General features: G+C 28.9%; 49 protein-coding genes (2 of these 49 cut by a window edge). 34 read left to right on the top strand and 15 right to left on the bottom strand.

Annotated features, from left to right (window positions below; genetic code table 11):
- From rpoB to QIA27_RS02370, 12 genes are all read left to right on the top strand, one after another.
- Window positions 1-3296, top strand: the 3' portion of a protein-coding gene (gene rpoB / locus QIA27_RS02425) for a DNA-directed RNA polymerase subunit beta (protein WP_301386356.1). 172 nt of this gene lie to the left of the window's left edge; the window shows 3296 of its 3468 coding nt (coding positions 173-3468); its start codon lies beyond the left edge, outside the window; the stop codon is at window positions 3294-3296.
- 15 nt (window positions 3297-3311) lie between these two features.
- Complete coding sequence (gene rpoC / locus QIA27_RS02420) at window positions 3312-7445, top strand: DNA-directed RNA polymerase subunit beta' (protein ID WP_301403547.1); 4134 nt, start codon at window positions 3312-3314, stop codon at window positions 7443-7445.
- A gap of 67 nt (window positions 7446-7512) precedes the next feature.
- Entirely contained in the window at window positions 7513-7887 is a 375-nt protein-coding gene (gene rpsL / locus QIA27_RS02415) for a 30S ribosomal protein S12 (protein ID WP_002656492.1), read from the top strand.
- A 24-nt stretch (window positions 7888-7911) separates the two neighbouring features.
- Window positions 7912-8385, top strand: a complete 474-nt coding sequence (rpsG, locus tag QIA27_RS02410; RefSeq protein ID WP_301386354.1) for a 30S ribosomal protein S7 — start codon at window positions 7912-7914, stop codon at window positions 8383-8385.
- A gap of 100 nt (window positions 8386-8485) precedes the next feature.
- Window positions 8486-9511, top strand: a complete 1026-nt coding sequence (bmpD, locus tag QIA27_RS02405; RefSeq protein WP_301386353.1) for a nucleoside ABC transporter substrate-binding protein BmpD — start codon at window positions 8486-8488, stop codon at window positions 9509-9511.
- A 319-nt stretch (window positions 9512-9830) separates the two neighbouring features.
- Window positions 9831-10892 carry a nucleoside ABC transporter substrate-binding protein BmpC gene (gene bmpC, locus QIA27_RS02400; RefSeq protein ID WP_301353685.1) on the top strand — a complete coding sequence of 354 codons (1062 nt, stop codon included), beginning with the start codon at window positions 9831-9833 and terminating at the stop codon, window positions 10890-10892.
- A gap of 39 nt (window positions 10893-10931) precedes the next feature.
- Window positions 10932-11951 (top strand): nucleoside ABC transporter substrate-binding protein BmpA, encoded by a 1020-nt coding sequence (bmpA, locus tag QIA27_RS02395; RefSeq protein ID WP_301353684.1) that lies wholly within the window; start codon window positions 10932-10934, stop codon window positions 11949-11951.
- 86 nt (window positions 11952-12037) lie between these two features.
- Window positions 12038-13063: a nucleoside ABC transporter substrate-binding protein BmpB gene (gene bmpB, locus QIA27_RS02390; RefSeq protein WP_301353683.1), complete on the top strand. Its 1026-nt coding sequence runs from the start codon at window positions 12038-12040 to the stop codon at window positions 13061-13063.
- A gap of 103 nt (window positions 13064-13166) precedes the next feature.
- Window positions 13167-14591 carry an MGH1-like glycoside hydrolase domain-containing protein gene (locus QIA27_RS02385; RefSeq protein WP_301386352.1) on the top strand — a complete coding sequence of 475 codons (1425 nt, stop codon included), beginning with the start codon at window positions 13167-13169 and terminating at the stop codon, window positions 14589-14591.
- Between the two features lie 53 nt (window positions 14592-14644).
- Complete coding sequence (gene mgtE / locus QIA27_RS02380) at window positions 14645-16009, top strand: magnesium transporter (protein WP_301386351.1); 1365 nt, start codon at window positions 14645-14647, stop codon at window positions 16007-16009.
- Between the two features lie 50 nt (window positions 16010-16059).
- Window positions 16060-16479, top strand: a complete 420-nt coding sequence (locus tag QIA27_RS02375; RefSeq protein ID WP_301353680.1) for an HIT family protein — start codon at window positions 16060-16062, stop codon at window positions 16477-16479.
- Between the two features lie 28 nt (window positions 16480-16507).
- A complete protein-coding gene (locus QIA27_RS02370; protein ID WP_301403546.1) occupies window positions 16508-17170 on the top strand; it encodes a hypothetical protein in 663 nt (220 codons plus the stop codon).
- 10 nt (window positions 17171-17180) lie between these two features.
- On the opposite strand, the gene QIA27_RS02365 is transcribed toward QIA27_RS02370, so the two are convergent.
- Genes QIA27_RS02365 through pdeB form a run of 4 tightly spaced genes read right to left on the bottom strand, consistent with a single transcriptional unit; the run spans window position 17181 to window position 20702 of the window.
- Window positions 17181-17654: an S-ribosylhomocysteine lyase gene (locus tag QIA27_RS02365; RefSeq protein WP_301403545.1), complete on the bottom strand. Its 474-nt coding sequence runs from the start codon at window positions 17652-17654 to the stop codon at window positions 17181-17183.
- Window positions 17651-18829 carry a methionine adenosyltransferase gene (gene metK, locus QIA27_RS02360; RefSeq protein WP_301403544.1) on the bottom strand — a complete coding sequence of 393 codons (1179 nt, stop codon included), beginning with the start codon at window positions 18827-18829 and terminating at the stop codon, window positions 17651-17653. The genes QIA27_RS02365 and metK overlap by 4 nt, the downstream gene beginning before the upstream one ends.
- On the bottom strand, window positions 18826-19539 hold the full coding sequence (locus tag QIA27_RS02355) for a 5'-methylthioadenosine/adenosylhomocysteine nucleosidase (protein WP_301353676.1): 714 nt from the start codon (window positions 19537-19539) through the stop codon (window positions 18826-18828). The genes metK and QIA27_RS02355 overlap by 4 nt, the downstream gene beginning before the upstream one ends.
- 23 nt (window positions 19540-19562) lie before the next feature.
- On the bottom strand, window positions 19563-20702 hold the full coding sequence (gene pdeB, locus QIA27_RS02350; protein WP_301403543.1) for a cyclic di-GMP phosphodiesterase PdeB: 1140 nt from the start codon (window positions 20700-20702) through the stop codon (window positions 19563-19565).
- Between the two features lie 126 nt (window positions 20703-20828).
- Between pdeB and QIA27_RS02345 the strand changes: the two genes are divergently transcribed.
- From QIA27_RS02345 to QIA27_RS02320, 6 genes are read left to right on the top strand one after another with little or no spacing between them, the layout of a single operon-like run.
- The gene (locus QIA27_RS02345) at window positions 20829-21596 is read left to right on the top strand and encodes a hypothetical protein (RefSeq protein ID WP_301353673.1); all 768 of its coding nucleotides are present in this window, start codon (window positions 20829-20831) and stop codon (window positions 21594-21596) included.
- A gap of 12 nt (window positions 21597-21608) precedes the next feature.
- Window positions 21609-23081 (top strand): glutamate--tRNA ligase, encoded by a 1473-nt coding sequence (gene gltX / locus QIA27_RS02340; protein ID WP_301403542.1) that lies wholly within the window; start codon window positions 21609-21611, stop codon window positions 23079-23081.
- A gap of 17 nt (window positions 23082-23098) precedes the next feature.
- On the top strand, window positions 23099-24436 hold the full coding sequence (locus tag QIA27_RS02335) for a glycine--tRNA ligase (RefSeq protein ID WP_301403541.1): 1338 nt from the start codon (window positions 23099-23101) through the stop codon (window positions 24434-24436).
- On the top strand, window positions 24433-25650 hold the full coding sequence (gene tyrS, locus QIA27_RS02330; RefSeq protein WP_301353668.1) for a tyrosine--tRNA ligase: 1218 nt from the start codon (window positions 24433-24435) through the stop codon (window positions 25648-25650). The genes QIA27_RS02335 and tyrS overlap by 4 nt, the downstream gene beginning before the upstream one ends.
- A gap of 10 nt (window positions 25651-25660) precedes the next feature.
- The gene (locus tag QIA27_RS02325) at window positions 25661-27955 is read left to right on the top strand and encodes an AAA family ATPase (protein WP_301353667.1); all 2295 of its coding nucleotides are present in this window, start codon (window positions 25661-25663) and stop codon (window positions 27953-27955) included.
- A gap of 17 nt (window positions 27956-27972) precedes the next feature.
- On the top strand, window positions 27973-29031 hold the full coding sequence (locus QIA27_RS02320) for an NAD(P)H-dependent glycerol-3-phosphate dehydrogenase (RefSeq protein ID WP_301403540.1): 1059 nt from the start codon (window positions 27973-27975) through the stop codon (window positions 29029-29031).
- A gap of 21 nt (window positions 29032-29052) precedes the next feature.
- Here QIA27_RS02320 and QIA27_RS02315 read toward each other — a convergent pair whose 3' ends face one another.
- Together QIA27_RS02315 and QIA27_RS02310 are read right to left on the bottom strand one after the other, a co-directional pair.
- A complete protein-coding gene (locus tag QIA27_RS02315; protein ID WP_301353662.1) occupies window positions 29053-29331 on the bottom strand; it encodes a PTS sugar transporter subunit IIB in 279 nt (92 codons plus the stop codon).
- Window positions 29332-29338: 7 nt separating this feature from the next.
- Window positions 29339-30715, bottom strand: a complete 1377-nt coding sequence (locus tag QIA27_RS02310) for an aminopeptidase (protein WP_301403539.1) — start codon at window positions 30713-30715, stop codon at window positions 29339-29341.
- A 129-nt stretch (window positions 30716-30844) separates the two neighbouring features.
- Between QIA27_RS02310 and p22 the strand changes: the two genes are divergently transcribed.
- Complete coding sequence (p22, locus tag QIA27_RS02305) at window positions 30845-31432, top strand: lipoprotein P22 (RefSeq protein WP_301386340.1); 588 nt, start codon at window positions 30845-30847, stop codon at window positions 31430-31432.
- 41 nt (window positions 31433-31473) lie between these two features.
- Here p22 and mgsA read toward each other — a convergent pair whose 3' ends face one another.
- The 5 genes from mgsA to QIA27_RS02280 all read right to left on the bottom strand — a co-directional run bounded on the left by mgsA (window position 31474) and on the right by QIA27_RS02280 (window position 36544).
- Window positions 31474-31857: a methylglyoxal synthase gene (mgsA, locus tag QIA27_RS02300; RefSeq protein ID WP_301353659.1), complete on the bottom strand. Its 384-nt coding sequence runs from the start codon at window positions 31855-31857 to the stop codon at window positions 31474-31476.
- A 95-nt stretch (window positions 31858-31952) separates the two neighbouring features.
- Window positions 31953-33965: an EAL domain-containing protein gene (locus QIA27_RS02295; protein ID WP_301403538.1), complete on the bottom strand. Its 2013-nt coding sequence runs from the start codon at window positions 33963-33965 to the stop codon at window positions 31953-31955.
- A 21-nt stretch (window positions 33966-33986) separates the two neighbouring features.
- Entirely contained in the window at window positions 33987-34973 is a 987-nt protein-coding gene (gene lgt / locus QIA27_RS02290) for a prolipoprotein diacylglyceryl transferase (RefSeq protein ID WP_301353655.1), read from the bottom strand.
- Window positions 34973-36115 (bottom strand): MinD/ParA family protein, encoded by a 1143-nt coding sequence (locus QIA27_RS02285; RefSeq protein ID WP_301353654.1) that lies wholly within the window; start codon window positions 36113-36115, stop codon window positions 34973-34975. Before QIA27_RS02285 ends, lgt begins: the two co-directional genes overlap by 1 nt.
- A 3-nt stretch (window positions 36116-36118) precedes the next feature.
- Window positions 36119-36544 (bottom strand): hypothetical protein, encoded by a 426-nt coding sequence (locus QIA27_RS02280; protein ID WP_363325311.1) that lies wholly within the window; start codon window positions 36542-36544, stop codon window positions 36119-36121.
- Window positions 36545-36609: 65 nt separating this feature from the next.
- Here QIA27_RS02280 and QIA27_RS02275 point away from each other — a divergent pair, with 65 nt between their 5' ends.
- From QIA27_RS02275 to QIA27_RS02250, 6 genes are read left to right on the top strand one after another with little or no spacing between them, the layout of a single operon-like run.
- Window positions 36610-38040 carry a S41 family peptidase gene (locus QIA27_RS02275; RefSeq protein ID WP_301353653.1) on the top strand — a complete coding sequence of 477 codons (1431 nt, stop codon included), beginning with the start codon at window positions 36610-36612 and terminating at the stop codon, window positions 38038-38040.
- Window positions 38041-38043: 3 nt separating this feature from the next.
- Window positions 38044-38775 (top strand): 16S rRNA (uracil(1498)-N(3))-methyltransferase, encoded by a 732-nt coding sequence (locus tag QIA27_RS02270; protein WP_301403537.1) that lies wholly within the window; start codon window positions 38044-38046, stop codon window positions 38773-38775.
- Window positions 38768-39361 carry a hypothetical protein gene (locus QIA27_RS02265; protein WP_301353650.1) on the top strand — a complete coding sequence of 198 codons (594 nt, stop codon included), beginning with the start codon at window positions 38768-38770 and terminating at the stop codon, window positions 39359-39361. Before QIA27_RS02270 ends, QIA27_RS02265 begins: the two co-directional genes overlap by 8 nt.
- A 39-nt stretch (window positions 39362-39400) precedes the next feature.
- The gene (locus tag QIA27_RS02260) at window positions 39401-39889 is read left to right on the top strand and encodes a CarD family transcriptional regulator (protein WP_004791528.1); all 489 of its coding nucleotides are present in this window, start codon (window positions 39401-39403) and stop codon (window positions 39887-39889) included.
- Window positions 39890-39923: 34 nt separating this feature from the next.
- Entirely contained in the window at window positions 39924-40877 is a 954-nt protein-coding gene (locus tag QIA27_RS02255; RefSeq protein WP_301353649.1) for a hypothetical protein, read from the top strand.
- Window positions 40878-40889: 12 nt separating this feature from the next.
- Complete coding sequence (locus tag QIA27_RS02250; RefSeq protein WP_301403536.1) at window positions 40890-42689, top strand: hypothetical protein; 1800 nt, start codon at window positions 40890-40892, stop codon at window positions 42687-42689.
- A gap of 3 nt (window positions 42690-42692) precedes the next feature.
- Here QIA27_RS02250 and QIA27_RS02245 read toward each other — a convergent pair whose 3' ends face one another.
- Window positions 42693-43832, bottom strand: a complete 1140-nt coding sequence (locus QIA27_RS02245) for a hypothetical protein (protein WP_301386336.1) — start codon at window positions 43830-43832, stop codon at window positions 42693-42695.
- A gap of 110 nt (window positions 43833-43942) precedes the next feature.
- Here QIA27_RS02245 and QIA27_RS02240 point away from each other — a divergent pair, with 110 nt between their 5' ends.
- Window positions 43943-45508 carry a hypothetical protein gene (locus QIA27_RS02240; RefSeq protein ID WP_301353646.1) on the top strand — a complete coding sequence of 522 codons (1566 nt, stop codon included), beginning with the start codon at window positions 43943-43945 and terminating at the stop codon, window positions 45506-45508.
- Between the two features lie 14 nt (window positions 45509-45522).
- The gene (gene rpmB / locus QIA27_RS02235; RefSeq protein ID WP_006068611.1) at window positions 45523-45801 is read left to right on the top strand and encodes a 50S ribosomal protein L28; all 279 of its coding nucleotides are present in this window, start codon (window positions 45523-45525) and stop codon (window positions 45799-45801) included.
- An 18-nt stretch (window positions 45802-45819) separates the two neighbouring features.
- Here rpmB and amrB read toward each other — a convergent pair whose 3' ends face one another.
- The 3 genes from amrB to QIA27_RS02220 all read right to left on the bottom strand — a co-directional run bounded on the left by amrB (window position 45820) and on the right by QIA27_RS02220 (window position 49527).
- Window positions 45820-46548, bottom strand: coding sequence for an AmmeMemoRadiSam system protein B (gene amrB, locus QIA27_RS02230; protein ID WP_301354324.1), 729 nt, complete (start codon window positions 46546-46548; stop codon window positions 45820-45822).
- Between the two features lie 29 nt (window positions 46549-46577).
- Window positions 46578-48011, bottom strand: coding sequence for a pyruvate kinase (gene pyk, locus QIA27_RS02225; RefSeq protein WP_301353644.1), 1434 nt, complete (start codon window positions 48009-48011; stop codon window positions 46578-46580).
- Window positions 48012-48108: 97 nt separating this feature from the next.
- Window positions 48109-49527: an NFACT family protein gene (locus QIA27_RS02220; RefSeq protein ID WP_301403535.1), complete on the bottom strand. Its 1419-nt coding sequence runs from the start codon at window positions 49525-49527 to the stop codon at window positions 48109-48111.
- 198 nt (window positions 49528-49725) lie between these two features.
- Between QIA27_RS02220 and QIA27_RS02215 the strand changes: the two genes are divergently transcribed.
- The 7 genes in view from QIA27_RS02215 to QIA27_RS02185 are tightly spaced (at most 11 nt apart) and all read left to right on the top strand, a layout consistent with a single transcriptional unit that may run on beyond the window.
- Window positions 49726-50376 carry a LolA family protein gene (locus QIA27_RS02215; protein WP_301353642.1) on the top strand — a complete coding sequence of 217 codons (651 nt, stop codon included), beginning with the start codon at window positions 49726-49728 and terminating at the stop codon, window positions 50374-50376.
- An 11-nt stretch (window positions 50377-50387) separates the two neighbouring features.
- The gene (locus tag QIA27_RS02210) at window positions 50388-51587 is read left to right on the top strand and encodes a BB_0345 family helix-turn-helix protein (protein ID WP_301403534.1); all 1200 of its coding nucleotides are present in this window, start codon (window positions 50388-50390) and stop codon (window positions 51585-51587) included.
- Between the two features lie 2 nt (window positions 51588-51589).
- Window positions 51590-53686, top strand: a complete 2097-nt coding sequence (locus QIA27_RS02205) for an ATP-dependent helicase (protein ID WP_301403533.1) — start codon at window positions 51590-51592, stop codon at window positions 53684-53686.
- A gap of 9 nt (window positions 53687-53695) precedes the next feature.
- Window positions 53696-53971 (top strand): Asp-tRNA(Asn)/Glu-tRNA(Gln) amidotransferase subunit GatC, encoded by a 276-nt coding sequence (gene gatC, locus QIA27_RS02200; RefSeq protein WP_301353638.1) that lies wholly within the window; start codon window positions 53696-53698, stop codon window positions 53969-53971.
- A 10-nt stretch (window positions 53972-53981) separates the two neighbouring features.
- Entirely contained in the window at window positions 53982-55430 is a 1449-nt protein-coding gene (gene gatA, locus QIA27_RS02195; protein WP_301386332.1) for an Asp-tRNA(Asn)/Glu-tRNA(Gln) amidotransferase subunit GatA, read from the top strand.
- Entirely contained in the window at window positions 55420-56877 is a 1458-nt protein-coding gene (gene gatB / locus QIA27_RS02190; RefSeq protein ID WP_301403532.1) for an Asp-tRNA(Asn)/Glu-tRNA(Gln) amidotransferase subunit GatB, read from the top strand. The genes gatA and gatB overlap by 11 nt, the downstream gene beginning before the upstream one ends.
- Window positions 56870-57671, top strand: the 5' portion of a protein-coding gene (locus tag QIA27_RS02185; protein WP_301403531.1) for a hypothetical protein. Its footprint extends 8 nt past the window's final position; only the first 802 of its 810 coding nucleotides appear in the window; it begins with the start codon at window positions 56870-56872; the stop codon falls past the right edge of the window. Before gatB ends, QIA27_RS02185 begins: the two co-directional genes overlap by 8 nt.

Genomic DNA, 57671 nt, shown 5'->3' with positions numbered 1-57671 from the left:
CCATCAAAAGTGGAAATGGTGATGTTGCTCTTGAGTATGAAAGATACTATATAGAAAACGATACCCTTAATTTTACAGAAAAAGAATGTAAAAGAAAGGGGCAAAGTTATGAAGCTGTTTTAAAAGTAAGACTAAATTTGCAATTTTTGGCTACTGGGGAAATAAGGCAAAAAGATGTGTATATGGGAACTATTCCTTTAATGACAGAAAGGGGCACTTTTATTATTAATGGGGCTGAGAGGGTTGTTGTTTCTCAGATTCATAGGTCTCCAGGAGTTGTTTTTTATAAAGAAAAAGATTTATATTCTGCTAGAATAATTCCTTATCGTGGTTCTTGGTTAGAATTTGAGATTGATTCTAAAAAAGATTATCTTTATGTAAAGATAGATAGAAAAAAAAGAATACTCATAACTCTTTTTTTAAGAGCTTTGGGGTTTGATACTAGAGAAAAAATAATAGAAACTTTTTATAACATTAAAAAAATTAAAGTTGAAGAGGACACAAAAAGAGATCTCCCAGGTCAATATTTAGCCAAGAGTATTAACATAAGAGAGAATATGTATTATCGAGCAGGAGATAAGATTACCCTACAAGATGTTGAAGATTTTTTACAAAATGGAGTAAATGAAATAGAGCTTGTCGATTTTGATGGTTATGATGATGTTTCTGGAAAGTATTTTGTGAGTTCGAATGTTATTTTAAATTGTCTTGAGAAAGAAGATGCTTTTTTTGCCTTAAAGGATGGTTCTAAAGAACTTCCAAAAGAATCAGTTATGCTTGCTGTTTATGGGGCGCTTTTTCCTGGCGAGCCAATATCGATTGATAATGCTGAAAACGATTTAAAAACTATATTCTTTTCTGAAAGAAGATATGATCTTGGGCGTGTGGGGCGATATAAGCTTTCTAAAAAATTTGGATTTGATGATTTGAGTACATCAGTTTTAACTATGAATGATATTGTTAACACCATATCTCATCTTTTGAGAATATATGAAGGTCATGACATTCTTGATGATATTGACCATTTAGGAAATAGAAGAGTGCGTTCTGTTGGGGAGCTTCTTACCAATATATATAAAGGTGCAATGTCAAGAGTTGAAAAAATTGCTAAAGATAGAATGTCTAACAAGGAAGTTTTTAATTTAAAGCCCCAGGAATTAATAAGTGTTAAACCTATTGTATCTGCTGTTAAAGAATTTTTTGCAACCAGCCAGCTTTCGCAGTTCATGGATCAGGTCAATCCTTTGGCCGAACTTACTCACAAAAGGCGTCTTAATGCTCTTGGGCCGGGGGGGCTTTCAAGAGATAGAGCAGGATTTGAAGTAAGAGACGTCCATTATACTCATTATGGCAGAATGTGTCCTATTGAAACTCCCGAAGGGCCAAATATTGGACTTATTGTTTCTTTGGCGACTTATTCTAGAGTTAATGATTATGGGTTTTTAGAAACCCCTTATAGGAAGGTTATTAATGGAGAGGTAACTGACGAATTAGAATATTTATCTGCTATTGACGAAGAAAAAAAGTGTATTGCCCAGGCTAATGCTGCTTTTGATTCTAATGGGAAGTATCTTGAAGATTTAGTTTCTGTTAGAATTTCTGGTGATTATACTACAACAAACCCTAAAAATATAGATTATATGGATGTCTCTCCTAGGCAGCTAATTTCAGTATCTTCCGCATTAATTCCTTTTCTTGAGCACAATGATGCAAATAGAGCTCTTATGGGTTCTAATATGCAAAGACAAGCAGTACCGCTGCTTTTTCCCAAACCTCCGATTGTTGGTACGGGCATGGAAAGTGTTGTTGCAAAAGATTCAGGAGTAGTAATTAAGGCTAAAAGAAGTGGGGAAGTTATTCTTGCAACAAGTAATAAAATAGTTGTTAAACCTTTTGAATCAGAGAATGCTAAAGATTTAGATGAATATCATATTGTTAAGTATGAAAGGACAAATCAAGATACTTGTTTTAATCAATCTGTTTTAGTTAAAGAAGGTCAAAAGGTTGAAAGGGGCGAAATAATAGCTGATGGTCCTGCTACTAGATATGGAGAACTTGCTCTTGGCAATAATTTATTGTTGGGAGTTATTCCTTGGAATGGATTTAATTATGAGGATGCTATATTAATTTCTGACAGAATTGTAAAAGAAGATCTTTATACATCTATTCATATTAAAGAATTTAGCATAGAGGTAAGAGAAACTAAGCTTGGTCCTGAGAAGGTTACAGGAGATATACCAAATGTTAGCGAAAAGATACTAAACAAATTAGATGAAAATGGAATTATACGGATAGGAACTTATGTAAAACCTGGCGATATTCTGGTTGGTAAAGTTACTCCAAAGTCAGAAGGAGACATTACTCCTGAATTTAGACTTTTAACTTCTATTTTTGGAGAAAAAGCAAAAGATGTTAAAAATAATTCATTAAAAGTTCCTCATGGTACTGAAGGTACAGTTATTGATGTTCAAAGAATTACTAAAGAGGATGTTGGCAATCTTTCTCCAGGAGTTGAGGAAATACTTAAAGTTTATGTTGCTAAAAAAAGGAAGCTTAAAGAGGGCGATAAAATGGCTGGTCGACATGGCAATAAGGGTGTTGTTGCAAAAATCCTTCCTGTTGAAGATATGCCTTATCTTGCAGACGGAACCCCTCTTGATATATGCTTAAATCCTTTGGGGGTTCCGTCTAGAATGAATATTGGGCAGTTAATGGAATCGCAATTAGGGCTTGCTGGTAAATATCTTGGCGAATCTTATAATGTTCCTGTTTTTGAATCTGCAACAAACGAACAAATTCAAGAAAAATTAAAAAAAGCTGGATTTAATCCAACTTCTAAAGAAATTTTATATGATGGTTATACAGGGGAGCCGTTCGAAAATGAAGTAATGGTTGGAGTGATTTACATGCTTAAACTGCATCACCTTGTTGATGATAAAATGCATGCAAGATCAACAGGGCCATATTCTCTTGTTTCTCAGCAACCTCTTGGAGGAAAAGCTCAATTTGGTGGTCAAAGACTTGGAGAAATGGAGGTTTGGGCTCTTGAGGCTTATGGTGCGGCTCACACTCTTCAAGAACTTTTAACAGTTAAATCTGATGATATGTCAGGCAGAGTAAAAATATATGAAAATATAGTAAAAGGCATTCCTACTAATGTATCAGGGATTCCCGAGTCTTTTAATGTGCTAATGCAAGAGCTTAGAGGGCTTGGACTTGATTTGTCAATTTACGATGATAATGGGAATCAGGTTCCTTTGACAGAAAAAGAAGAAGAATTGATTAATAAAAGCTAGGTTTTTGGAGTTTTTATGAAAGAGATAAAAGATTTTGAAAAAATAAAAATTAAAATAGCATCTCCTGACCAAATTAGAAATTGGTCTTACGGAGAGGTTAAAAAGTCTGAGACTATTAATTATAGAACTTTGAGACCCGAGAAGGATGGACTTTTTTGTGAAAGGATTTTTGGTACTACAAAGGAATGGGAATGTTATTGTGGTAAATTCAAATCAGTTAGATATAAAGGCATTATTTGTGATCGTTGTAATGTAGAGGTTACTCATTTTAAGGTGCGGCGTGAAAGAATGGGGCATATTGAGCTAGCAGCTCCAGTTGCTCATATTTGGTATTACAAATATATACCATCTAGGATTGGTCTTTTGCTTGACATTACAGCATCTAGTTTGAATTCTATTCTTTATTATGAAAAATATGTGGTAATTGAACCAGGTGATACTGATCTTAAAAAAATGCAACTTTTAAATGAAGATGAGTACATAGAGGCTAGAGAGCGATATGGGATGTCTTTTAATGCTTCGATGGGAGCTGAGGCTATTAAAACTCTTCTTGAAAATCTTGATCTTGATGAGCTTTCATCTAAGCTTAGAGTTCAAATGATAGATAAAGATGATAAAACTGATAAAAAACTCTTAAGACGTCTTGAAATTATTGAAAATTTTAAAATTTCTGGCAATAAGCCAGAATGGATGATTATGGAGGTTCTTCCTGTTATTCCCCCAGAGATTAGGCCAATGGTTCAGCTTGATGGAGGACGCTTTGCAACATCTGATCTTAATGATCTTTACAGAAGAGTTATAAATAGGAATAATCGTTTAAGGAAGTTGCTTCTTCTTAATGCACCAGAGATTATTGTGAGAAACGAAAAAAGAATGCTTCAAGAATCGGTAGACTCTTTATTTGATAATTCTCATAAAAGAAAAGTTGTCAAAGGCTCATCTAGCAGACCTCTTAAGTCGCTTTCCGATGCGTTAAAAGGTAAGCAGGGGAGATTTAGACAAAATCTTCTTGGTAAAAGAGTAGATTATTCTGGTCGTTCTGTGATTGTTGTTGGACCTGAGCTAAAGCTACATCAATGCGGATTGCCTGCAAAAATGGCTCTTGAGCTGTTTAAGCCTTTTGTTATAAGAAGGTTAATTGAGAGTGAAGCTGTTTTTAATATTAAAAGAGCAAAAAATTTGATTGAACAAGAAGTTGACGAGGTGTGGCAAATTTTAGATCTTGTTATCAAAGAGCACCCTATTCTTTTAAATAGAGCACCTACTCTTCATAGACTTGGAATTCAAGCTTTTGAGCCTGTGTTAGTTGAGGGTAAGGCAATAAAATTGCATCCTCTTGTTTGTCATGCATATAATGCTGATTTTGATGGCGACCAAATGGCAGTGCATGTGCCTCTTACTCCATCAGCACAAGCTGAAAGTTGGGCTTTAATGCTTTCAACAAATAATCTTTTAAATCCCGCTAATGGGCATCCTATTGTTTTCCCGTCTCAAGATATTGTTTTGGGTTTATATTATTTAACAATGGAAAAAAAGAATATTGCTGGGGAAGGCAAAAAGTTTTTAAACTTTAACAATGTTATTCTTGCTATAAATAATAGGAGCTTAGATTACAATGCTTCTATTTATGTAAAAATTGATGGTGAATACAAAAAAACTACAGCTGGTAGGGTTATATTTAATGAGGCTTTGCCCAATGGAATTGAATTTGTAAATAAAACTCTTAGTGATTTGGAACTACAAATTTTAATATCCAAAGTTTATGTAGTTCATGGTTCTTCTACTGTAATTGAAATGCTTGACATTATTAAGGAGCTTGGCTTTAGGTATGCTACTAAGTTTGGATGCACAATTAGCATGAGTGATATTATTGTTCCTGATGAAAAGAGAACTTATGTGGACAGGGCTAATAAAGAGATTGCTAAAATTCAAAATGATTATGCCAAAGGTGTTATTACTGGTGAAGAGCGTTATAATAATGTAGTTTCTGTTTGGTTAAAGACAAATGAAGAACTTACTAATAAGATGATGGAAATTTTGAAGAAAGACAGAGATGGATTTAATGTTATATATATGATGGCAGATTCTGGTGCTAGGGGTAGTAGAAATCAAATAAGGCAACTTGCTGGCATGAGAGGATTGATGGCAAAAACTTCTGGGGATATTATTGAGCTTCCAATTATTTCTAACTTTAAAGAAGGTCTTTCTGTGATAGAGTTTTTTATATCTACAAATGGAGCGAGAAAGGGTCTAGCAGATACTGCTCTTAAGACGGCTGATGCTGGATATTTAACTCGAAGATTAGTAGACATTGCTCAAGATGTTGTTGTTAGAATAGAAGATTGTGGGACTATAAACGGAATAAAAGTTGAAACTGTAAAGAATGGTGAAGAAATATTAGAATCTTTGAAGGAAAAAGCTGTTGGAAGTTATTCTATTGAAAGAATAAAAAATCCAATTACTGGTGAGATTGTTTTAGATGCAAATGAAGAAATCTCAGAAGCTAAAATAGAATTATTAGAAAAAATTGGTATTGAAAAACTTGTGATTAGATCTGTTTTAACATGTGAAGCTGAACATGGCGTTTGTCAAAAATGTTATGGTAGAGACTTTTCAAAGAATAAACCTGTTAACATTGGCGAGGCTGTAGGAATAATTGCTGCTCAGTCCATAGGGCAACCAGGTACTCAGTTAACCATGAGAACTTTTCATATTGGTGGAGTTGCTCAGGCTGGTAGTGAAGATGATAAGATATCTTTAAAGAATGCTTTTATACTTAATGGCATAGAAGGTTTTAATGTTCAGGTTGACAATGGAATTCTTTTCACAAGAAAAGGAACTTTAAAAATAATCAATGTTTTTTATGAGGAAACAATTAAAAATATAAAAGAGATTAAAGTTTTAGATTCTCAAAGAGTAATCAAAGGAATTCCTTTATTTGTTAATAAAAAGGGTGTAGAGATTCTCTCTTCTTATATTGGTTATGTTAAATTAAGAGACGATAAATTTTTCATAGTATCAGAAGAGCAAGAAGTTGCTTTGAAAGCTGGCACAAAGCTTGAAATAGAGGTTGGTGATTATGTTGAATCAGGCAAAATTATTGGTACATTTGATCCATTTGCAGAGCCTATTATTGCAGAGGTTAAAGGTAAAATTAAATTTAAGGATATTATTTTAGGAACCACTCTTAAAGAAGAGATAAATACTGAAACAGGCAATGTTGAGAAAAGAATTACAGACAATGTTTTTGAATCTCTTGATCCTAGAATTTTTATTATTGATAGTAGTGGTATGGAGGTTGCATCTTATGTATTACCAGGTGATGCTTATCTTCAAGTTGAAGATGGTCAAAATGTTAATATAGGAGATGTTATTGCAAAACTTTCTAAAGGCTCTGAAAAAACTCAAGATATTACGGGTGGATTGCCCCGTGTTAATGATCTTTTTGAAACAAGAATTCCTAAAAATTTAACTGAAATGGCTAAAGTAAGTGGAATTGTACAATTTAAATCAATTCAAAAAGGTAAAAGACTTATTAATATTTTAGATGAGTATGGAGTTGAACATAAGCATTATATTCCGGCCGGCAAGCATCTTTTGGTTAGAGATGGAGATGTTGTTAAAGCAGGAGATATGCTTTGTGATGGCAGAATCAATCCTCATGATGTGCTTGAAATTTTAGGTGGGATTAGCTTACAAGAGTTCCTGTTAGCAGAAATTCAGGATGTTTATCGAAAACAGGGTGTTAGTATTAATGACAAACATATTGGTGTGATAATTAAACAAATGATGAAAAAAGTTAAGATTGTAGCGGTTGGTGATACTAATTTTGTTTATGGACAAAAGGTGGATAAGCACACTTTTTATGAGCAAAATAGAAAAGTAATCGAACAAGGTGGTGAGCCCGCAATAGCAAGTCCCATTCTTATAGGAGTGACCAAGACGTCTCTTAATATAGATTCTTTTATTTCTGCAGCTTCTTTTCAGGAAACGACGAAAGTATTAACAGATGCTTCTATTGCCGGGAAAATAGATGATCTTAGAGGATTGAAAGAGAACGTTGTAATTGGGCATTTAATTCCTACTGGAACTGGTATGGGGCTTTATAAAAAGATTAAAGTTAGTGAAAATATCGATTTTAAAGTTTAACTTGAAAATAAGTGATATATTTGCTACCATTTTATTAATAATTTCAAGAAAAGGAGAGCGTTGATAAATGCCTACAATTAATCAGTTAATTAGAAAGCCTAGAAAAAGTCAAACGGAGAAGACCGCATCTCCTGCGCTTCAAAATTGCCCTCAAAGAAGAGGAATTTGTACACGTGTAATGACCGTAACTCCTAAAAAACCTAATTCAGCTTTAAGAAAAGTAGCACGTGTTAGACTTTCAAATGGATTTGAAGTAACAGCATATATTCCAGGAATTGGTCATAATTTACAAGAACATTCCGTGGTTCTAATTAGAGGTGGCCGAGTTAAAGATTTGCCTGGAGTAAGGTACCATATTGTTCGAGGAGCCAAGGATACTCTTGGTGTTAATAATAGGAAAAAGGGTAGATCTAAGTATGGAACAAAAAAACCTAAAGCTTAACTGGAAGGTGGATTAATATTAAATATGTCAAGAAAAAATAAAAAAATCAAAAAGAAAATTTTTATTGATACCAGATATAATTCTAGGATTGTTGCAAAGTTTGCAAACAGAATGATGTATGATGGAAAAAAATCAATAAGCGAGAGTATACTTTATAGTTCGATTGATTTGCTTGCTGATAAGCTTGAAGAGAGTGATAAAATGGCTGTTTTTTATAAAGCTTTAGATAATATTAAACCGTTGGTAGAAGTAAGAAGTAGACGAGTAGGTGGCGCTACATATCAAGTTCCTGTTGAAGTTAGAGAAGAAAGAAGAGAGGCTTTGGCTATGAAATGGATTATTTTTGCTGCTAGAAAGTCTAGCGGTAAGTCTATGAAGGAAAAGTTGTCAAACGAGCTTTTAAATGCATACAATTCTACTGGAGCTGCTTTTAAGAAAAAAGAAGATACCCACAGAATGGCTGAAGCAAATAAAGCTTTTACTCATTATAGATGGTAAAAAGACACCTTAAAAAAAGGTGTCTTTTTTTGGCTTATATGTTGTGTATTATCGGGCTATTTTTTGTATTAATTTTATTAAAAGTAAGGAGGGTATTTTTGTGTTAAAAAAAATTTTTTATTTTTTATTTTTTTTATTTATTATTGCTTGTTCTGGCTCTGATGTTGGCAAATCAGAATCAAAAACAGTTTCGCTTATAGTTGATGGCGTTTTTGATGATAAAGGATTTAATGAAAGTTCTTCTAAGGCGATAAGAAAATTAAAGGCAGATTTTAATATAAATATAATTGAAAAAGCATCTTCAGTTAATTCTTATTTGGGAGATATCGCAAATCTAGAAGATGGTAATTCAAATTTGATTTGGGGAATTGGATTCAAGTTGTCAGACACTCTTTTGCAAAGAGCTATCGAGAATGTTTCCGTTAGTTATGCAATCATAGAAGGGATTTATAATGAAATTCAAATACCCAAAAATCTTCTTAATATTAGTTTTAGATCCGAAGAGGTGGCTTTTTTAGCAGGATATTTTGCATCAAAGGCTTCTAAAACGGGTAAGATCGGATTTATTGGAGGAATGAAGGGGGAAGTTTTAGAATCTTTTATGTATGGATACGAAGCTGGTGCTAAGTATGCAAATTCTAATATTAAAGTAGTCTCTCAATATGTTGGCACATTTGGGGACTTTGGACTTGGTCGCTCAACAGCATCTAATATGTATCGAGATGGGGTTGATATTATATTTGCAGCCGCAGGACTTTCTGGTATAGGAGTAATTGAGGCTGCAAAAGAATTAGGGCCTGATCATTATATTATTGGAGTCGATCAGGATCAATCGTATCTTGCTCCTAATAATGTTCTTGTTTCTGCTGTAAAGAAAGTTGATTCATTGATGTATAGTTTAACAGAAAAGTATTTAGAAACTGGAGTTTGGGATGGGGGCAAGACCATTTTGTTTGGACTTAAAGAAGATGGACTTGGGTTGGTTTTAAATGAAAACTTAAAATCAAATTACTCTGAGATTTATGACAAATCATTAGAAATTGGGCAAAGCATAATAAATGGTACAATAAGAGCTCCTTATGATAAGGTATCTTATGATAACTTTATTTTGCAAATAGAAAATTAACTTGATTTGTATGGGGCACTTTGTGAAAAGTGTTTTTAATTTTTTAAAAAGATTTTAGATAGTCTTTTGATTTTTGTAATTTAATTTAGATTTATCTTGCAAAAGGGTTTAAATTTGGATATTATGGTGATGTAGGAAAAATAATTTTTCCTACCACCGTGTTTTTATTAATGTTAAAAGTATTATTTGTTTTTTAAAAGTTTATTAATATTTTTATTTTATAAATAAAGAATACTACTTGTTAGTGAAATAAAGTTAATATTTTGATTTTAAAAAATTCTAAATTTTTTAAATAAATTTTGTAAGGAGAGGATTAATTTTGCTTAAAAAGTTTGTTTTTATTGTTTTATCTTTATTAGTATTGGCTTGTTTTCAATCTAATAAAAAGTCTATTAAATCCGATAAAGTTGTTGTAGGTGTTTTGGCTAATGGTAGCTTTTATGATAAAGGCTATAATCAAAGTGTTCATGATGGTGTTGTAAAACTTAGAGATGATTTTGGAGTAAAGCTTATAACTAAATCTTTAAGGCCTTACCCTATTGAGGGCAAAAGACTTCTTACTGTTGATGAGGCAATGACAGAGGATGCTTATGAGGTTCAAAAAAATCCTTTAAATCTTTTTTGGTTGATTGGATACAAATTTTCCAGTTTGTCGGTTAAGCTTTCGTATGAACGTCCAGATATTTGTTATGGGATTATAGATGCTTTTGATTATGGCGATATTAAAGTTCCTAAGAATTCTTTGGCTATTAAGTTTAGAAATGAAGAGGGTGCATTCTTAGCTGGGTATATTGCTGCTAAGATGAGTAAGAAGGGAAAGATTGGATTTTTAACAGGCCCTACAAGCGAATATTTAAATGATTTTAAGTTTGGCTTTAAGGCTGGAATTTTTTATGCTAACCCCAAATTGAGATTAGTTTCTAAAAAGGCGCCTTCTCTTTTTGATAAAGATAAAGGCAAAGAAATGGCTCGGTTCATGTACAAAGAGGATAAAGTAGGTGTTATTTTTCCAATAGCTGGTATAACGGGGCTTGGAGTTTTTGACGCTGCTAAGGAACTTGGACCCAAATATTATGTTATTGGTTTAAATCAAGATCAATCGTATATTGCGCCTCAAAATGTTATTACTTCAGTACTCAAGGATATTAGTAAGGTTATTTATTCTGTTTCATCAGATTATATTAAAAATGGAGTTTTTAAAGGTGGAGTTGTTATTGATCGAGGGTTGAAAGAGGGAGTAATAGAAATTGTTAAGGATCCTGATGTTTTAAATAATAGACTAGTTGATGAAATTGTTGACCTAGAAAATAAAATAATAAGTGGAGAAATTATTGTTCCTGATAGCGAATATGCATTTGATTTATTTAAATCAAAGTTATAAACTACTTAGATATAGCTTTATTTGAAAGGAATGTATTTTATGAATAAATTGTTGTTATTGATTTTGTTTGAAGGTCTTGTTTTTTTATCTTGTAGTGGTAGGGGTAGTCTTGAGAGTGGAACCCCTAAGGTGTCTTTAATAATTGATGGAACTTTTGATGATAAATCTTTTAATGAGAGTGCTTTAAATGGTATAAAAAAAGTTAAAGAGGAATTTAAGATTGAGTTTGTTTTGAAAGAGTCTTCAACAAATTCTTATTTATCTGATCTTGAGGGGCTTAAAGATGCAGGTTCAAATTTAATTTGGCTTATTGGATATAGATTTAGCGATGTGGCTAAGATTGCTTCTTTGCAAAATCCCGAGGTGAAATATGCAATTATTGATCCTGTTTATTCTAACGAGCCTATTTCTGCAAATTTAGTAGGCATGACTTTTAGAGCTCAAGAAGGCGCGTTTTTGACAGGTTATATTGCTGCAAAAGTTTCTAAAACAGGTAAAATTGGATTTTTAGGGGGAATAGAGGGAGAGATAGTAGATGCTTTTAGGTATGGATATGAAGCTGGTGCTAAGTATGCCAATAAAGATATAAAGATATCTACTCAGTATATTGGTAGTTTTGCTGACGTTGAAGCTGGTAGAAGCGTTGCAACCAAAATGTATTCTGATGAGATAGACATTATTCATCATGCTGCAGGTCTTGGAGGAATTGGTGCTATTGAGGTTGCAAAAGAACTTGGTTCTGGGCATTACATTATTGGAGTTGATGAAGATCAATCATATCTTGCTCCCGATAATGTTATCACATCTACAACTAAAGATGTTGGTAGATCTTTAAATATTTTTACATCTAACTATTTAAAAACTAATACTTTCGAAGGTGGTAAATTAATAAATTATGGCCTTAAAGAAGGAGTTGTAGGGTTTGTAAGAAACCCCAAAATAATTTCCTTTGAACTTGAAAAAGAAATCGATAGCCTTTCTAGTAAAATAATCAATAAAGAAGTTATTGTTCCATATAATAAAGAAAGCTATGAAAAATTTCTTAAAGAATTTATTTGAATAAAGAATCAAGTTATATTTTTTATTTTTAAGTGTAAAAAGCGCATTGATTTTGTGTGAATGATGGGAATGGAGAAGTGTTCTATATGAAGATTGTAATTTTTATATTAGGCATCTTGTTGGCTTCTTGCTTGGGTGGAAATGGAATAGAATCTGGTTTAAGTAAAATTAAGATATCTATGTTGGTAGATGGTATTCTTGATGACAAATCTTTTAATTCTAGTGCTAATAAGGCTTTATTGCGCTTGGAAAAAGATTTTCCAGAAAGTATTGAAAAGGTTTTTTCTAGGGATGCTTCTGGTGTTTATTCTAGTTATGTTTCAGAGCTTGATAATTTGAAAACGAATGGTTCGAATTTGATTTGGCTTGTGGGGTATATGCTTACGGACGTTTCTTTATCGGTTTCATTAGAGAATCCAAAAATTAGCTATGGAATAATAGATCCTATTTATGGTGATGATGTTCGGATTCCTAAAAATTTGATTGGTGTTGTTTTTAGAATAGAGCAAGGTGCTTTTTTAGCTGGCTGTGTTGCGGCTAAAAAAAGTGTTTCTGGTAAAATAGGGTTTATAGGAGGAGTGAAAGGCGATATAGTAGATGCATTTCGTTATGGCTATGAAGCCGGCGCAAAGTATGCTAATAGGGGTATAGAGATTGTAAGTGAATACTCCAATTCTTTTTCTGATGTTGATATTGGTAAAGTCATAGCTAATAAAATGTATTCTAAAGGAATAGATATAATTCATTTTGCAGCTGGTTTGGCAGGGGTTGGTGTTATTGAGGCAGCAAAAGAACTTGGTGATGGTTACTATGTTATTGGATCTGATCAAGATCAGTCTTATCTTGCTCCTAAAAATTTTATTACCTCTGTTATAAAAAATGTTGGCGACGCATTATATTTGATTACTAGTGAATATCTTAAAAATAATAATGCTTGGGAAGGTGGAAAAATTGTCCAAATGGGATTAAGAGATGGTGTTGTTGGTTTATCTAATGCGAATGAATTTGAATACATAAAAGTTCTTGAAAGTAAAATAATCAATAAAGAGATTGTTGTTCCTTGTAATCAGGAAGAATATGAAATTTTTATAAAACAAATATTAAAGTTATAGGCTTTTTAAATAAAAAGATTTTAATTTTCTAGTTTTTAATTATGTTATATTTATTGTGTTATAATAAGTAGAAGTAAGTTTCTATTGTTTAGGGGATTTAGCATTGAATAAAAAAATGTTTCCCAAGATTTACTATTATGATCAGGATTTTATTGATATTTATAACAAAAGTTTATCTTGGATTCAAGACAAGGTTGTTTTACAAAAAATTGCTGATAAGGGCAAAAAAGATAAAAATTATTATTCGGAGAATTGCAATTATATAGATCAAATGCAAGCTTGTATGTCAAGCTTTTTTCTTGTCTATAGCAATGGGGAATATTCATCTACATCTGCGATTGATAAATTTTATCAGCTGCAGGAAGAATCTGGTGCAATCAGAGCTAGATATGACAATAACAATGCTATTATTGATCTGGATGAGAATGAAGAGAATATTGGATTTCCTATTTTTGCATGGGCTGAATATAATTTGTATCATAAAACAGGAAATAAAAAGAGAATTTCTGAAGTTTTGCCAATTCTTGATAAGTATTATAAGTGGATAGAGAGCAAATTTTTAAAGGAAAATGGTCTTTATTCAATTGACGTAAATAAAATTTTTTATAAAAACTCTCCAAGGGTAAATGCACACTATCCTGTAGATTTTAATTCATTGCAACTTCATAGTGCATATTGTATTTCTAAATTAGCAGACATTTTAAATGATAAAAATTTATCACTTGAATACAAAAAACGATTTTTTTCTCTTAAGGTCAAAATTAATTCTTTAATGTGGAGTGAAAAAGATGGATTTTATTATGATCTTGATGTTAATGAAAATATTCTAGAAATTAAGACAATAGTCGGGTTTTTTCCAATGCTTTCCGAGATTCCCAGTGAGGACAGAATAGAGAGAATGATTTTTTATTTAAAAAGTACTAAGCACTTTGGGACTCCAAATCCTTTTCCAACTCTTTCTGTTAGTGAGCCGGGTTTTAGTGAGGATGGCAATGGATACTATGGCTCAGTTTATACTTATATGAATTTTTTTGTGATCAAAGGTCTTGAATATTGTGGTCGTGCAAATATTGCAAGAGAATTTACTATAAGGCATTTATATTATATATTAGACACTTTAATGCCGTTTAATAAAATTCAAGGACACATTTGGGAAGCTTATAAGCCTATGCAAGAAGGGCCTGCATATTTTGATTCTAATAAAAAAACTTATACTGAGAAAAATCTTATTTGCTATCTTGCTCTTTTTAGCATTAGTTTGATGATAGAAAATATTATTGGGCTTACAATTAGTTTGCCCGATAAAACTGTATATTGGAATATACCCACTCTTGAGATTATGGGGATAGAAAGCTTATCTCTTAAGAAGAATCAAACCACAATAATTTGTAATAAAGGGAAAAGAGGTTGGGAAATAAAAATGGAATCCGAAAAGCTTTATTATTTTACAATAAATATATTAAATAAAAAAGAAAAAACCCTTCCTATCCCTTCGGGAAGATGTTCTATGTTGTTGGATAAGCTTTGATGAATTGGATTCATTAAATGTCTTGTAAAATTTAAATTTTTGGAGGCCTTTTAATGATAGATATTGATGAATTGAGAATTTTTCTTAAAGAGAAGAGTTACTCTAAAATTAAAGAAAAATTTTTAAAGCACGATTCTTTTGACATTGCTGAGGCTCTTAAAAGACTTAATGGATCTGAGCTGATTTTACTCTATAGATTTTTGCCCAAAAAAATAGCAGTTGAAACTTTTTCTAATTTTGACCAATCTACAAAAAATAAATTAGCAAATTCTTTTACAAATAAAGAAATAAGTGAAATGATCGATGAGCTGAATCTTGATGACGTTATTGATCTTTTAGAAGAGGTTCCTGCAAATGTTGTTCAGAGATTTTTAGCAAGTTCTACAGAAGAGAATAGAGAAATTATTAATAAATTTTTGTCTTACAGTGATGATTCTGCAGGATCAATTGTAACAATTGAGCATGTTGAACTTAAAGAAGATTTCACTGTTGGTGAGGCTCTTGACTATATTAGAAGGGTAGCTAAAACCAAAGAAGATATTTATACTTATTATATTACAGATGATGAAAAGCATTTAAAAGGAGTGATAAAAATTGAAGATTTAATATTAGCCAAAGATGATGTCATTCTGTCATCAATAATGAGAAATAGTGGTTTTTATATTGTGGGAGTCAATGATGAGAAAGAGGATGTTGCACTTCTTTTTCAAAAATATGATATTACCAGTGTTCCTGTTGTTGATAACGAAGGGAGAATGATAGGTGTTATTATTATCGATGATATTTTAGAAGTTATTCAATCTGTAAATACCGAAGATTTTCAAATGATTGCGGCTGTTAAACCTTTAGACACCTCTTATCTTGATACTTCTATTTTGGTTATGACAAAAAATAGGATAATTTGGCTTTTAGTTCTTATGGTATCTTCTACTTTTACAGCTACAATTATTTCAAATTATCAAAATTTAATGTTGTCTTTAGTGGTTTTGGCTAGTTTTATTCCCCTTTTAATGGATACTTCGGGTAATGCTGGTTCTCAGGCATCTGCGTTAATAATTCGTGAGCTTGCTCTTGGTACTATTAAGGTAAAAGATTTTTTTAAGGTCTTTTTAAAGGAAATATGTGTTAGTATTCTAGTGGGGGTAATTCTTGCTAGTGTTAATTTTTTAAGAATTGTATTTTTTGTAGCTCCACAGCATGCTGATAAGCTGAAAATAGCGTTTGTAGTTTCATCTTGCTTAATGGTAAGCTTGACAGTAGCAAAGATATTGGGAGGTCTTTTGCCCATTGTTGCTAAAATTTTCAAGTTAGATCCAGCACTTATGGCAGGTCCTTTAATCACTACTATTGCAGATGCTATTACTTTGATAGCTTATTTCAATATAGCAAAATGGGTTTTAGTTAGTTATGCTGTTTAAATTTCATTTAAATATGTTAATTGTTATTTTTTTATAATAGGACATTTTTAATGTATAATTGCATTTTTTGTAAAATAGTAAACAAAGAGCTTTCTAGTTATAAAGTTTATGAGGACGATTTGGTTTTAGCGTTTTTGGATATTAATCCTTTAACCGTTGGACATACTCTTGTTATTCCTAAAGAACATAGTGAAGATTTATTGAATATGGATGATAAATTTAACGAGAGAATTTTAAGAGTGTGTAAAAAAATTTCGAATGCTTTAAAGAAAATAAATTCAAGCATTTGTAGTGGAATAAATATTTATTCTTCTTTGGGAGCTGGTGCGGGGCAAGAGGTTTTTCATACCCATTTCCATGTGATTCCAAGATTTAAAAATGATGGTTTTGGTTTTAAGAGAGGTAATAAACTTGATCTTGAGGTTGAAAAATTTAAAGAATTGTCTATGAAAATAAGTATGAATATTTAAATTTATTTTGCCCCCAAAAGGATTCTTTATGAGAAGAAATTTTTTTTTCTTTTTTGTCTTTATGCTTAATGCATTAAGAATTTATTCAGGAATTCCTGGGTATCTTAATATATACAATGGAATTGGGGTTGGTGTTGATAATTTTACTCAAGATTTATTCTTCTATGAAAGACTTAGGTATCAGTTTTTCAGCGGACTTGGTGTTAATGTTTCTCAAAATTTCGCATTCGGTGGAGAATTTAATTTAGATATTAAATTTTTGCCAAGCTATACTCCTTACACCAAAGAGATTATGTTTATTTTGGATAATCAAGCATATTTGAAGCGCTCTCTAAATTATTTCATAATAAAAGATGTTTCAATATCAATGAGAATGTATGGCAATTATTTCTTTTTACCTTATACCCCAATGTTTAGTTTAATGTTTTTTACAGGTTTAAAATTTTCATATATTGATGCTAAAATTCGTTTTAGAGGTTCAAATGATTGGGCATTACTGAATAATGTTGTTTTAGGATTAGACATTGGAGCTAGAATTAATATAGATTTTATTTTTTTGGAATATACAATTTCTCCAATTTTTTATAATAAACTTTTACTTTTAAATCAAATGCATAAAATAACCCTAGGCTTTATTTTTCAACTTGACGTAGCAACAAAAAATGACAGCGAGATACTTTCTATTTTGTAAATTTTATTAGTTAGGGGTATATTAAATTTTCTTCTTTGATATTGTTTAATATTTGCAAGTATTTAGAGGCCTCATATTTAGCCATATCAAGGTTATGTTCTTTGTAATTTCCGCATTCTTTATGACTTGCGCCTGGAATGGGCTCTGAAAAATTTACAATTTCGGAAAAAATCCATGATATTAAGTCAATAAGATCTTTACTTTCATGGTTTCCAAAAATTATTAAGTAAAAACCAGTTCTGCATCCCATGGGACCAAAATATAGTATTTTTTCGGCCCAAACTTCATTATTTCTAAGTAAAGTAGCTCCTATGTGCTCTATTGTATGTATTGCTGCGTTTTCAATTATTGGTTCGATGTTGGGAGCTTTGATTCTAATGTCTATTGTAGTAAATATTACATTTTCAAAGGTGTCTTTTCTTGAGACATATATTCCAGGGTTTAATTTTGTATGGTCTATTGTAAAGCTTGTTATTTTTTTCATTTTTTTAGTACCGCTTGTATTTTTTTTACAAAATCTAATTTTTCCCATTCAAATTCATTTTTTCCAAAATGTCCATAAGTACAAGTTTTAAGATATATGGGTTGTTTTAGTTTTAATTTTTCAATTATACCATTGGGAGTTAAATCGAAGTTATTGACAATGAAATCTAATATTTTGTTTGCATATTTGGGATCATTTATTCCTGAAGTTATTTGAATAGATATTGGGTTTTCAATTCCAATTGCATATGCAAGTTGTAGTTCAAATTCTTTAGAAATTCCGGCTGCTACCATATTTTTTGCGATATATCTTGCCATGTAGGCAGCTGATCTGTCTACTTTTGTGGCGTCTTTCCCGCTGTATGCTCCTCCTCCGTGTCTTGCAAATCCTCCATAGCTATCGGCAATAATTTTTCTTCCTGTAAGACCCGTGTCTCCGGTAGGTCCTCCAATTACAAAATTTCCAGAAGGATTAATGCAATAATTAGTATTTTCATCAATCATTGACTTGTCTTGAATGGTGGGTTTAATAATTTCTTCAATTATTGTTTGTCGTATTAGTTTTTGGGAGATATTTGGATGGTGTTGGTGAGAGACTATAATATTTTTTATTTTCACGGGGTTTCTGTTTTTATCGTATTCCATAGTGACTTGAGATTTTGAGTCGGGTCTTAACCATTCTATTGCTCCTGATTTTCTAAGATTGCTGGCTTTTTTTAGAATTGAATTGGCGAGTTCATAAGGAGCAGGTAAAAAATTTTTTGTTTCATCGCAAGCATATCCAAATATTATTCCCTGATCACCTGCTCCAAGGGTATTAGATCCTTTTTTTTCAATTGCGTTTACAATGTCACGTGATTGATTGCCAATGGCGTCTATTACCGTTATTGTTTTGTAATCAAGCCCATAATCAATATTTGTATAGCCTATATCTTTAATGATGTTTTTAGCAATTTCTTTTATATCTATGGTTTTTTTTACAGGACTATTTATTTCTCCTGCTATTACTACTAAATTTTGTGCAATTATGACTTCGCAAGCTACTTTTGCATTCTTATCCAATTTTAGTATTTCATCAAGGATGGCGTCAGAGATTTGGTCTGCAATTTTGTCTGGATGTCCCTCAGATACAGCTTCAGAAGTTAAAGTTTGGTTAGCTGCTATTATTTTATTCATATTAGCCTAATAAGTTCCTTTGTCATTTTGCTCGAATTTATTGATGATTGTTTTAAAAATTTATTAAAGTCTACATGGTTGTCTTTGTTGTTTGGTAAATCGGAAATTGAACGAATTATTATGAATGGTATTTTAAACATATGTGCCACTTGAGCTATTGCAGCTCCTTCCATATCTACAGCTAAAGCATCTGTGAAATTTTTTTTAATTGTCTCAAGATTTTTTTCATTGTCAACAAATTGATCTCCTGTTAGTATTAAACCAATATGGATATCAATGTTTAAAAGCTTGTTGTCAATAATATGGACTATTTTTTTTAATAGTTCTTCATCCGCTTTAAACTTTTGTGGTAAATTAGGGACTTGTCCTATTTTGTGCCCAAATTTGGTTAAGTCAAAGTCATAGTATGCTGTTTCTGAGGATACTATGATATCTGAGATTTTAAGATTAGAGTTTTCTTTTATTCCACCAGAACTTCCAGAGTTTATTATATGCGTGATCTTGTATCTAGATATAATTTGATTGCTCCAAGTTGCTGCGTTAACCTTTCCAATTCCTGTAGTTAAAGATATTACATCTTTTCCCAAAATTTTTCCTTTATAATTTTTGTTATTTTCCAAGTAGCCGTTTAATATAATTTCTTCTTTGTCATCAATCATTTTATTTATTTCTTCTGATTCTTCTTGCATAGCTGATATGATTAAAATCATACTTTTTCTCCTTTAATGTGTTCTTATATAATATCTGTTAAAGAATGTTTATTTTTAATTAATTCTATTTCATTTTGATTGAGTATTTTTTTTATTCCTGTGTTTGTGTTTGGTATAGACTGAACGTTAGATTGCTCATTTTTGTCTACAACTTTTCCATTTTTTATTATGTAGTTTATGTATGGGAGATTTGGGTTAGAATCATCTATATCTACTATTTTGGCTATAGAATTGTCATTAAGCTCTACAATAAAGTCTAAAGGGCAAGAAGATATTGCATTGATTATTAACTTTAAAACTCTCTTGTCAAATTTTTTGTCAGCATCTTTAATTAATTCAATAATAGATGCCCCAGAATTAAAAGATTTTTTGTATGCCTTATCTAAAATGATAGCAGAATAGGCGCTAGCAGCTCCTATTATATTTGATTCTATGCTAATGTTTTCACTTGTCAGTCCTTTAGGATAACCTGTTCCGTCTAGATTTTCCTTGTGTGTTAAAAGCGTTAAACATATTGATCGTGACAAATTGCTCGTTGAAGCTACTTTATAGCTGATTATGGGATATTTTTTTATTATGTCTAGTTCTTCGTCAGTTAATTTTTCTTTTTTTTCGCTGATTTTTGATGGGATAAATAGAAATCCTATTTTATGTAAAAGAGCAGTACTACAAAGTTCTACTGTTTTGTAGTTATTTAGTCCCATTTCATTACCAAGGGCTACTGTTAAGATAGCTGTATTTACTGAATGAATAATATGATAGTTTGCAGAAAGCTTAGGAATTCTAAAATATTTGATAAAAATTTTTTTCTGTTTCTTATAAAATTCTATTACTTTTTTTACAGTAGGTATAATATCTTGATAATATATTTTTTTATTTCTTTTGAAATTTTCATAAATTTCTTCCAAGTTGCTTATTATTACATGATAACTAGAAATAGCCTCTTCGTCGAATTTTTTGTGTATTTCTTCATATTCTTTTTTAACAGAATCATCACTGAAAAAATTTGTTCTCTCTTTAATGTATGATTTTAGGTTCCATTTTTCAATAAGCTCAATGTTTTTGTCTCTAATAAATGCATTCTCAGGCCAAACTAAAAATTCCTTGTCTATTAAATATGATGAATTTTTTATATTTTTGATAATGCTTTCTAGATTTTGCATTTATTTCCTTGGAATTAAGCTCTAATAACCATGTATATCATATTATTTATTAATTGTCTATCTATTAGTATAATATACTTATTATATCTCAATTTTTGAATTAAGCTTTTTTTTAAAGAGATTTTTATGGTAGAAAAAATACGCTTAGGCTTTAATATTATATTTCTTGGATTATTTGTTTATTTTCTGACAATTTTAAGATTTCAAATGGAATTAAACTTTATTTTGTTTAATTACCAATTTATTGTAATTTATTTTTTACTAGTGATTGTTTTTAATGTTATTTATTCCCAATATTTTTCTTCAAGATTGTATTTTATTTTAAATGGGATGGAAGATACATTTACTTTTTTAAAGCTTAAAATGGTTCGTAAGAAGCTTAAAAGTGTTTTTGAAATATCTATTCTTCTTAGGTTTATTTTAATAAAACAAGACAAAAAAAGTCTTGATGAGCTTTATTTTTATTTAAAAGACAATAGATTAAGACATAAGACAATAATAGAGCTTTATTCCGTTCTTATTAGTTTTAGAGAGAAGGAGAAGGCTTCTAGCTTGATTTTAAATTATAAGTTCAGTAGAAACAAGTGGGTAAAATATTGCGAAGCTCTTAGTATGTTGTCATTTGAAGAGCATTTAAAGCTAAAAGAGTTAGTAAATTTTTTAGATAAGTTTTTTTTAAAAAATGATATTTTTACTATTTATTTTTATTATTTATTGCGAAAATCAAAAATATCTTTTGATTTGCTTGAAAGCAAGAAAATTGAGATTAGAAATCGATATTATAAATTTAAAAATAGGATAGATTCTAAGCATACAAGACTACTTGGTTCGAATTTGTTTTTTGTTGTTTTTTATTATATTTATGATTTTTCTAAAAAAGATGTTTTTTATTGAAGGAGTTGTTTTTTGAGTATAAGAGTTCGTTATGCGCCTTCTCCAACGGGTTTGCAACATATTGGTGGGATTAGAACAGCTTTGTTTAATTATTTTTTTGCAAAGTCTTGTGGGGGTAAATTTTTACTTAGGATTGAAGATACAGATCAGAGCAGATATTTTCCAGAAGCAGAGAATGATCTTTATTCAAGTCTTAAATGGCTTGGTATTTCTTTTGACGAAGGTCCTATTGTAGGGGGCGATTATGCACCTTATGTTCAGTCGCAAAGAGGCGCAATATATAAGCAATATGCTAAATATTTGATTGAATCCGGGCATGCTTATTATTGTTATTGTAGTTCTGAAAGGTTAGAAAGGATTAAAAAAATTCAAAATATTAATAAGATGCCACCTGGATATGATAGGCATTGTAGAAATTTAAGTGATGATGAAGTTGAGAATGCACTAATTAAAAAAATCAAGCCTGTTGTCAGATTTAAAATTCCTTTAGAAGGAGATACTAGCTTTGATGATATTTTGCTTGGAAAGATTACATGGTCGAATAAAGACATTAGTCCTGATCCTATCATTCTTAAGTCAGATGGACTGCCAACCTACCATCTTGCGAATGTTGTTGATGATTATTTAATGAAAATTACCCATGTATTAAGGGCTCAAGAATGGGTTTCTTCAGGTCCATTGCACGCGCTTCTTTATAAGGCTTTTAAATGGAAGCCGCCTATTTATTGTCATCTCCCAATGGTTATGGGAAATGATGGTCAAAAATTAAGCAAAAGACATGGATCAACAGCTTTAAGGCAGTTTATTGAAGATGGGTATCTTCCAGAGGCTATTATTAATTATGTTACTTTACTTGGTTGGTCTTATGATGATAAGAGAGAATTTTTTTCAAAAAATGACCTTGAGCGATTTTTTTCAATTGAGAAGATCAATAAATCTCCTGCAATTTTTGATTATCATAAGTTAGATTTTTTCAATAGCTACTATATTAGAGAAAAAAAAGATGAAGATTTATTTAATCTTTTACTCCCTTTTTTCCAAAAAAAAGGGTATGTTTCCAAGGTTAGTACTTTTGAGGAGAATCAAAAATTAAAATTATTAGTTCCTCTTATAAAGAGTAGAATTAAAAAGCTAAGCGATGCTTTAAATATGACCAAATTTTTTTATGAGGACATTAAATCTTGGAATTTAGATGAGTTTTTAAGTAGAAAAAAAACAGCTAAAGAGGTTTGTTCTATTTTAGAGTTAATAAAGCCTATTTTAGAAGGATTTGAAAAAAGATCATCAGAGGAAAATGATAAAATTTTTTATGATTTTGCTGAGAGCAATGGTTTTAAATTGGGAGAAATTCTTCTTCCTATTAGAATTGCAGCGCTTGGCAGCAAAGTCTCTCCGCCGCTTTTTGATTCTTTAAAATTACTAGGTAAGTCTAAAGTTTTTGAAAGAATAAAATTGGCACAGGAATTTTTAAGAATAAATGAATAGTTATTAAGGATATTTTTATGGTTAGAATGGAAGAAATTATTTCTCTTGCAAAAAGAAAAGGGTTTGTATTTCAGTCTTCAGAGGTTTATGGAGGTCTTTCGGGAGCTTGGGATTATGGTCCTTTGGGAGTTGAGCTTAAAAAAAATATAAAAAAAGAGTGGTGGAAGAGCATGGTGTACTTGCATGAAAATATTGTAGGCTTAGATAGTGCTATTTTTATGCGACCTGAAGTTTGGAAAGCATCTGGGCATATTGATGGTTTTTCGGATTCTATGATTGATTGCAAAGATTGTAAAAGTAGATTTAGAGCTGATTTTGTTGATTTGTCAAAAAATTGTCCAAATTGCAAAGTTGGGAATAATTTTACTTCTCCAAGAAGTTTTAATTTAATGTTTAAGACTCATATTGGAGTAGTAGAAGACAGTTCTAGTGAGATTTATTTAAGGCCTGAGACAGCACAAGGAATTTTTATTAATTTTAGGAATGTTTTGGATTCTTCAAGGCTTAAGATTCCTTTTGGAATTGCTCAAGTAGGTAAAGCGTTTAGAAATGAAATAGTTACTAAAAATTTTATATTTAGAACTTGTGAGTTTGAGCAAATGGAAATGCAGTTTTTTGTTCATCCCAAGCAAATAGATGAATGGTTTTGCTATTGGCAGCAAAATAGAATGAATTTTTTTGTAGAAACTCTTAAAATTAGGCCCGATAGATTAAGATTTAAAGCTCATGATTCAACACAACTTGCTCATTATGCAAAATCCGCATTTGATATTGAGTATGAATTTCCATTTGGATTTCAAGAAGTAGAAGGTATTCACAACAGGGGTAATTATGATTTAACTCAGCATTCTAAATTTTCTAACAAACCCAAAATATTTGAGTATCATGATTTGTTGACAAAAGAGAGATATGTGCCTTATGTTATTGAAACTTCTGCTGGGCTTACAAGGTCTGTTTTAATGACTCTTTGTGATGCTTATACTGAGGAGGAACTCTCAGATGGAGATAAGCGTATTGTTTTGCGATTACACCCTAAGTTGGCTCCTTACAAAATTGCTATATTTCCTCTTGTTAAAAAAGTCGAGCTTATTGAAGTTGCCAGAAGGATTTATATGGAGCTTTGTGATGATTTTCATATATTTTACGATGACAGCGGAACAATAGGTAAAAGATATAGACGTCAAGATGAAATAGGAACTCCTTATTGTGTAACAGTAGACTACAACACTATTGAAGATGAAACAGTTACTGTTAGAGAAAGAAATAATATGACCCAGAAAAGAATTGTTATTAATGACTTATATTCATACATTAAAACAGAGATTTTAAATTACAAAGAGGATTTTAATAAATGAATCTTGCTTTAAATCTTTTACATAAGCGTGGATTTTTAAAGCAATGTACATCTTTGAAAGTTTTAAGTGATTTAATGGATAGAGAAAAAATAGTTTTTTATGCAGGAGTTGATGCAACATCTAGTTCTCTTCATATTGGTCATTTGATTCCTTTTTTAGCGATGATGCATCTTAGACAACATGGTCACATGCCAATTGTTTTGATTGGAGATTCTACAACAAAAATAGGCGATCCTTCTGGAAAAAGTGAGATGAGAAAGATTTTATCTTCAGAAGAGATTAGCAAGAATGCTTTGTCAATAAAAAATCAGCTTAAAAGAATAACAAAGTTTAGTTCAAGATGTTTTGTTCATAATTCAAATTGGTTAGACAATCTCAATTATATTGAATTTTTAAGAGATATTGGTATTCATTTCTCTGTTAATCGTATGTTAAGCTTTGAAACTTATAAAAGAAGGCTAGATGTTGGACTTTCATTTATTGAGTTTAATTATCAGCTTTTGCAGTCTTATGATTATTATATGCTTAATAAGCTTAAAAATTGTCGACTTCAAATTGGTGGTGATGATCAATGGGGAAATATTATCTCAGGTGTTGACTTAATTAGAAGAAAATTTGGAACGGAAGCTTTTGGGCTTACCTTTCCATTAATTACAAGAAGTGATGGAAAAAAGATGGGTAAATCAGAAAAAGGTGCTGTTTATCTTGATTCTAGTCTTTACAGTATTTATGATTTTTATCAGTATTTTAGAAACACTTCAGATTCTGATGTGAAAACTTTTTTATACCTTTTTACTTTTTTAGAAGAAGATGAGATTGAATTAATTTCAAATTTTAAGGGAAATTCCTTAAATAAAGCCAAAGAGATTTTAGCTTTTGAAATAACTAAAATTGTTCATGGAGAGGCGGAAGCCTTGAAAGTTCAAGAGGCATCCTTTGCTGCATTTAGAGGTAGGGGAGATAGAAGTAATATTCCATTTTTTAAATTTAGCTTTTCTAGTTTAGAAGAAGAAGTATTATTGATTAATTTAATGCTAGATTCAAAAATTGTGCCCAGCAAGTCAGAAGGTAGAAGATTGATTAATTCTGGAGGAGTGTATATCAATGGTAAAAGGGTAGAAGATCAGAACCATTGCCTTACTAGAGAGGATTTTAATAACAATGAAATTGAATTAAGAGTAGGTAAAAAAAATTTTTTACGAATTGTTTTATAGTTGATTTTGAATGTATGACAGAAGAGCTTTAAATTGTTTGTTTTTTAACACGTTTTTGTTTTTCATGGAGTCTAAGCATCTTGTTTTTACAGAAGAACACATTTTTTATGGATTGATTAAAAGCGATAAAGTTAAAGAACTGCTTAATTTGTGCACAATTGACTTTGATAAACTTAATAAACAGTTAGAAGAATTTTTTAGCAAGCTCCCCTTAAGAGACAATTATATCCCAGATTATGTTTCTAATATGGATTATTTGTATGACGATATAATTAGTGTTCTTTTTTTTTATAAAAAACCTTATAAAATACAAGAAAAAGATTTATTGTGGGTGCTTGTCAAAAAAAGAAAAAATAGCATTTTAGATACGTTAGTTAATTCAGGTTTTAATTTGACTATTTTTGACAAACTTATTGAAGTTCATGATTATTTGGCTTTAAATACTAAATCCGATTCAGGCTATGGTAGTGAATTAATTGAAGAATATATTCATAATAATGCGCCAAAAAGTAAAGGAGGCTTTCATATTTTTGAGGACAATCGTGATAAGTTGGATCAAAATAATATTTTCTTAGAAAATAAAGACTCTATTGGTAATTTTTTAACAAACGTTATTGATACTTTGGATTTAAAGTGCAACCCTTTAATTGGTAGAAAGCAAGAATTGTCTCGGTTAATCCAGGTAATACTTAGAAAGCATAAAAGTAACCCTATTTTATTTGGAGAACCTGGTGTTGGGAAAACAGTATTAATTCAAGGTCTTGCATATAAAATAAAAATAGAGAATGTTCCAACGGATTTAATAGGGTATGAAATCTATTCTCTTGATATTGGTAGGCTTATTTCAGGCACTAAATATAGGGGAGATCTTGAGAGTAGAATTAACAGGGTTTTAGATTTTTTAAACTCAAGAAAAAAAGTTATTCTTTTTATTGATGAGATCCATATGATAGTGGGGGCAGGGGCTACCTCATTTGGTAGCATGGATATTTCTAATTTGTTGAAGCCTATTCTTACTTTGGGAAAAATCAAATTTATTGGAGCTACCACAGAATATGAATATAGAAAATTTTTTTTAAAAGATAAGGCTTTAATGAGAAGGTTTCAAAGCATAGAACTCAAAGAGCCCAATTTTGACGACACCTATAATATTTTGCAGGAGATTAAAAAAGATTATGAAAAATATCATAATGTAGAATATACAGATGAGGCAATACAAGCTTGCATTGTTATGTCTCAAAAATATATTAAAGATAGATTTCTTCCAGACAAAGCTTTTGATATTTTAGATGAACTAGGTTCTAAGTTTAAGCTTGAAAACATAAAAAGGATTATAACAAAAGATGATGTTTGTGATCTGATTAAGTCCGTTGTTGGTTCTAATATTTTTAATTTTGAAGAGTATGATAGTGAATTGTTGATTAATTTAGAAAATAGAATAAAAAAAGAGCTTATTGTAGATGATAACTTGGTATTTGATTTGATATTAAATATTAAATTATTAAAATTTAATTTGCTTGCTAATAGAAGTACTATTGGCATATTTGCCTTTATTGGCGCTTTTGGGGTTGGAAAATGCAAATTGACGAATATTTTATCAGAAGAGTTTAAAATTCCAAAATTTAGTCTTAATATGGGCGAATATGGAGATTTTAATGCTCTTGATAGATTGATTGGCCCCGTTTTAAGTAATGAGGGGTATTATGAATCTACTGGATTTTTCAAATTTTTAAACAAATCTTCTAATTCTATTATTTTTCTATCAGATTTTGATAAATGTAATAAAAGGGTTTTAGATTTTTTTTTGGAAGGGTTTAAAACAGGTATACTTTTTGATGGTCTTGGGAAAAAGGTAAGTTTATCAGAAAGTTTAATAGTAATAAGTGTAAATGCTGAGAGCAATGAGCTTAATAGCATCGGCTTTAAAAATAAAATGGCAGAGGGAAATGATTTTAATTTTATGCTGAAGAAGAGATTTCCCAATGAACTTTTGGAGTTAATAGATCATGTGTTTGTATTTAAATCTATTGAAGAATTAGATTTTGAAAAAATTATTCTTAATGAGCTTAATCGTTTTGTGAGGATATTGAGAGATAGAAAATTTGATGTTTTTTTTGAAAAAAGTGTTGTTGATTATATTCGGGAAAAGATTTATGGGAAAGGTTATGGATTAAAAAGTGTTAAAAAGTTTATATTCAAAGAAGTGGGCAAGCTTTTAATAGATGAAATTCTTTTTAAGAAAATTGAAAATTTTGGTAAAATAAAGATCTATTTAGATGAAACAATAAAATATGAGTTTTTATAAGGTTATAGGGAGTATTTATGAAAATATCAGTAATAGGAGCAGGCGCTTGGGGGACAGCTATTGCAAAATCTTTGGCAGATAAATTTGATTTTAATATTTTTTTATGGTCTTTTGAAGAAGATGTTAAGAATTGTATTAATAATGATAATGTTAATACCAAATATTTAAAGGGAATTAAATTGCCAAAAAATTTAGTTGCAAGTTCAGATTTGCTGGAGGTTGTATCGAAGTCTGATTATATTTTCATTGCAACGCCGTCTCTTTTTACTGTTGATATTTTTAAAAAATTGGATCAATTTTTCCATTCTTTGGAGATAAAGCCAAAATTAGCAATACTTACAAAAGGATTTATTACTTTTAATGGAAAAACTCAGACAGTTGTTGAAGCTGTTGAGAGAGTTGTGAAAGGATATAAAGATGAAATTACCTATATTGTTGGCCCAAGTCATGCTGAGGAAGTTGGACTTGGTGTGATAACAGGACTTGTTGCTGCTAGCAATAACAGAGAAAATGCAGACTTGTTTATTAATTTGTTTAGTAAAACCCCGATTTCTTTGTTTTATAGCAATGATGTTTTTGGGGTGCAAATAGCAGCAGCTTTAAAAAATGTGTTTGCAATTGCATTTGGAATTTTAGATGCATATAAATTGAATTATCCTGATTTGATAGGTAATAATACAGAATCATTTTTATTTTCAATGTCCTTAAATAATATGAAGGATATTGCAATTGAGCTTGGGGGAGGAAATATTGAAACATTTTTATTTTTGTCTGGTTCAGGTGATTTAGATGTTACTTGTAGAAGCATGTTTGGAAGGAATAGACGATTTGGTAATGAAATTGTTAGCAAAAACATTTTAGAAAGCTTTTTTAGTATAGATGACTTGATAAGCAATATTGAAAAAATTGGATATTTGCCAGAGGGAGTTTTGGCTGCTAAATCGATTTTTTCCCTTTTTAAAGAATTAAATCGCGATCTCAATCCCAATAGCTTGTTAAGTGTTATATATAAAATTTTAAATAAAGAGTTGGGGTCTGAAGCTATTATTAAATACATGAGAGATGTTGGACAATAAAATAAAGCCTCTGCAGAGGCTTTATTGTTTTTGATCATTCATCATATATAAAATTTTATTATAAACATCTTCGATTATTTCAAAATTCATTACAACTTCTGTAAGTTCATTAGATTTAATAGTTCCTATTATGTTGTCATTTTTTGTTAAATCATCTCTTTTGACTAAAGAATTACTGTCTACTAAAATTTTTATTCTTGTTATGTCTTTGCTTATGTTTTTAATATTTTTGATTCCTCCAAAGCATTCTACAATATGTTCTGCTACTTTGATTTTATTTGTTGTTTCTAAATCTACCATAGCAATTTTATTCCTTGTAGAAAGCTTTGTATGCTAAGTAAGCATTATATAAATCAAATTTAGAAGTTATTTCCATTGGAGAATGCATGCTTATAACAGCAGGCCCCATGTCTATTGTTCTTATTCCATAGCCAGCTAAGAATTTAGCAACAGTTCCCCCCCCACCTTCTTCTACTTTTCCAAGTGTTGCTACTTGCCAGGCTATATTGTTTTTATTTAATAATTGCCTAATATAAGAAACAAGCTCGGCATCAGCATCACTGGCCATACTTTTTCCACCATGTCCTGTGTATTTCATTATGGGTATACCATAGCCAAGTTTGGGAGCATTTTGTTCATCATGAACTGAGCTAAATAGTGGGTTTATTGCTGCACAAACATCAGCAGAGATGCTTTTCGAATTCCAAAAAGCTTTTTGGACATGAAGATTATTGTATTCTGATTTTTTAATTTTAAAGATCATATCAGAAACAAAATATTCAATATACCTTGAGGCTAGTCCAGTTGAACCTGTTGAACCGATTTCTTCTTTATCTACAAGGAAGCAAATAGCTGTTTTGTTTGGGGTCTCTTCAAGATCAAATATGGATTCTAGTGAAGTGTAAGCGCATATTTTGTCATCTTGTCCGTAAGCACCAATTAAAGCTTTGTCAAATCCAACGTCTCTTGCTGTTCCTGCGGGCACTATTTCAATTTCTGATGATACGAAATCTTCTTCTTCTATTTTGTATTTTTCTTTTATTAGCTGCAGAGTTGCTAGTTTAACTTTATCTTTTTCTTTTGTTTCGATTGGTAGGCTTCCAATTAAAATTTTTAGATTTTCTCCCTCAATAATTTCATCTGATTTTTTATTCCTTTGTATTTTTCTATCAAGATGGGGTAAAATGTCGGGAATTACAAATATGGGATCATTTTCATTGTCACCAATATTGATTTCAACCTTTTCTCCATTTTTTAAGAATATCACACCTCTTATTGAAAGGGGTGTAGATAACCATTGATACTTTTTTATTCCCCCGTAATAGTTGGTTTTAAGAAATGCAAGTTCGTTTTCTTCAGAGATTGGCGAAGGCTTTGCATCAAGTCTTGGTGAATCTGTATGAGAAACAATTAAATTCATTCCATTTTCAATAGGATTTTTGCCAATAATAACAAAAGCGGCAGATTTTTCTCTACAGGTGTAAAAAATTTTATCGCCTGGCATTAAATTATTTTTCTCTTCAGCTTTAAGAAACCCCCTTTTTTTTGCTTTATCTAGGGCATAGTATGTAACTTCTCTTTCTGTTTTAAATTTACTTATAAATTTTTTGTAACCTTCGGAAAAATTGAAAATTTGGTTTTTTTCTTCTTCACTTAAAGATACCCATGGATTTTGTTTTTTCATTAATAAGACCTCCTATTTTATTTTAACATTTTAATTATTTTTAAAGTGTGTACAAAATAAATTATTTATTGTAAACTTACCTTTAATTTTAATATTAATATTATGAGTAAATCATAAGGGAGAATTTTTATGTATAAAAATGGTTTTTTGAAAAACTATTTAATGGGGTTTTTATTTTTTTTAATAATTGCGTGTACCTCAAAAGATAGCTCAAATGAATATGTTGAGGAGCAAGAAGTTAATAACTCTTCTGAGCTCGATGATGCTTCTAAAATAGATGAACATACCATCGGACATATTTTTCATGCTATGGGAGTAGTTCATTCAAAAAATGATCGAAAAAGTTTGGGAAAAAATATAAAGGCTTTTTATTTTTCTGAAAAAGATGGGTACTTTGAAACAATACCTTCAAAAGATGATGCAAAGTTAATAGTTTATTTTTATGATAATATTTATGCAGGAGAAGCTCCAATTAGTATCTCTGGAAAAGAAGCGTTTATTTTTGTCGGGATTACCTCTGATTTTAAAAAGATTATAAATAGTAATTTGCATGGTGCAAAAAGCGATCTTATTGGCACTTTTAGAGATCTTAACATTAAAAATTCAAAATTGGAAATTACAGTTGATGAGAATAATGCAGATGCTAAGACTTTTCTTGAATCCGTTAATTATATTATCGACGGTATTGAAAAAATTTCACCTATTATAATGAATTAACTTATATGCTTGATTTTTAGGCTTTAATTTTAAATTAAAGCCTATTTTGAAATCAAGCCTTCAAGTCCTTTTATTAAAATTTCTGCTGTTTTTACGTTGGTTGCAAGCGGTACATTATGTACATCGCAAAGCCTAATAAGAGCTGACACATCTGGTTCGTGAGGCTGGCTTGTTAGGGGATCTCTAAAGAAGAATATAGCCAAGATGTTTCCTTCAGCTACCTCAGCTCCAATTTGCTGATCTCCCCCCATAGGGCCCGATTTATATTTGATAATCTTAAGGTCAGTGGATTGTTGGATTTTAGACCCTGTTGTTCCTGTCGCAATAAGCTTAAATTTGGATAAAAAGAGATAGTTTAGTTTGACAAAATTTACCAAATCATCCTTTTTTTTATCATGTGCAATTAATGCTATTTTTTTTTCCATTAATTTTATTCCTTTTCTAATGTAAAATAATTTTTGTTGAAATTTAATAAAATTTAGTCATTAGTATATTTCCAAATTGTTGATATTTTTAGAATTTATATTGGTTCTGGTTTGTGCCATAAAAATCCTTGTCCATAGTCTATTTCTAGTTCAATTATTTTTTTTAATATTTCTTCATTATATACGAATTCGGCAATAATTTTGATGTTTTTTGTATCTGCTATTTTTTTAATGGATTTTATTATTACAAAATCTATTTCACTAGAGTTTATTGCTTTTATGAAAGTTCCGTCTATTTTAAGCAAATCTATTGGCAGTGTTTTAATATATGATAGTGATGTATGTCCGCTTCCAAAATCATCAAGCGCTAGTTTGATTCCAAAACTTTTTAATTCTTGAAAATATTTATTTATTATCTCAAAATTTTCAAGAATTCCAGTTTCTGTTATTTCTAAGCATATATTTTGAAGTGGAATTTGACTTTTCAACAAAGTATCTCTTAAAAAGATTCGAAAATTTTGGGATTTTAGTGAATAAGGAGATATGTTAATTGAGAAAATGTGAACTCCATTTTTTGATACAAAACTTTTATATTCTCTTAAAGCCTTTTTAACCACTAATTTATCAACTTCAACAGTTAAATTATATTTATCTATTAAGCTAAAAATTTGATCGTTTGGGATTGGTTTGCCCATGTGATCAAAAAGTCTTGTTAAAATTTCTATTTTAGGTTTTAAGTTCTTTTTAAGAGGATTGATTTTTTGATAATAAAGAGTAAAAAAATCATTTTTTATTGCTTTGAGTATATATTGAAAGATTTTGTTTTGATTTTTTAAAATCACCGCTTCTGGTAGCTCTTCTTTGTATATAATAGGATCAGATTCTTTGTATTCCGATGATATTTTTGTAGCCATCATTAATTTAGGGATTTTGAATTCTAAGTTTTCTCTTAAATTTACTTCTATTATTCCAATATTGAATTCGAATATAATAATATCTTCTTTTTTTAATGCCAACATAATTGTTTTTTTGATTTTTTTAGCAATTGAGATTATTCGTTTTTCACCACCACTTGTGCATATAATTACTATTAAATTGTTGTGCTTTAACTTAAAAATATATTCAGAGTATAATGACATTATTTTTGAATACATTATTTTAAGTATTTTTATATTAAGTTTTTCTCTATCCTCTTTGTATTCATATTCTGTTGTTAGGGATAGGTCTAAATTAAGCAAATATATTCTTTTTTTTTTGTAAATATCCATATGGTTTACTAGCAATTTTTCAATTTCTTTGACATTTTGAATTTCGTCTTGCGAATCGATAATTCCCAGGCATTTAGAGTTTTCTATTTCATTAAGGCTTGGTATTTCTTTGATTGTTATTAATTTATCAATATTGTTTTGAGCGATTGTGCTAATAAATACATCTACATGTAGTTTTTTATTATTTTTTAAAGTTAAAAGACAATCGGTTATTAATATATTTTTAAATTCAGGAATAGAATTTGTATGGTAACTTAAATCTATTTTTTTTAGCTTTTCCCAATCTCTGATATCTATGTCGGTTACTTTGATTGTATTTCCAGAGGTTTTCATTGGAAGATTAAGATTTTTACTACCTTTTTCATTTATATAAATAATTTCATTTTCGGTGTTTGTGATGATTACTATTTCTTTGATGAGTTCTGATAAATTTAAGAAAAAATCCAGAGTTGTGTTTTTATTGTCGCAAAATAGTTTTTTTTGGTGTATTAAGCTTTGCTTATATTCTAATTCGCTTATATCTTTTATTATTTCTATGTGATTAAGTTTTAAATATTCTTTATCAAATTTTTCATTGCTAATTATAATAGAGTGGATTTTGTTTGTATTTTTTAATTCATTTGCAACGTTTATTGAAAAATCTATTGGTTTTTCATAATTATAAATAATAGCGAATTTAATATTATTTTGTTTTACATATTCACTGTATAAAGCTTTTTCGGATTTTACAATTTGGATTAAGTTAAAAATAGATCTAAGCTTTATAAGGTCTCTAATGTCAATTTCGTCTTTAGAGATTACAACGGAATTTATATTTTGATAATTATCAATCCCTTTCATTTTTGTTGGCTTGCTTTTGTTTTAATTTTTGTATGCCAAGTTAGTATTATATTTTATTTTGTTATCTGCGATTTTTTTAGTGACTATTATCCAGATTAAACCTGAGAGCATTAGTGCTAGTGAGAGAATTTGTCCCATTGATATGTTTAAAAAAGAAAATTCGGACAGACTTTTAATTGGTTTATAGTTTATTATAAATCCAAGTTCTCTGTCTGGTTCTCTTAAATATTCAATAAAGAATCTGAAAAAAGCGTAAAGCATTATATATGTACCAAAAATAAATCCATCATATTTTTTGATTTTTCTAAATAAAAACCATAGTAACATAAAAGTTACAGGTCCTTCGAAAAATCCTTCAATAAGTTGAGAAGGTATTCTTGGGAGGTTGATTAACAGATCATGAGGCAAAATTTCAAGACCTATGGATGATGCAAATTCTTTTACACCCGGAGTATTTGTGTCAAATGGTTCTGCATTAGGGAATATTATCCCCCCTTTTATTACTCTTCCATAAAGCTCTGCATTTGCGAAATTAGCAAGTCTTCCAAGTATGTACCCAGAAGAAAAAGCTATTGCTCCATAGTCTGTTAATTTTAGAAAATATTTTTGAACATTTGTATTTTTAAGCTTTGTATTTATTATAATTAAAGGAGCAATTATTGCGCCTAAAAAACCGCCATGAATGGCCATGCCCCTAAAGCCTGTAAAATTCCAATTTTGATCGAATGGTAAAAGGATTAACCAAGGGTGAGAATAATAAATGCCCGATTTGTCGTAAACTAAGGTAGATGCCAATCTGCCTCCTAAAATTGCTCCAAGCACAAGTGAGAACATAAATGTTTCATAATCTTCTTTTTTGATATCAATTTTGTCTGATTGTATTTGGTACCAAATAAACTTATAAGAGATTAGTATGATAAAAATATAAGATAGGCTATACCATGTAATTGGTATGCCTTGAATCACTTCAGGATGTAACCAATTTGGGTAATTTATATAATTTGGCATTAGACCTCCTTAGCCTTTTCAAGCTTTTCAAAAAGCTTTTTTTTAAATAGCATATTTTGCTTTCTTAAGGTTTCTATTTCTCTTTTCTGAGATTTTATTATATCAATAATTTCGCTACTGTCTATTGTTTTGTTTTGTATTAAAGATTCAAGGTATTCAATTTTTTCACCATATTCTTCTTGAGCTTCTCTTAGTACGAAATCATAACTTTCATTTAAATCTTCTTCGTTTAAAAGCTCAGCATCATTTGTTAAATTTTCAATTTCAATCAATTTTTTTGCAATTTTTTTTATACTTTTAGAGGTTGAGCTTGTAGGTTTGTATATAGTGATAGGGATTTTATTGTTTAAAGCTTGATCAACTATCTCATCTTTATAGATTGCTCCAATACTTTGTAAATTTATGCTTAAATAGTTTTTTGCCGATTTTATTATTTTTTCGGTTTTTTCAATGTCATTGGGAGTTTTGAGCATATTAAATATCATAAAAGGACAAATTGTTTTAAACAATTTGTTAAATTTAGAGTAATTTTCAGGATCTTCGCTTTCGAGTTTTAACAGCAAATTAGGTATATATACCTTTTGAAGATCGATTGAATTTTGTTTTATTGTTGTGAGAATTTCATTTCCTTTTGTTCCTCGTTTGAAAACGCTTGATAAGAGTCTAAATATTATATTTTTAAGAAATAAATATGCATTCATTGTGGCTGTTACTGTTGGTGTTGTTACTATTACCCCTCTTTTTGACATTAAAAAAAAATCTATGATATTAAAAGTTGTTCCTGCTCCAAGATCAATTACCAAGTAATCATATTTTAAAGTTTTTAAATTTCTTATTATAGTTTTTTTTTGAGAAGCAGCTATATTAGCAAGTTCTGGGATGTCAGAGTCTCCCGCAATAAAGTTTAAATTTTTAATTCCAGATTCGATAATAATGTCTGAGAAATTAATCTTTGTTTTTAAAAATGTGCCTATACTTTTTTTAGGAACAATGTTTAACATTGAATGCAAATTAGATGCTCCAAGGTCAAGATCAACGAGCAAGACATTTTTTCCTTCATTTGCCAGGCAAATTGCTATATTTACCGAGAAAAGGGATTTGCCAACTCCTCCTTTACCACTGGCTACAGGAATAATAATCAATCTTTACTCCACTGTTTTTCTTTTTGCTTTAATTAGTGCTAAAATTATTATATTGAATGCTAGATAAACTACTGTAATTCCTAAAAGCATAGTCAGAGAGGTTTGATAGACGTACACTTTAAAAGTAAATCCTAAGATAAATAATAATAATGATAATATTATTTGGAATAATTTAGTTATTACTATGATGCTGTGTAGAATTTTAAATTTTTCGTAGATAAAATAATAGACTGTTAAATTGGCCATGAAAAATTCAGGTGAGTATAAAATAAATGTTAGCATAAACTTTATGGAGTAATTGTTAATAAAAATTAATCTATTAATGGCGTGGTATAGTAAAACTAAAACTAAAAGACTTTCGAGCATTTGTAATATGATAAGGCTTACTCTTTGAAGGCTTTCTTTTTTTTTAGGATGTGAGTTTAACATAGTTTTAAAATATTATATTATGGAAATAAAATCAAGTTTTAATTTTTGCATTAGGAATGAATATAATGAAAAACAAATTTTTAATATGCGTGTATTTTTTATTGACTTTAGGTATAAGCTCTCTAGTAATTGTTGAATCTATTTTTGCTTTTGATGAATCTAATAGTAATAAGTTATCAAGATCTAATTATGAGCAGATGATGATTCAAGCTTTTGAATTTGTAAAAGAAAATTATGTGGATCCTGTAAACGATGAAGTAATTTTTGAAGGTGCTTTAAAAGGAATATTTCAAGCCTTGGGCGATCCTTATTCTCAATATTTGACAAAAAAGGATTTAGAAGAAATTTCAAAAACAACAGTAGGAGATTATGTTGGTATTGGAATTTCTATAATAAAAAAAATGCATTCTCAAGATAAGCAAGACAAGACAAAAGATCTTGATACTAATAGCGCTTGCGTTTCTATTGTTACGCCTTTTGAAGGAGGCCCGGCTTATAAGGCTGGAATTAAATCCGGAGATTGTATTACTGCTGTTGATAGCAAAAGTGTTTCTTCTATGGAAGTAGATCAAGTCGTTGATCTTTTGAAGGGTAAAGAAGGTACAAAAGTTAAAGTGTCTATTCTTAGGGGCAAAAATTTAACATTGGATTTTGAACTTACAAGGGAAAAGATAGAAATACAAACAATCAAGTATGATGTTATTAATTCAGATATTGGCTATATAAGAATAGTGAGTTTCAATCCGCATACTTCTGGAGCCTTTAGCAAAGCTTTAGGAAATCTTAAAAGCAAAAATATTAAATCTTTAATTTTAGATTTAAGACTTAATACGGGGGGATATTTTCAGGCAGCTATAAAAATGGCGGATGATATTTTATCTAAAGGAACTATTGTTTCTACAAAATCAAGAAATTCCAGCAAGCCTGTTGATTATAAGGCAAGCTCAAAACAAGTTTTGCCTTCAGATATAAAAATTGTTGCCTTAATAGATAGATCATCAGCGTCAGCATCAGAGGTTTTTGTAGGGGCCTTGAAAGATAATAAGAGGGCCTATATTATAGGTGAAAAGTCTTATGGGAAAGGGCTTATTCAGCATGTAGTTCCTTTTTATACTGGTGGATTTAAAATTACAAGTTCAAAGTATTATACTCCATCTGGAAAGAGTATTCATAAAGTTGGAATTGAGCCTGATTTAGAAATAAAATCTCCAGATTTTTCTGAGGAGGAAGCATTAATATATAAAGAAATTTTTGATAAAAAGTTGGTAGAAAGTTTTTTAAAGGACAAAAAATCTATTACTGAGCAAGAAATTGATTTTTTTGTTGAGAATCTTGTTAAAGAAAATCCAAAATATAAAGTTGATAAAGAATTTTTAGGCAAGTATGTGTTTTTTAATTACTATCAAGATAATAATAAGGAGCTTCCAATTTATAATCTACATTATGACAAGGTTTTAAAAGCAGCTTGTGAATATTTATCTAAATTAGGAACTTAAATTGTGAAGCAAATTGTTTTGGATGCGAATTGTTTAGCAGGCGATTTTATTATTGTTAAAGATATGAGAATATATCATCATCTTGTTAATGTAAGACGACTTAAAAAAGGCGATAAGCTGAACATTCTTTTAAAAGATAAGGAATTAAGGGTGTCAGAAATAGTAAAGATTGGTAGCAACTTTATTAAGTTTGCTACCAATAAAATAGATAAAATTGAAAAAAATAATTTTGAGATAAGTATTTTTATTTCTAGTTTAAAAGGCAAAAAAATAGATTTAGCCTTAAGACAGGTTGTTGAAATTGGAGTTTCAGAAATTAATATTATTAATGCGGATCATTCTGTGTCCAAAATAGATGTAAGCAATACATTTGCTAAAACTTTAAGATTTTCAAAAATAATAGATGAGGCCTTAAAGCAAAGCGGTAATAAAATTGTTCCTAAAATTAATTTTTATAATAATTTTTTTTGTTTACCTTATTCTTTTTGTACCACTAAATATTATGTTGCTCATCAAAGCGGAATGCTTTTAAGCAAGAATGAAAGTTTTGACAATTTTAATAAAATTGGAATTATAATCGGCCCTGAAGGATGCTTTTCAGAGCCAGAAATTGCCTTTTTCAAGGAAAAAGATTTTAATTTTGTAAGGTTTAACACCCCAGTTTTACGAGCGGATACGGCTATTATTTATTCGCTTGCTTATTTTAAGGCATTGTTAGAGGATTGTAATGGCTAATTTAAAAGACATATATTCAAAACCAGATAGATTTTATTTTTTAGGTGTGCCCATAGATGTTTTTGATAGTCGCAGTAAGCTTATAAGCAGATTTGCTTATCTTACAGGGCATCCCTATCATTCAATAGTAATTTTTATTGGGCTTAAAGCTTTTCTAAAGGTTTTGATTTTTAAGAAGTTTAGAAATCACATTAAAAATTCTTCTCTTGTTTTTTTAAATTCTAAGATTGTAAGGTTTTTTTGTAAGATTTTTAAAAGAGTTAATATTGACTGTTATGATTCAAATACAGTTCTTCTCATTTTAATGGGAATACTAGAAAATGCCCATAAAACATGTTATATTATTGATAAAGATAAAGTGATTTCAAAGAAAAAATTTTTAAGATTGAAAGAATCTCATAAAGAAATTAGTTTTATTGGGTATTATGATTTAAAAGCTGTAAAGAGAAATAAAGAAATGTTTTTTGCAAATATTAATAAACTTACTCCTAGTGTAATAATAAGCTTTTGTAATGATAGATATCTTGAAAATTTATTTTATGAAAATAAATTTAGTATTAGAACCAATTTAAGCGTTTTTTTATGAGCTTTTAAATTTAAACCATTTATATTTTATGAGGTAAGTATGGCATTTTTGCTAAATCAATCGGTAGTTTATCCAATGCATGGAGTAGGTACAATTAAAGATATTAGAACTAAAGAGTTTAATGGTGAGATTATTGATTATTATGAAATACATTTTCCATTTAGTGATATGATTTTTATGGTTCCTGTTGCTAAGGTTGACGATTTTGGAATTAGAGCTTTGGTTAGCAGGGAAAAGGTAGAAGAAGTTTTTGATATTATTAAAGAGTTTGAAGGTCAAATAGATTCAAAAAAAATAAAAGATGGCGGTCATGAATTTTATAAAAAAAGCGATATTTTAGATACAGCAAAGTTATATAAATTTTTATATAAAAAATCTACTCAAAAAGAACTTCCTTTTTACGAAAAAAGGATTTTGAATGATTTTGAATTAATATTGGAGCACGAGATTAGCTTAGCTTTGCAAATTAGTTTTGAAGAAGCTAAGGAGAAGATTAAAAATATTTTGGTCGATAGTAAAAAGGCTTAAAGTTTTTTCAATTATTGAGAGGGGAGGATTTGCTGTGTTTGATCTTTTAAGATTGATCTTTTTAATAATTTATAGGTTTATTTTAATATTTTGCCTGCTTTCTTTAATGTTTATCTGCACATTTTATTTAAAATATAAGTTTTTGTATTTTAATTTTTCCATTTTTAGTTATAGTCTTTATTACAATGCCTATATTTATTCTTTCCCTTTGTCACTTGTTGTTACTTTTATGGGGATTTCTTATCCTTTTTATGGAATGGTTTTAAAGTCATCTAGAGAGACTTTCTATTTTTATTGTACTATCTTTATTCTTATTTTATTGTTTTCTTATTTAGGGTTTTTGGTTAGTCATAGTTTTCATTCTTACTATATTAATGATAATAAAAATAATAATAATTTTATCCTTAAAAATGAGGTTGTGCATTTTTTAAATGATAAAATAATATTTTCTAGCAATAGACCCAAACTTTATGGTTTTAATGGAGTTTTAATCGTTTCAGAGAATGATAACAAGGATAAAAGCTTTTCTTACCAATCAAATCTTTCCGATTCTAGTAAGGCTAATTTTATTGAAAATAACTTTTTAGAGCAAAAAATTTATAATAACTTTGTCGATTTTATTTTCAGAGATTTAAGAATTTTGAACAATTTTCTACTCTCACTCAATTATTTAAATTTAATTTTTAATATATTAGGAATTTCTTTATTGTTATTTTCGTTTTCATATGTTTTTAATCTTATTTTTTCAAATAGTTTTGCAATATTTCTTTATCCCATTTTTATTATACTTTTTTTAAAAATTTATAATGTTTATTCGATTGAGTTTCCTAAAATTTATAATGTAATAATAGGAAAGAGTATGATATCTGATTTTGTTCCTTTTGTTTTTTGTGTTTTAACTTTTTTTTCTACCTATTTATTTGGATTTGTTTCAGAATATATTAAAATCAGCAAAGATTTAGATGATAATTTATATAAGGGTAGTTAATTCTTAAAGCTTATGAAAAGAGAAATATATGCATTTTTGAGCAACTTTATTATTTTTCTGTGTTTTTTTCTAGGTTTAATCTTTAGTTATTCTTATTTTTTTGGAGAGAATTTTTTAGAAAAGCATAAATTAATAGCAGCTTTTTTTGATTCTATTTTACTTTTTTATAAATATTTTTATGGATTTTTTATTTTCATTGTTTGTATTTACTTTGCTTTTTTTGTTCAGCAAGAAATAAAGATTTATTTAAAATCATATAGTGGTTATTTATTTGCTAGGCTTTATGCATTTTTACTATTATTTTTCATTATAGGGCTTTTTTTTACTTTTATGTTTAATTTAATCTTGCCTTATATAATTTCCCAGAGAAATGAGTATAAGTTTAGTTACGATAGATATAATCTTCTTGAAAGTGAAGCAAATGAAATATCTCTTAAAATTAAGAATATAGATATAAGTTTGTCTTCAAGTAGATTTTTTTTATCTTCTGATTTGTCAAATTCAATGAAGCAAAAGAGAAAGCATCTTGAAAATTTGATTAGAATATATGATAAAATGCGAATTATTTATGTAAATAATGAAGAACTTTTAACAAATTATTATTTAGTGAAATCTGAATATAGTAAAATTCCAAGCTATGACGTTGATTTGGAAAAGGTTAAAAAAACTTTTTCGCTATATCCTTTGAGAAGCCTTAAAAAGCAAGATTTTTTAAATATTGTCAATGAATTTATTTCTCAAAATGATTATTATACGGCCAATTACTTTGCTTATATTGCTTATGTTGCAACAAAAGACGATAATTTTGTTGAGCTTTTAAATCTGACTTTAAAGTTTATTAATGAGAACAGAAATTTTGAAAAAGAAAAAATGCAGTTGATTTCTGAAGAAAAGCAAAAAAATTTTTTGTATCTTAATACTGAAAAATTTAAATTAGCTTATTATGGTTTTTCAAATCTTTACAAACTGTTACCCAGTGATACTGAAATTTTGAATTATAAAAATAAATCGCTTGAAAAGCTTAGAAAAAGATATCTTTTTTTTGATGAGATTGAAAAATATTTTGAATATTACGGAATAAACGATGTATTTTTATTGCAACCAGATCCTAATAGAGGTTTTTATGATTATATTTATATGCAAAAAGTTGTCACCCTTAATAATTATTCTAAAATAATAAAAAATTTTGAACTTATTAGATTTAATAAGACAGGAAATGTTATATTGCACATTAAAATTCCATTTGCTACTTTGAGAGGTAATTTTGTGTATCAAAATGTTTTAGACAAGGATAATGAGCAGAGTGAAATTACTCTTACCAAAGTCTTTGTGTCTGCAGATAATTTTGATACAAACGTTTTAGAGGTTGTCAAGATTAATGAAAATGTAGAAAATTTAGCTTTATTTTCAAATTTTACTGAGGTTGGATTTTTTTTAAAAATCCAAAATTTGGCAAGTGCTTTTCATAAGATTGCTATATTAAATTTGAAATTAATTAATATTTTTTCTTTAAGCTTGGTATTGTTGATTTCTCCTATTTTGCTAGTTTTAATGGGAGCATTTTTTATCTCTTTGTTTTCTAAAATAGAATTTAATTTCAATTCTAAGGTTATGATTTTTCTAGTTTCATTAATGATAGCCATTTTTTCAGGTATTGCTTGTCTTTTTGTAAATTATTTTTTAATTGTTTTTACCTCTCTTCTTATATATGTTTTTAATAGTGTGTACATATCTTTAGTTATTCTTGCTGCGTTATTGTTTTTTCTTATTTTTAAAACAATTATTGTAAATTACAGAGAAAGGCATATTTAATATTTAATATTTAGTATTTAATTTTTTTAGATTCTTAATTCTAGAGAAAAACCACTCATTTATTAGTAAATTTTCTTTTTCAATTGTTTTTTTGCTTAATACATAAGAATGGCTATTGATTTGAGTTTCGTCAATAATAAAAGGAGATACTCCATCAATTGAGTGTTTGATTTTTAAATTTAATTCTTTGTAGGGAGTAAACCCATTGGCAAATCCAAAACATATATTTGATTGGAATTGATTATTAAGTCTAATTAGTGTTTTTTGGTTTTTTTTATTTAAAATCCAGCTGATAAATTTTTTAGTTAAAATAGATGTTTCTAAAATGCCAATAAAATTTGGGCTTGAAATAACAATTTCATTGTTATTGTTGATTAAGTATGAAAATTTTATTTGTGCTTTCTCTTGTTCGCTTAAATTGTTGTATAAGCTTAAATCTCCTAATCCTGTTATTAAAGGAGATTTTCTATTAAGCAGTATTTTGTTTAGTTTTAGGTAGCCGTATTTATTAAAGAAATCTTTTTGCAAATCCATTTGTTTTGCATTTAAAAATGATGAAAAATATTCTAGCATTTTTAAAATTTTATTTTCATTGTAATTGAATTTATTCTTTTCAAAAGAAAATCTTACATCATTTATTTCAGAAATCACATAAAATAAATTTTCAGAAATATAAGGTGATATAAAAAATTTTCCATCTTTAATGTAATTTTCGTATTCTTCTTTTAAATATTTGGTGTTTATGTATTTTTTAATTCGGTGTGTGTTTTTGTAGATTAAAATGGGAATGTCAAAGCTTAATGGAAGAATTTTGTAGTTAAATTGTTTGAAAATATGTTTTAAGATAGGGTAATCTGGATTATAATTGGTTTTTATGGATTTTAAATGGTTGGTAATATTTGTATTGACAATGTTTTTAGAAATAATTATTTGTGCATTTTCTTTTTCTACCGTTTGCAGATCAATGCTATTTCTAAACTTAATTATAAAATTTAGTTTATTTTCGATGTTAAATTGATTTATATAAAATGGTATTGTTTTGTTGTCGGTTAGTACAACTATATTCTTATTTGTTGAACAACTGAAATTAATCAATAAAATTGCTATTAGTATTAAATTTTTTATTCTCATAAAATTATTCAAGTTTTTTCTTTTATTTTACAATAAATTATGTATAATTTTTATAGTTAATATTGATTTCCATGTTTAATTAGAAAATAGAGCAAGGAAATTGAAGAGTTTTTAGGGGGATGATGAATTTGGGTTTATTTGATTTTATACTTTCTATGTTTAGTATTAATAAAGAACTTACTTCTGAACAAATAAAGCAAAAAAGGTTAAAAGAAGTTAAAGTTAGTTTAAATAGAGTAAGTAATTTTTTTAATGCTTCAAAAATTCAAGCTTTACCCCAATTTTCTAGATTTCTTTATAACTTTTATAAAATTTTTTCTCCCTTAAGGCCATTTGCCCAAAGATATAAAAATTCTAATAAGGTTATTCATTTTGTTGTTGAAAAATATTTAAATGAAAGTCAAAAAAAATCTTTAGATTATATTTATTCTTTTTCTGCAAGCGATAATATAAATTTTTCTTCAGATCTTCCTAAAAATTTACATAATAATTTATCCTATTTGTTTAAAAACATAACTCAAGAGCAAATTAAGTTGATAGATGAAACTTATCAAGCTTTGCATAATTTTTTTGATTTGGTTTTGTATCAATATTATTTAGTTCTTAAAAATTTCGACAGCTTGCTTCCAGAAGATGATTTTGTGTATAGGCCTAGATTTAGCTCTATAGGTTGTGGAGTTATTATAGATGATCTTAAAGATTTGTTGGAATGTATATCTTGTGTTAAAAATATTTCTATTTGGAAAAACCTTTATGACATTATTTTAGAAATTTATGGGAATAAAGAAGATTTTCCTATTAAATCGAATGCTTGGATTAAGATTATTTCTTCCATTTTGGATATAAATAAGAGTAAAGAAATTTTGTATTTAATAAGATATGTTAGTGGAGATCCAGATTATTTTCCTCTTTCTGTTGGGCAAAAGCCCAATCCAATAGCAAAAATATTTTTTAATGATCTTACCAAGCATGTTGCCACTGAAATTGAAAAGATTAAAGTTTTGCAAAAAAATAACAAATCTAAAATATTAGCCGAACAGCTTTTTCCAGGAATCTCTTTTTTAAATTTGGATAATTATAATGAAAAAATGAATGAAAAGATTGTATCTAAAATTATGAATACTTCAGGTTATATTTATTGCGAGCTTTTAGTTTATTTGAGAACATATACTATTTATTTTGTTAAAAAAGATCTTAATGATATTATCAATTTACTTATTATTAAAGGACAATGGAAGCTTATAGAGCTTTCAAGAGAAATGTCTAATGACATGCATGCCTTGATTAATATTTATGCAAGTCTTATGGATTTTGATTCTAATTTAGGGGAGCAAGGTGGCTATGGTAATAGAATAAATGCATTGCTACATAGAGCTTCTGTAGGGGATAAATCTTCAGAGAAATTATTGTTAAATATAATAGCGGATGTTAATAAAAAGGCATTTACCATATCAAGTGAATATTATTCTAAAATTTATTCTATTGAGCAGCGATTACAAGATTGTCTTTCAGACTATTCAAAGGTTTCTTTGGAAAGAGAGCTGATTTATAATTGGAAAGAGCTTGATATGGATCTTGCCAAAAGCTATGGAAACAATTTAAACTTTGGAGGTATAATTAAAAATATTTTAGGTAGTTTGGCTTTATTTTTAAAGTTAATGGATTTATATTTGGAAAAAAAATCATAAGAAGGAGTGTTTAAATGGCTAGGAAGTGCGAGATAACAGGAAAAAAAACTATGTTTGGAAACAATGTTCCAAGGAAGGGTCTTGCGAAGAAAAAAGGTGGAGCTGGGCAACACATTGGAGTAAAAACCAAAAGAACCTTTAAGGTAAATTTAATAAATAAAAAATTTTTTATTCCAAATCTTGGAAGAAGTATTAATATTAAGGTTTCTGCTAATGCATTAAGAAGTATTTCAAAGATGGGACTTGATGCTTTTTTAAAGAAAAACTGCAAAAAAATAGAAAACTTTTTATAAATTTTCATTTTAACAATTTTATTTTATTAGAATGCTGCTTGATATCAAGTATTCTGGGGAATTGATTGTTATTTTTGATTCTGTAAATTCAAAATTTTTAAAAAGGCTTGAAATGGCCATGATTGCGTTTATGTTTTCTGGGAATATTTTTTTTGATTTATAGTTTTCTAGTATTAAATTGAGAGTAGGTGATTTTTCTTCAAGCAAAATACGCTTTAAATTTTCTTCAAGCTTTAGGGCTTTTTTTATGTTTGTAGATTTTGAAATAAAGTAAGATAGCAAAATAAATGAGTTTTCTTCTTTACTTATAAAAGGTTTTAAAAGTTCGCAAAATTTTAGTAAATGTTTATTGCAAGTTTTCCCAAAAATTATTGGAATTATTTTTATATTATTCTTTATATTGCTAATAAAATTTAATGTAATTTCAATTTTATGATCATTCTCGATTAGTTTATCGTCTATATTGATAAAATTTAAATTTTTTAATAATTTTAATATTTTTAGATTTACTTTAATATCTTTATTAAAAATTTTCCATACATTATGATTGGATATATTGATTAAAAAATTGCTTTTTGCTTCAGAGATTATAAATACATTATTGGTTTGAGTTGATATTATTTTCTTGAACAAACACTCATTTTTTAAAAAAAACTCATAGTTTCCATAACTTGTTAGGATGGCTTTGTGAGTTTTTTTTTCTGCTAATTCAAATGATAAGCCGTTTGTATTATTTGAATAAAATATGTTTTCAACTAAGGGGCGTCTGACTTGCTTTATATATTTCGCCCCTTGATTGCGTCTTCTACTGTGTTTATTTCCATAAATTCTGTTCCTTTGTCAATATCTCTGTTTGGATTACCAGAAATAATTATTACAGTATCTTTGTCATTAACAACACCTTGTTCTTTTAGCATTTTAAGAGAAGTTACTACAAATTCGGTAGTTCTTTTAAAATTATTGTCTACAAGATTAGAATAAACCCCGTAAGATAATGCCAATTCTCTTGCTAATCTCTCGCTATTTGTTGTAATAAATAGTGGAACACTTGCTCTGTAAGTTGCCATTATTCTTGCAGTTTTGCCTTTTAGAGAATCTACAATAATTGCTTTTACATCCATAAGCTTTGTGGCATCAATTGCACATTTGATAATATAGTTTCTTGTAGTGCTTTTGTCGTAAAAAAGTTCATCTTTATATAAGGTCATTTTTCTGTGCTTTTCAACTTTTTTAGCAACGCTTGTCATCATTTTTACAGCTTCAATTGGATATTTCCCGTAAGCGGTTTCTCCAGATAGCATAATTGCATCTGTGCCGTTTAAAATAGCATTGGCAATGTCAGATACTTCTGCTCTAGTAGGTCTTGGATTTTCAATCATTGTATGAAGCATTTGAGTTGCTGTAATCACAGGTATTCCATACTTTATGCAGGTTTGTGTTATTTTGAGTTGAGCAATGGGTACATCTTCTGCAGGAATTTCAACTCCCATATCTCCTCTTGCAACCATTATTCCATAAGATGTTTTTACAATTTCTTCAATATTGTCAATTCCTTCTTGATTTTCGATTTTGGATATAATTTTTACATCAGAATTTCCAGCAGCATTTAAAATTTTTTGAACATCTTGAACGTCTTTGGAATGTCTTACAAACGAATGAGCAATAAAATCAATATTGTATTTTGCTGCAAGCTCAATAAACCCTTTATCTTTTTCGGTTACTGATTGCAGTTTAAGAGAAATGCCAGGAGTATTGATTGATTTTTTATTTTTAATTTGGCCATCATTTTTAATTTCACAAATTAATCGGTCAGGCAGTTTAGTAACAACAGTCATTTCAAGTTCACCGTCGTCAATTAACACTTTAGATCCTTGGGGTACTTCTTTAACAAATCCATCATAATTGGTTTGAAAGTTGTTAGGTTCATTAATAGGCGAAGTTGAGATGATTACTTTGTCTCCAGTTTTTACAATAATAGGATTTTCAATATTTGCTGTTCTAACTTCCGGTCCTTTTGTGTCGATCATTAGAGCTATTTTGTTTGAAATTTTTCTAACATTGTTTATTACTTTTATAGTATCTTCGTGTGATTGATGAGCAGTATTTAGTCTTATGACATTTACTCCTGCATCGTATAAATCTTTTATGTGTTCTGGTTCGCATCTAAGATCAGATATTGTTGCTACAATTTTTGTTAACTTTGAAATCATAAAGTTTTTCCTCCACTATTATAAATTTTATGCTTTTTATCTTTGAATAACAATATTTTGTCAAAAATTCAAAACTTTGCTTTGCTATAAGTAGTGCTTAGGTTTGATTTTTGATTTTTTTTATTAGATTTTCATCTAGCTTAATATGTAAATTTTTTTCTGCTTTTGGAATTACATGGCCCAGCTTTCCGTTTTTAACTCTTCTTAAATTTTTAACTTGAGTGTAGTAAAGATCCGCTTTTCCAGATTTTTTTGCTAGTTTTGTATAAAATATGCATAAATTACCAGCAGCTAAAAGAACATTAAGGCAAGGAGTTTTATTTTTTTGACTTTTAATAAAAACATAAGCCCCAGGATAATCTCTTGTATGAAGCCAATAGTCATTTCCCCTAACACAGTGCCTTAAAAGTTCGTCGTTTTCTTTTGCGCTTCTTCCAACAATAATTTCGAATTCACAAAAGGTAAAATGCAAGCCTATTTTTGGTGTTTTTTCTTTTTTTTTAATAGCAGTTTCTTCTTGATTATATTCTTCTTTTGGAATGAAATTTTCGATCTTTAACATGGTTATTTTTGATTGAATTAAATCAAATTTGTCCAGATTGTCTTTTAATTGATTTTGTATGGTCTTAAAAGAATTTTTACCTTTTTTATATGCTTTAAAATATTGCAAGGCATTTTCTTTTGGCGATAATGATTGGTTTAAAGATATTTTTATTTTTTCTTCTTTATAATTTAAGAGGGTTATTTCTTTAATCCCTTTTTGTATTTTGTTAATATTTAATAAAATCAACTCACCTTTTTCTTTTTCATTTTCAATGTTTTCAATCAGTTTAATTTGTTGTTTTAAAGATTCTATTCTTTTTTCTAAAACAATCAATTCTTTTTTATATTTTTCAATAAGCAATTCTTTTATATTGTTTTTTTTAATTTGATTGCTGAGAGATTCGTAGTAATTTTCAAGAAATTCAGAATAAGATGCGTATGTGGCATTATTGTATTCTTCTTTTAGACCCATGATTTTTTTATCAGACATTTTATTGCTTTCTTGTATTTCTTTAGCTTTTAAAAAGATTTCACCCGATGTTTCTTTTATTTTTGGTCTTCTGTAATATGCATCTAGTATTTTAAGGTTTGAGTTTGTAGCTATTATATTTGGAGAAGATGGCCACAATTTAATAAATAAGATAATTATTTCCTTTTTTAAAATCTCAAGAGAAATGATTCTTTCATTTTTCATTTGGAAAGCTTTTAGAATTTTTCCATTTTGAATTTTTGATTTTAAGAAGTCAGAAAATCTTAATTTTAAAGCATTTTTTTTGAAATTTTTTTTTGTTATATGAAATCTGGTAGTGTTTGGATTTAAAGAGATTAATATTTTAAATTTTTTATTGTCAATTTTATTGTAAATCTCTAAAATCAAACTTTTGTAATCCGGTTGTATTATTTTTTTTATTAAAGAGTTTGTAAAAGGGATTTCTTTAATCAAAGTATTTATTTCAACGTAATTCAAAGACATTGTTACTAAGTCCTAATTCTTTAAAGGTGTTTATACCTAAGCTTTAAATTTTTATTTTATGTATTAAACTATTACTATTAATAATAGTTTATTTCTATGATATGTAGTATTATGGAAATAAAGTTTATTAGCAATAAATAAAATAGTTTAAATGTAGCTTTGTTAATAGCTTAAGCTTAATAAATAAGAGTTCATAGAATGATAAAAACAATACTTTTATTGGTTTTATATCCTGTTGCTGCGTTTGCTCAAATATCTGCAAATCAATACTTTGAAGGAATTTATGCTAAGTATCAAAATATAGAGGATATGCAAGCGACAATTAATTTTACTTTAAAGGGATTAAAGCAAACAGGTGTTTTGCTTTATAAGTTTCCAGACAAATTTATCATTAGTTTAGATTCAAATAATCAAGTTTTTGTAAGTGACGGTGAATTTTTGACAGTTTATGTTCCGTCCCTTGGAACCTCGTTTAATCAACAATTAATAAAAGGTAGTAGTGGGGGAGGTCTTATGAAAGTTTTAAATAGTGAGTACAGTGTGTCTTATACCAATTCTCCAAATCTAGAAGCTCTCGATTCATCTGAGTCTGGAAAATATATTAAATTAACCTTTTCTAGGAAGCTTTACAAGGGAGCTGCTACTATTAATTCTTTTATTATTGCTTTTACTCCGGATGGAATAATTAGAAGAATTACTGCGTATCCTACTAGTGGTGGGCGTGAAATAGTTATTGATTTAACCGCTGTGAAGTTTAATGTTGGCATTCTTGATAGCAAATTTAAGTATGATCCTCCAAAATCTTCAAATAAGGTGGATAATTTTTTATATGATATTAAAAAAAATTAAGGTTTAAATCTATGGAAGAAAATGATTTTATTAAATTTGGGAGTTATTTGAGAAAAGTTAGAAATGGTAAAAATTTGACTCTTGAAATGGTAGCTGATGATATTAAAATTTCTATTAAGTATCTTAAAGCTCTTGAAGATTCTAATATTGAAATTTTTCCAAATGAAGTTTTGGCTGTTGGATTTTTAAGGACTTATAGTGAATATTTAGACATTGATTCTAGATTGATATCAACACTTTTTAAAGATTATAAAAGTAGACTTAATAATAGTTATATTGGGATTAAATCTGAAGATAAAATTTCAAATTTAGGCTTTTTAAGCGACAATAAAGTTTCGGACAAAAAATTGGTTTTTTTTAGTTTAGAATCTTTAAGTACGTTTAAAATCCTTTTAGGAATTGTTGGTATTATTTTGCTACTATTTGCAGTTTTTGCTTTTAGAGAAGTGGAAGTTTATTTTAAAAAATTTTTTAATCTTAGTCAGGATGAGAAGATAATTTCAAATATTCATGAAGTGTCTTTTGATAAAAAAAATTTTTGGAATCTTTCTCTTAAAGAGGGGGATTTTTTATCTTTAACTAATGGCGATAATATTGCAAAATATAGAACATCTTTTATTGGTGATGATTTAGTTATTGTTGATGAGTCTAAGAAAAGTAAAAATATTTTTAATCTAGGAGAGTTTAAAGAGATAAATCTTGATGATAATATGAGAGTCAAAATTATTTATGAGAATTATTATCATGATAAGTCAAAAATAGCTAATGTAAGTTTAGAGTCCTTTGCTTTAAATGTTAAATATGTATCTGAAACCAATATTGACAATAGATTTAATATTTTAAATTGGCAATTTGATGTTAAGGGAACTGAAAAGTTACTAAGTAGCGATTATCTTACCCTGTATTCTTCTCAAAAACTTTCAAATGTTGATTTAAAAATCGATTTTATGAATGATACATTTGTTAGATATGCTGATGAAAACAATCTTCATGGTAAGTCTTTTTTTGCATCCAAAGGTATTCCTATTAATTTATCTTTTGAAAAATCTTTGATATTATTCTTTTCAAGACTTTCTGATGTTAAGATTATTCTCAATGACAGGGACATTACTTCTTTTTTAAAAGAGCAGGGGAAAGAAATTTTTGCTGTCCAATTCTTTTGGGTAAAGACACCTTCAGGGTTTGATCTTAAGGTTTCTGAAGTTTATTAGCAATGATTAAAATAAAAAATTTTTTTTCTAGCTTAAATGCTTCTCAAGAAAAAATTGTTTTTAGTAAAAGTAAAAATCCAATTCTTGTTTTAGCGGGGCCTGGAAGTGGTAAAACAAGGGTTATAATTGCAAAAATTGTGTATTTAATCAAACATATGAATATAAATCCCAGTGAAATCTTGGCTTTAACTTTTACCAATAAAGCCGCAAACGAAATGAATGCTAGGATAAATGATCTTTTAAAATTTGACAAGAGACTTCATATTCAAACTTTTCATTCTTTTGGGTCTTGGCTTTTGAGAGCTTACTATAAAGATTTTGACAAAAATTACGATTCAAATTTTACAATTTGGGATACTAATGATGTTGCTAGATTTATCAAGCAAATTGATCTTGCTCCAAATCTTGAAATGGCAAAACATATTGCGGCTTTGATTTTAAAAGACAAAGAAAATTTTTTCTTAGAAAAATTTATTGAATTTGGAGAAAAGGATCATGAGTATATTAAAATTTATGAGAAAGAAAAAGCTAAGAATAATGCTTTTGATTTTTCAGATCTTATTATTAAACCCATTCTAATGCTAAGGCAGTCTAAATCTTTAAAAGAATATATTCAATCCAAATTTAAAGTTATTTTTGTGGATGAGTATCAAGATACAAATTATTCACAATTTTTATTTTTGAAAGAACTTTATTTGGATGGTATGTATTTTATGGTTGTAGGAGATGAAGATCAGTCAATATATTCTTTTAGAGGAGCTAGAATTGAAAATATTCTTGAATTTGAAAAAACTTTTGGTAATGTTGTTAAATTTTATTTAATGCAAAATTATCGTTCAAATTCAAATATAGTAGATATTGCAAATGGAGTTATCTCAAAAAACAAAAATAGGTATGAAAAGCAAATAACAACTAAAAATAGTTCTGATAAAAGAATGAAATTTTTAGTTTTTCAAAGCACATCAGATGAAGCTGAATATTTTTCTAATTTACTTGTTGACAATGATATTGAGACAGCAATACTCTATAGATTCAATTCCCAATCGTTTCATTTTGAAACATCTTTTTTAAAGAAGAATATTCCATACAAGGTTTTAGGATCAATTAAATTTTATGATAGAGAGGAAATAAAGGATATTATTTGCTTGCTTAGACTGTTTATAAATAAGAAAGATAAAATAGCTTTTTTGAGAATGATAAATAAGCCTTCTAGAGGAATTGGAAAAACTACTTTAGACAAAATAATTAGTGCTTTAAACGATGATGATGTTAATTTCAATTTATTTTGTGCGAGCAAAAAGGTTTCAAGTTTGCTTAAAAATAGAGCCAAAGAGTCTCTTTTATTGTTTTTAAATGCTTATGATGAGTTAGGTAAGAAACTTTTTGAAGATAATTATATTAATTTATCTGCTTTTATTGAGGATGTTGTAATTAAATTTGGTATTTTAGATTATTATAAAAAATTTGATAAGGATGAAAAATTAAGAAATATTGATGAGCTTATTAATAGTGGAATTGAATATTCGGGTACGTTTGAAGGTCTTGCTATATTTTTAGAAAATTCTTCACTTTCTCCTTTAATTTCTGGGGATTTTAAGTCCAATATATTCTTGTCTTCAATTCATGGCGTTAAGGGGCTTGAATTTGATAGAGTTGTGATTTCTGGGCTTGAGAAAGGTCTTTTACCAGCTGAAATTGAAGAATTAACAGAAGATAAACTTGAAGAGGAGAGAAGGCTTTTTTATGTTGCAATCACAAGAGCCAAATCAGAACTTATTGTCACCTTAAATTTAAGGCGAGCTTTTAGAGGTTCTTTTAAAAGCACTGCACCTTCTGTTTTTTTTCAAGATATTGACAAAAACTCTTATGATATTATCTTTATTCCTGAGTATTTAAAAGAGAATTTTAATAATTTTTTTATTGATAATAAAAGGGATGGTAAATTTAATATTGGAGACTATATAATTTATAATGGGGAAAAGGGGATGGTTGTTGATAGCTGGTACCAAGGTAATTCACAGTTTGTTAAAATTAGTTTGACAAACGGTAAGAAGGCTATTTTGAGTCCTGAGTATGTTAAAAAAATTATAAAAGTCTAGAGGTTTAGTTTGCAAGATATACATTTAGAAAATAGTTTGAAATTAAGCTTAGTTACACTAGGCAGAGAGAGTGAAGATAAATTTATTTCAAAATTTGAGAAAGTTATTAAATTGGTTAATGAAATTTCAAATTTTGAGGTTCAAGTTAATTTTGATGCTAATAAAAAAAAGATTTCTACATTACGTGAAGATAAAGTAAGATTTTCTCTTTCTATTGAATCAATTAAAAAGCTTAGCAACTCGTTTTTAGATGGATATTTTTCATCTCCTAAAATATTGGAATAAGGATAAGGTCTTGGACTTAAGCAATTTAACTTTAACTAAAATTCAAGAATTAGTTTTAACTAAAAAGTGTAAAATTTATGATATTTTACTTGCTTATAAAAATAATTATGAATTAAACAAAGATATCAATGGATATATTGAATTTTTTGATGATTCTTTGGAGATCGCAAAAAGGTATGATGAGTGTTTAAAAAGTTGTGAATTAGAAGATTTGCCTTTAATTGGCATGCTTATTGCTGTTAAAGATAATATTTCAATTCAAGATAAATCTTTAACTTGTGCTTCTGAAATTTTAAAAGGATATATTTCTCCTTATGATGCGACTGTGATCAAAAGGCTTAAGGATAAAGGAGCAATTTTAATTGGTAGAACTAATATGGATGAATTTGCCATGGGTTCTACCTGTGAATTTTCTTGTTATGGCGCAACTTTAAATCCTTTAAATAGAGAATATGTTATAGGCGGTAGTTCTGGAGGCTCTGCAGCTGTAGTTTCAGCTTTTCAAGCACCCTTTTCGCTTGGCAGTGATACTGGAGGTTCTGTTAGACTTCCTGCATCTTTTTCGGGAATTTTAGGCTTCAAGCCTTCTTATGGAGGCCTTTCTCGCTATGGACTTGCATCTTATGCTTCGTCTTTTGATCAAATAGGATTTTTTTCTCATTCTATTGAAGATATTGCTTTAATTTTAAAGCATACTTGTGGATCTGATAAAATGGATTCTACTAGTGTAGACATCTTTGATGATGATTTTTATCCTTTAAAAATAGAGTCGTTGCAAGGTAAAAATTTAGCTTTAATTAAAGAGCTTAGCGAAGATCTAATGGACAAAAACGTTGCAAGTAGTTTTGCCAAATTTAAACTTGATCTTTTGTCAAAAGGCATTAATATAAAAGAAGTTTCAATAGAAGAGATTAATATTGTTTTATCAATTTATTATGCAATTTCTCCTGTTGAAGCATCCTCCAATCTTGCTCGTTATACCGGACTTTGTTATGGTAAGAGAATATCAGAAAATCTAAGTCTTAATGATTTTTATTTTAAACATAGAAGCAATTTCTTGTCAGAAGAAGTTAAAAGGCGCATTGTTCTTGGAAATTATTTATTGTCAGAAGGGTATGATGCCAAATATTATGCAAAAGCTTGTGAAATTCTTCAAAATTTAATTATTCCTAAATTTAACAAGCTTTTTGAAAGTTGTGATTTTATTATTACCCCAACAAGCTTTGTTAAACCTTTTAGAGTTGGTTTGGATTTTGACGATCCTGTTAAAATGTATTATTCAGATATTTGCACAGTGATTGCAAATCTTATTGGAGCTCCTGCCATTTCTCTCCCGTATTCTAAGGATGAGGAAGGATTATCGATTGGAATGCAAATTATTGGGCGCAATAAGAAGGATTTTGAACTTTTAAGTTTTTCAAAAAATGTGATTAGGGAATTGGGATTAAATGGAATATAAATTAGTTATCGGATTAGAAATTCATATTCAGCTAGGTTTAAAAACAAAGGCTTTTTGTGGATGTAAGAATGAGTTTGGAGGAGTTCCCAACTCTCGTATTTGTCCAATTTGTCTTGGGCTACCCGGTTCATTGCCAAGTGTGAATGTAGAGCTTATTAATAGTGCAATTTTAGCAGGACATGCCACAAATTCAAAGATTAGACATGTTGTTAAATTTGATAGAAAACATTATTATTATCCAGATTTGCCAAAAGGATATCAAATCTCTCAAAATGATAAGCCAATTTGTGAGGGAGGAAGCTTATTAATTGAAACCCCTTCTGGTTTAAAAAAGATTAATATTATTAGAATTCATATGGAAGAAGATTCAGGTAAAAGTCTGCATTTGCTAGATAGTGAAAATCAAAGTTATATTGATTTTAATCGTTCAGGTGCTCCTTTGCTTGAGATTGTTTCTGCTCCAGATATTAGTAGTGGGGATGAAGCAGTTGCCTTTTTAAGTTCTTTAAGAGAAATTTTCAGGTATCTTGATTTGTCAGAATGTAATATGGAAAATGGTTCTTTTAGATGTGACGTAAATGTTAATTTAATTGCTAGAGAGAGTGGTGTTGAGTATAAAACTCCAATAGCTGAAATAAAGAATTTAAATTCTTTTAAATCTATTAAAGCTGCTATTGAATATGAAGAATTAAGGCAGCAAGAGGAATGGATTCAATTTAGAAAAACCCTTGATAGTTGCGGTAAGCATACTAGAGGGTTTGATGATAAGAGCGGGACGACAGTGATTCAAAGGGATAAAGAGACAGTATCTGATTATCGGTATTTCCAAGAACCCGATTTGCCTTTAATAGAGATTGATGATTTTTATATTGATAATATTAAAAATTTAAAGTTAATTGAACTTCCATTTGATGCAAGAGTTAGGCTTAAAGATCAATATGGGCTAAGCGATTTTGATGTTATTACTTTAACATCAGATAAACACCTACTTAGATATTTTGAAGAAGCTGTTATTAATGCAAGTGATCCTAAAAAAGTAGCCAATTGGATATTGTCTGAAGTTTTAAGTGTTCTTAATGATAAAGGAATTAGTGTTCTTGAATTTAATTTGCTTCCAAGCTATATTACAGAGCTTGTTGAATTTATTGTTGCTGGTAAAATAAGTGGCAAAATGGCAAAAAAGGTATTTTCAGAGATGATGATTAGAGAAGTTTCAGCTTCTGTTATTATAAGTGAAAATCAATTAGAGCAAGTAAGTGACAAGTTTGTTATTAAGCAGATTGTGCTTGAAGTTTTGAACGAAAATCCTAAATCAATTGAACTTTACAAAAAGGGCAAAGATCATGCTATCAAATTTATGATGGGGCAAATAATGAAAAAATCTTCAGGAAAAATTAATCCTGTACTTGCAAATGAAATTCTTTTACAAAGTTTATCAAATGTGTGATTTGTCCTTAATAAATAATTTGCCAGTGATCAAAAGGGCAAGATTTTTTTATCTTTACGATATTCATGGTAAGAGATATTTAGACTTATATTTAAATGGTGGAAAAAATTTTTTAGGCTATAGAATTCAAGGTTTAAATCGTCTTTTTAAGCAAACTATGTCGAGGGGCTTGGTATCCCCTTATCCTTCTGTTTTTAAAAATCAATTTATCAATTTAGTATTTACTTTTTTTAAAGAGGCCGGATCTGTTTATATTTTTAAACTAGAGCAAGATGCAAAAGAATTTTTATTATCTTTAACTGGTAAAGATAAAGTTTGTATGCCTTGGGAAAAAGAAGAAGGAATATATGAGTTTAAAGTAGGATTTAAGAATATTAAATATCCTATGATCTTTAATATTCCTTTGCCTGATTGTATGTCTGTTAGCATTGTTGTTATAGATAATCTTTCTAGAAAAATAGAATTTAAAGATAATTTTGATGCTGTAACTTTATCTTTGGCTAGACATACATTAAGCAAACTTTTGTTGTATAAGAAAAATCTGAATGTTGATTTTAATTCTTTTGCTACATCTTTGTTTAGAGTGATTGATAGGTATATGTTCCCTCTTTATGATGTTTGTTATCATGCTGAAATTTTTAATGAATTTTTAAAATATGGGTATTTAATTAGTCCAAATTTTAGCATTCCATCTATTGTTCCCTTGAAGTTTTCTAAAGGAGATTTGGATAATTTTAAAAAAATTTGTTTTGATCTTAAAAATAAGTTTATTGATGGACTTGACAGTGATCCTT

It is taken from the genome of [Borrelia] tanukii, assembly GCF_030439725.2.
In the GTDB taxonomy this organism is placed as follows: domain Bacteria; phylum Spirochaetota; class Spirochaetia; order Borreliales; family Borreliaceae; genus Borreliella; species Borreliella tanukii.
This window is presented reverse-complemented; position numbering and strand designations above follow the sequence as displayed.

What these genes read in the sequence shown, in the direction of transcription:
- mgtE (WP_301386351.1), top strand. Translation starts at nt 14,645, where the DNA reads ATGATAGATATTGATGAATTGAGAATTTTTCTTAAAGAGAAGAGTTAC.
- QIA27_RS02210 (WP_301403534.1), top strand. Translation starts at nt 50,388, where the DNA reads ATGGAAGAAAATGATTTTATTAAATTTGGGAGTTATTTGAGAAAAGTT.
- metK (WP_301403544.1), bottom strand. Translation starts at nt 18,829, where the DNA reads ATGAATAAAATAATAGCAGCTAACCAAACTTTAACTTCTGAAGCTGTA.
- QIA27_RS02320 (WP_301403540.1), top strand. Translation starts at nt 27,973, where the DNA reads ATGAAAATATCAGTAATAGGAGCAGGCGCTTGGGGGACAGCTATTGCA.
- QIA27_RS02370 (WP_301403546.1), top strand. Translation starts at nt 16,508, where the DNA reads ATGAGAAGAAATTTTTTTTTCTTTTTTGTCTTTATGCTTAATGCATTA.
- QIA27_RS02240 (WP_301353646.1), top strand. Translation starts at nt 43,943, where the DNA reads ATGAATTTGGGTTTATTTGATTTTATACTTTCTATGTTTAGTATTAAT.
- QIA27_RS02295 (WP_301403538.1), bottom strand. Translation starts at nt 33,965, where the DNA reads ATGAAAGGGATTGATAATTATCAAAATATAAATTCCGTTGTAATCTCT.
- QIA27_RS02220 (WP_301403535.1), bottom strand. Translation starts at nt 49,527, where the DNA reads ATGTCTTTGAATTACGTTGAAATAAATACTTTGATTAAAGAAATCCCT.
- QIA27_RS02205 (WP_301403533.1), top strand. Translation starts at nt 51,590, where the DNA reads ATGATTAAAATAAAAAATTTTTTTTCTAGCTTAAATGCTTCTCAAGAA.
- QIA27_RS02315 (WP_301353662.1), bottom strand. Translation starts at nt 29,331, where the DNA reads ATGGTAGATTTAGAAACAACAAATAAAATCAAAGTAGCAGAACATATT.
- rpsG (WP_301386354.1), top strand. Translation starts at nt 7,912, where the DNA reads ATGTCAAGAAAAAATAAAAAAATCAAAAAGAAAATTTTTATTGATACC.
- QIA27_RS02365 (WP_301403545.1), bottom strand. Translation starts at nt 17,654, where the DNA reads ATGAAAAAAATAACAAGCTTTACAATAGACCATACAAAATTAAACCCT.
- rpmB (WP_006068611.1), top strand. Translation starts at nt 45,523, where the DNA reads ATGGCTAGGAAGTGCGAGATAACAGGAAAAAAAACTATGTTTGGAAAC.
- gatB (WP_301403532.1), top strand. Translation starts at nt 55,420, where the DNA reads ATGGAATATAAATTAGTTATCGGATTAGAAATTCATATTCAGCTAGGT.
- rpoC (WP_301403547.1), top strand. Translation starts at nt 3,312, where the DNA reads ATGAAAGAGATAAAAGATTTTGAAAAAATAAAAATTAAAATAGCATCT.
- pyk (WP_301353644.1), bottom strand. Translation starts at nt 48,011, where the DNA reads ATGATTTCAAAGTTAACAAAAATTGTAGCAACAATATCTGATCTTAGA.
- QIA27_RS02280 (WP_363325311.1), bottom strand. Translation starts at nt 36,544, where the DNA reads ATGTTAAACTCACATCCTAAAAAAAAAGAAAGCCTTCAAAGAGTAAGC.
- QIA27_RS02265 (WP_301353650.1), top strand. Translation starts at nt 38,768, where the DNA reads ATGGCTAATTTAAAAGACATATATTCAAAACCAGATAGATTTTATTTT.
- QIA27_RS02375 (WP_301353680.1), top strand. Translation starts at nt 16,060, where the DNA reads ATGTATAATTGCATTTTTTGTAAAATAGTAAACAAAGAGCTTTCTAGT.
- bmpB (WP_301353683.1), top strand. Translation starts at nt 12,038, where the DNA reads ATGAAGATTGTAATTTTTATATTAGGCATCTTGTTGGCTTCTTGCTTG.
- rpsL (WP_002656492.1), top strand. Translation starts at nt 7,513, where the DNA reads ATGCCTACAATTAATCAGTTAATTAGAAAGCCTAGAAAAAGTCAAACG.
- p22 (WP_301386340.1), top strand. Translation starts at nt 30,845, where the DNA reads ATGTATAAAAATGGTTTTTTGAAAAACTATTTAATGGGGTTTTTATTT.
- lgt (WP_301353655.1), bottom strand. Translation starts at nt 34,973, where the DNA reads ATGCCAAATTATATAAATTACCCAAATTGGTTACATCCTGAAGTGATT.
- QIA27_RS02310 (WP_301403539.1), bottom strand. Translation starts at nt 30,715, where the DNA reads ATGAAAAAACAAAATCCATGGGTATCTTTAAGTGAAGAAGAAAAAAAC.
- pdeB (WP_301403543.1), bottom strand. Translation starts at nt 20,702, where the DNA reads ATGCAAAATCTAGAAAGCATTATCAAAAATATAAAAAATTCATCATAT.
- QIA27_RS02345 (WP_301353673.1), top strand. Translation starts at nt 20,829, where the DNA reads ATGGTAGAAAAAATACGCTTAGGCTTTAATATTATATTTCTTGGATTA.
- QIA27_RS02260 (WP_004791528.1), top strand. Translation starts at nt 39,401, where the DNA reads ATGGCATTTTTGCTAAATCAATCGGTAGTTTATCCAATGCATGGAGTA.
- bmpA (WP_301353684.1), top strand. Translation starts at nt 10,932, where the DNA reads ATGAATAAATTGTTGTTATTGATTTTGTTTGAAGGTCTTGTTTTTTTA.
- QIA27_RS02325 (WP_301353667.1), top strand. Translation starts at nt 25,661, where the DNA reads ATGTATGACAGAAGAGCTTTAAATTGTTTGTTTTTTAACACGTTTTTG.
- tyrS (WP_301353668.1), top strand. Translation starts at nt 24,433, where the DNA reads ATGAATCTTGCTTTAAATCTTTTACATAAGCGTGGATTTTTAAAGCAA.
- QIA27_RS02250 (WP_301403536.1), top strand. Translation starts at nt 40,890, where the DNA reads ATGAAAAGAGAAATATATGCATTTTTGAGCAACTTTATTATTTTTCTG.
- mgsA (WP_301353659.1), bottom strand. Translation starts at nt 31,857, where the DNA reads ATGGAAAAAAAAATAGCATTAATTGCACATGATAAAAAAAAGGATGAT.
- QIA27_RS02355 (WP_301353676.1), bottom strand. Translation starts at nt 19,539, where the DNA reads ATGATTTTAATCATATCAGCTATGCAAGAAGAATCAGAAGAAATAAAT.
- QIA27_RS02215 (WP_301353642.1), top strand. Translation starts at nt 49,726, where the DNA reads ATGATAAAAACAATACTTTTATTGGTTTTATATCCTGTTGCTGCGTTT.
- QIA27_RS02275 (WP_301353653.1), top strand. Translation starts at nt 36,610, where the DNA reads ATGAAAAACAAATTTTTAATATGCGTGTATTTTTTATTGACTTTAGGT.
- QIA27_RS02335 (WP_301403541.1), top strand. Translation starts at nt 23,099, where the DNA reads ATGGTTAGAATGGAAGAAATTATTTCTCTTGCAAAAAGAAAAGGGTTT.